Here is a 57,671-nt window from a genome sequence, read left to right as displayed (position 1 = left end):
TTGATTGTATCTAATAATAATATGTTGATTAGTAACACCTATGCTTGGTGGAAGAAAAAAAGTGTCGTCTTCAAACCAAAACCCGGTTGCATTTATAGAACCCGTTTGTGGTATTTCAAATTGAGTTCTAAATTTTTGTTCTGCAAAGTCGGTAAAAGCATCTATGTTTTTTACTAAATCTGCTATGCTCAATTGTTCTCCAGTTTCTAGGTCAAAATTCTTAAAAATGACACTACCATATCCGTGAGCACCTCCAGTAAAAAGATAATTTCTCATTTCTAACGATACCAATTGTGTAGATTGGTAGAGTTTTGAAACATTTATTTCGGCAAAATAAGCTGTAGCCATATCCGGAAACTCTGCGCTATGCGTGTTATACATCTTAATAAAATCCTTGGCAGATTCTGTAATAGTGCTAGCTTGAGGTTCTTGCTCAGGATCTCCAATGTAAAGTGAGCTTATTATAAACTCATTAATGGTTGTGTTTATAGGAGTTGAAATAGCTTCATCACCTAAAATTTGCAGGTAATTAATAGTAATTTCGGGGCAATTTTCAGAAGCACATTGCGCTAATTCTTTTTCTGAAAAACTTTCAGAAGAAATACGAAGTGGAGCTTTGTTTTTACAACTAAAAACTAGAATTAAAAAAACAATAGAAAGAAGGGTTTTGTTATTCATTCGTTAAAAGTACAACAGAATTTTCTATCGTAGTAGAAACCTTTATTTTTGTTAACGAAATTTTTACACAAAGCAAAAAAGTAAATAATATGAAATTTAACACCAAAGCAATTCACGGAGGACAACATGATATAGACCCAGCGTATGGCTCTGTAATGCCTCCTATTTATCAAACGAGTACTTACTCACAAAGTACACCTGGAGGACATAAGGGTTTTGAATATTCTAGAAGTGGAAACCCAACAAGGACTGCTTTGGAACGTGCCTTTGCAAGTATTGAAAATGGAAAGTTTGGGCTTGCTTTTGGGAGTGGTCTTGCTGCAATTGATGCCGTAATTAAATTATTAAAACCTGGTGATGAAGTAATTTCAACCAACGATTTATATGGAGGGACATATAGATTATTTACTTCAATTTTTGAAGATTTTGGCATTAAATTTCACTTTATAGGAATGGAGAATGCTTCAAACATTGAAGATTACGTTACAGAAAACACAAAGTTAATTTGGGTAGAAACACCAACCAACCCAATGATGAATATTATAGACATTAAAGCTGCTGCGGCTGTTGCCAAAAAGCATAATGTTTTATTAGCTGTAGATAATACATTTGCTACTCCTTACTTACAACAACCACTAGACTTAGGTGCAGATATCGTAATGCATAGTGCTACAAAATATCTAGGAGGACATAGTGATGTTGTTATGGGAGCATTAGCAGTAAAAGATAAAGAACTAGCAGACCGCCTATATTTTATTCAAAACGCTAGTGGAGCAGTATGTGGTCCTCAAGATAGCTTTTTAGTACTTAGAGGATTAAAAACGTTGCACATACGCATGCAACGTCATTGTGAAAATGGAAAGAAAGTTGCTAATTACTTAGCTTCACACCCTAAAATTGAAAAAGTATATTGGCCAGGTTTTGAGAACCATCCTAATCACAATATTGCAAAAGATCAAATGAATGATTTTGGAGGGATGATATCTTTTGTAACCAAGGGAAATAATTATGACGAAGCTATTAAAATAGTAGAAAACCTAAAAATATTTACACTTGCTGAAAGTCTTGGAGGTGTAGAAAGCTTAGCAGGACACCCAGCAAGTATGACACATGCGAGTATTCCAAAAGAAGAACGTGAAAAAACTGGAGTTGTAGATTCATTAATTAGGCTTAGTGTTGGTATTGAAGATGCAGATGATTTAATTGAGGATCTTGAACAAGCTATAGGATAAGCTTTAAGAGATTTATAAAGCTAAAAAAGCCTCGCTATAAGTAGCGAGGCTTTTTTTAATGCTTTATTATAGTACGCTTTAATCTATGTAATAAATAAACCCAATATTTAACCAGTAAATCCAATCGTTAGCTTTGTTTTCTGGAACGGGAACACCATTACCTTCTCCCAATACTTCCTCATTAAATTGTTCTTGCGGGTTTAAGCCATCTACCCAATTAGAAAAATAATATTGCCAACGGCTATCTATCATTAAATCGGTTAATGGCGTTAATTTATAACGTAACCCAAAGCTGGTTACTAAAGAAAAAGTAGAATCTCCTTCTTGCTGAAAACCATTATAATATTTGGGCGGAGTAGTAATAGGAGTATTTAAAGCACCTAAATCACTAAAAACCTCAGGGTCAAAACTTACCCAATGTATTCCTAGGCTCACAAATGGGGCTACACTTCCGGGTCTAGAAGCAAAGTCACGAATACTTAGTGGGAAGTATTCTAGTTGCGCTCCAATGTCAAATACTGTTGTAGAACCTTTCATGGCTCTCAATTGGTCTGCAGTTAAACTTGTTTTATCTGGATCTACCCACTTACCAAAATGGTCAAAATTTGTTTTATGATAGTCTAATTCTGTTCGTACTTTAAAGTGATCGTTAAAGTACTTATCTCTTGTATAACAATTACAGTCTGCTCTGTAAGAAAAGTTAAGATAATGTATAAGCCCCACTCCAAAACCTACGTTTCCTATATTAGTTTCAAAGTCGTTTCTTACTCCGTAATCTGAATAAAAAGTAACGGGTCCAGTTATGACTCCAACCTCGTGGGAAAAGCCAAATTGAGCATTAATTTCTTGCTTTGAAAACAGAAGTAAGAAAAATACCAATAGGAGATATCTGGTATTCATTAGTAATTTAGGTTTAGATTGAGACATAACAAATATATAAAAACATATCAAACAGGGAAATTTTATACTATTTTTTAGCTTTTATGTTACTATTTTTTTAATTTATAATTAGTATTAAAGTTATATTTGCATAGTAATAACGAAAACGTTTTCAATAGAGTATTCGTAAATCAAATTTGTTTTATAATCAAGTATTTAGAGTATTCTTATTTTTGAACAAAAATTTATATAAATGAAACAAAGCATTAAAGATTTCATTGCTTCGGTTGAAAAATCCAACCCTAATGAACCAGAATTTCTTCAAGCTGTAACAGAAGTTGCAGAAACTGTTATCCCATTTATTGAAGAGAACGAAAAATATCAAAATAAAATGTTATTAGAGCGTATGGTTGAGCCAGAACGCACAATCCTGTTTAGAGTTACTTGGACAGACGACGAAGGTAACATTCAAGTTAATAAGGGGTACAGAGTAGAGTATAATTCTGCAATTGGTCCATACAAAGGAGGTTTGCGATTTCATCCTTCAGTAAACCTTAGTATTTTAAAGTTTTTAGGGTTTGAACAAACATTTAAAAATAGTTTAACTACACTGCCAATGGGTGGTGGTAAAGGAGGAAGTGACTTTAACCCAAAAGGAAAAAGCGATGCAGAGGTAATGCGATTTTGCCAGAGCTTTATGACAGAGTTATCAAAACACATAGGCCCTAATACAGACGTGCCAGCTGGAGATATTGGAGTTGGAGGAAGAGAAATAGGTTACATGTTTGGGCAATATAAAAGGTTAAGAAATGAATTTACAGGAGTTCTTACTGGTAAGGGTATGTCTTACGGAGGCTCATTAATACGACCAGAGGCAACAGGATACGGTAATGTATATTTCGCACAAAACATGCTTGAGACTAAAGGAGAAAGCTTTAAGGGCAAGACAGTAGTCATTTCTGGTTCGGGTAACGTAGCACAATATGCTGCCGAGAAAGTTATCGAACTAGGTGGTAAAGTTGTTACCATGTCAGACTCTTCTGGATATATTCATGATGACGAAGGTATTTCTAGAGAGAAGTTGTCATTTATAATGAACCTTAAAAATGTTAAAAGGGGAAGAATAAAAGAGTACGTTTCAAAATACCCATCAGCAAACTTTTACGAAGGAAAGCGACCTTGGGGTGAAAAGTGTGACATTGCACTTCCATGCGCAACGCAAAATGAACTAAATGAAAACGAAGCACAAAGCCTCATCGACAATGGCTGTATTTGTGTAAGTGAAGGAGCTAATATGCCTTCTACTCCAGAAGCTATTGAAGTATTTACCAAGGCAAAAATTTTATTTGCACCAGGGAAAGCTTCAAACGCAGGAGGTGTTGCAACTTCTGGACTTGAAATGTCTCAAAATTCATTAAGATTAAACTGGTCAAGAGAAGAAGTAGATGAAAAACTGCACGGGATTATGAATGATATCCACGCAGCTTGTGTTACCTATGGAAAGGACGGAGATGGTCATGTAGACTATGTAAAGGGAGCAAACGTAGCCGGTTTTGTCAAAGTTGCAGATGCAATGATAGCTCAAGGAGTAGTTTAATTTTACCGCATACTATTAAAAAGCCTTCATTATTACTTAATAATTGGTAATAATGAAGGTTTTTACTTTTAAAACAACAATAAATGTACTCTCAAGATGTTATATTTGAAGTAAATACTTGCCTATGAAACGAGCTTTTTGTTTTGCTTTTATTTTGCTTTCTAGTTTATCTTTTAGTCAAAATTTTGAAGATACCTGGGAGGATCATTTTTCATATAATTCTGTGAAAGCTATTTCAGAAGGAAATAATAAGATTTATGCAGCAGCAGAGAACTCAGTTTTTGTATATGATATTTCTACACAAGAAATAGAAACTATTTCTACAGTACAAGGGCTTTCAGGAGAGCTAATTTCTACAATATACTATAGTGAAAATTTCGGAACACTAGTAATAGGATATGAAAATGGATTAATAGATATAGTTATGGATGATGAGGAAGAAGTTCTTACTGTTGTTGACATTTTAGAAAAACAAACAATACCTCCAGATAATAAACGTATAAACCAATTTAACGAGTACAATGGAAATTTATATATAGCCGCAGAGTTTGGTATTTCATTGTACGATTTATCTGCATTAGAGTTTGATGACACTTATTTTATTGGAGAACAAGGAGCTCAAATTGATATAAGACAGACCGCTATTAAAGAGCCTTATATTTATGCCGCATCTTTTGGAGGTGGATTAAGACGTGCGTTAGTAGATAATGATAATCTTATTGATTTTGAAGAGTGGTCCACTATTGCAACTGCAAATTTTAGGGGTGCTCAAACAGTTGGAGATGAGATATACTTTGTTAGGTTTACTAATAACATAGTACGATTTGTTGAAGGCTCAGGGTTAATAAACGTGGCTAACTTAAATGGAACTATTGTTGATTTTACTGAAGTAGATAATACGTTAACAATAAGTACAGAAGAAGAAGTTTTAGCCTATGATGAAGATTTTAACCTTCTAAGTCTAGTTCCTTTTCCGGTTCCAGACTTTGAAAGTGTTCCACAATCTGGGATTTCTTTAAACAATAATTTTTTTATAGGAACCTCAGAGAAGGGAGTTCTACAAATTCCTTTTTCTAGTAGTAATCCTACTCAAATTTTACCAGATGGGCCATTATTTAATCAAGCATTTGCAATAGATGCATCACCTGGACAATTATGGTTAAGCTATGGTGATGTTGATGTTAATTTTAATCCTGCTCCAAAGACTTTTAGGGGTATTAGCAATTTAGTTGTTGAAGAGGGATGGACAAATATTGACTATGAAGCCCTCTTTCAAGCATTTGGAAAAGATGCAAATGATATTGTAGATATATTAATTAACCCTAATGATCCACAAGAGGTATATGCCACGTCATTTAGTGAAGGATTACTAAGATTACGAGATCAAACACCAGAAATACTATTTGACGAAACTAACTCTAATAATGTTTTAGAAGATGTTTTTGTTGGTTCTAATAATGCCGGAATAAGATTATATGGAATGGACTTTGACAACGAAGGTAATCTCTGGACAGTACAATCAAGAACAGATGAAGGACTAATTAGGCTATCTCCCTCTGGTCAATTTCAGTCCATAGATGTTACTCCAATACTAGAAAACGTGTCAGGAATTTTAGCATTAAGCGAAGTAAAAGTAAGTAGAGAAGGGTTTATATATTTTGGAACATCAGACTCTGGACTTGTAGCATATAACCCAGGTACTGGAAGCTTTAACATTATACAGGCTAATGAAGGTAATGGTAATCTACCTTCGCCAAATGTAAGAGCTTTAGCTTTTGATGCCAATAACAGATTGTGGATAGGAACCTTAAAAGGAGTTAGGATATTTTTTAATGTTGGAGGAATTTTTGAAGAAAATGCAGATGTAAACTCTCAAGAAATAATTATACTTGAAAACGGAATACCTCAAGAGTTTTTATTTAATATATCTATTACAGACATTGAGGTTGATGGCTCAAATAATAAATGGATTTCTACGGCAACTTCGGGTGTTTTTTACGTTTCTCCAAATGCCCAAGAAACGCTCTTGCGATTTACTGAAGATAATTCTCCATTACCCACAAATAACGTCCAGGATATAAGTATAGATGAAGAAACCGGGACTGTCTACTTTGCTACTCAAAATGGACTTGTAGCCTTCAAGGGGACATCAACGGCTCCAGAAGAAGATTTATCACTATTAAGAGCATTTCCTAACCCTGTTAGGCCCGGTTTTGAAGGAAACGTAACTATAGATGGTCTTACTGCAAATGCAAATATTAAAATTACAGACATCACAGGAAACCTTGTTTTTGAAACAACAAGTGAAGGGGGTAGTGTTTTGTGGGATACTCGAGCTTTTGGTTCTTATAAAGTACGTTCTGGAGTGTATCTAGTCCTAGTAACTACAGAAGATGCTTTTGAAACCAAAGTAGCAAAAATTATGATTGTTCGCTAATGCTAATCACAACAAAGGCGATTGTAATTTCATCCATTAAATATGCCGAAGCAGACCTTATTGTAAGTTGTTATACACAACAAGTAGGATTAAAAAGCTATATGCTTAGAGGGGTGTTAAAGTCTAAAAAAGGTAAGCTAAAAGCCTCTTATTTTCTTCCACTCACTCAGTTTGAAATGGTTGCTTACCACAAAGGTAAAGGGACCTTGGAACGCATTAAGGAAGTTAAAATCACAAAGCCATACAAGGAACTCCACACTAATGTAATAAAAGGAACCATCGTCTTATTTCTTTCTGAAATAATTAAAAATGCAATACAAGAGGAAGAAGCCAATAAAGCCTTATTTCAATTTTTAGAACAATCACTATTTTGGTTAGACACTTCTATAAATTACGCTAACTTTCATTTGCTGTTTTTGTTAGAGTTAACTACTTACTTAGGGTTTTATCCAGATACTTCAAATATCAATGCAGATTATTTTAATATTCAAGAAGGAAACTTTCAAACTAGTGATGCAGGATTTTACTGTGAAAAAGGGGATGTGATTAACAATCTTAAAAGGCTTTTCGGCATAAATTTTGATACGTTATCACAATTAAAACTAACAAAAAAACAACGCTCTGAGGTCTTACATTTGCTATTAGTCTATTATCAGCTACATTTGCAAGGGTTTAAAAAACCGAAGTCATTAGACGTGCTAAACCAAATATTTTCTAATTAATGAGATTTCTTTTTTCACTTTCCTTTTTATTAATAAGCATTTCAATTTCAGCACAAAAAATTCAAGTTGTGGAACTAAGCTCACAAGATCCAATTTCTGGTGTAGCGATTTTTAACAATGACAAGTCTAAAAGTGGTGTAACAGATTTTGATGGCATTGTAGACATTTCAAATTTTTCAGAAAACGAAAACATCACTTTTCAGCATATATCTCATTACAGAATTACACTTTCAAAGCAGCAAATTATTTCTTCCGGAAATAAAGTAGAGTTGCAGCTAGATGCTTCAAGTCTTGATGAAATTGTACTTTCTGTTTCAAAATTTGGTCAAAAAAAGAGAGATATCCCACAACAAATAGTTAGTGTTACAAGTAAAGATATATCATTCACAAACCCGCAGACAGCAGCAGATTTATTAGAAACTAGTGGGCAGGTTTATGTACAAAAAAGCCAGTTAGGTGGAGGTAGTCCTTTAATCCGTGGTTTTTCTACTAATAGGTTATTAATTGCAGTAGACGGAGTGCGTTTTAATACAGCAATTTTTAGAGGAGGAAACGTACAAAATGTGATATCTATAGACCCTTTTGCTATAGAAAGAACCGAAGTTATTCTAGGGCCAGGCTCTGTTGTATATGGTAGTGACGCTATAGGAGGTGTTATGAATTTTTATACAAAGAAGCCAAGTTTTTCTTTTGAAGAAGGTGTGTCCTTTTCCGGTAGTACTACAGGGCGTTATGCAACTGCAAACAATGAAAAAACAGGACATATAGAGCTTAATATTGGCGCTAAGGAATGGGCTTTTTTAACAAGTGTAGCTTATAGCGATTTTGATGATTTAAGAATGGGAAGCAATGGACCAGATGATTATTTACGTCCAGAGTTTGTAATTACCCAAGAGGGAGAAGATGTTATAGTCCAAAATAACGACCCAAGGGTTCAAGTTTTTACAGGTTATAGCCAAATTAATACAATGCAAAAGGTTAGGTATTCACCTTCTGAGAAATGGGATTTTAACTTAGGTCTATTTTACACTACCACAAGTGATTACCCAAGATATGATAGGTTAATTAGAGAAAGAGATGGACAATTGCGCTCTGCAGAATGGTTCTATGGTCCCCAAGAGTGGCTAAGTGGTAATTTACAGGCTACTAATACAGCAGAACAAGGAATGTATGATGAGAGCAATATCACATTATCATATCAACGATTTAAGGAAAGTAGGAACGATCGTGATTTTGGTGATACAATACTTTTTGAAACAGATGAAACAGTTAATGCCTATACTGCTGGTTGGGATTTGATTAAAAGAATAAATAACCTATCGCTTAATTATGGTGTAGAGTATGTTTTTAATAAGGTAAATAGCGAAGGAAAACAAACAGATATTATAACAGGAAATTCGCAAGAAGATGCTTCGAGATACCCAGACGGTTCTACTTGGCAATCTATTGCTGCTTACAGTAGTCTACAATGGAAAATTGCTGACGATATTTCTTTTCAAGGAGGATTGCGTTACAACCATATTCTAGTTGATGCTACTTTTGACAATGTGTTTTTTGACTTTCCTTTTTCTGAAGCAAATATTAGTACAGGAGCATTAACAGGAAGTGCTGGAATTGCATGGAATCCTAATAAAGTTTTGGGTTGGAGAGCTAATTTCTCTACAGCCTTTAGAGCTCCTAATATAGACGATGTCGGTAAAATTTTTGACAGCGAACCAGGAAGTGTTGTGGTTCCAAATCCAGATTTAAAACCAGAGTATGCTTACACAGGAGAAGTGGGTGTAACACTTAACTTCAATGATATTGTAAAATTAGATCTAGCAACCTATAAAACTCAATTAGATGATGCACTTGTACGAAGAGATTTTGCGATTAATGGACAAACCGAAATTGAATATCAAGGTGAATTGAGTAACGTACAAGCAATACAAAATGCTGCTAAATCTGAAGTCTACGGATTTGAAGCAGGATTAGAAGTTAATTTTACTAAACAACTTAGGCTTACCTCACAGTATAATATTACCGATGGTTTTGATGAAGACGAAGACGGAAACAGAACTCCTACTCGTCATGCCGCTCCTCAGTTTGGGAACACACACCTTACATTCACAAAGAAAAAATGGAAAATTGATGCCTTTACAGAATATAATGGCCAGTTTGATTTTGAAGATTTAGCACCAAGCCAACAGAGTAATGATTTTTTATATGCTAAGGATATTAATGGAAACCCATTTTCTCCAAATTGGTACACCATAAATTTTGGAGCACAATATCAAATTTCATCAGACATAGAACTTACAGCTACTCTAGAAAATATTACAGATCAAAGGTACCGTCCGTACTCTTCAGGGATATCTGCTCCTGGAAGAAATTTAATACTAGCTGCAAATTATATTTTCTAAATACTCTAGAAGTTATATAGCTTTAGAAAGTAGTGATTTAACTCTAGATTGCCATTCGGGTTTTAAAATACTAAGTACAATACTATCTCTTCTTCCTGTTGGACTAGTGCAATTGTTTCTTAATATACCTTCAACATTACACCCTATAGACTTCATAGCTGTAATGCTTCTTTGGTTTGTAGCATCTGCTCTAAATTCTACACGCTCTAAACCTAGAACATCAAATGCATAGGAGAGAAGCAAATATTTGCAGTTTTTATTGAGCCCTGTCCTTTGAAATTTTTTACCATACCAAGTATAACCTAACTGTACTGTTTTGTGATTTGGTCTATAATCATAAAAGCGAGTGCTACCAGCATACTCTTGTGTAATTTTATCAAAAACTATGAAGGGATAAGAGTCTTCTTCTTTACGCTTTTGTAAAGCGAATGCAATGTATTTTTCAAGATTTTCTTTTCCGTCGGCAGGTAGAAGCGAGTAGGTCCAAAGCTCTGGTTCATTAATAGAAAATGGTAATAAATGTTTTAAATCTTCTTCTAAAAGAGGTCTTAATAAGACTCGATTGTTTTCAAGCGTAGTATCTTTCTTAAAATTTAAAACTCCCATAAACCTAAAGTACAACTTTTGAGAATTAAACCTTATAAAGCGATAAAGTTTTTATAATAATATACTTTTGTCAGTATTTTAGGCTGTAGCTTTTTTGGTATATGTGCTTTTAGAAGAGATGTTTTTTACAATAGTTTCCCTAAATTTTTTAGCATCATATGGCTTTACAATGATATCATTCATTCCGCTTTCAAAAATTTGATCTCTCATTTCTTCGATTTCTACAGCAGTTAAAGCAACGATTGGAACAGTTTTGTTAAAACTTCTAATTTTTTTAGTAGCACTTAACCCATCTAAAACGGGCATATTTATATCCATTAAAATAAGATCGTAGTTCTTGTTTGAAACGCTATCGACAGCTTCTTTACCATTGTTAGCCAAATCACATATAATTTTATCTTTCTCTAAAATTTTTCTTGTAACTATTTGATTAATTCTGTTGTCTTCAACAATTAATATGCGCTTGCCTTCAATGTCTTTTAAATTTGAAATAGAATCTGTTTTCTTTTCTTTTTTAACCTGAACAACATCAAACTCTAAACTAAAATGAAAAGTAGTACCTTCTCCAATTTCACTTTCAACATAAATTTGAGAACCTTCGGCATCTAAAAGCCTTTTTACAATTGGAAGCCCAAGCCCAGTTCCCTGATAGTTATAATTTATAGACTCTGCTTGTTGAAATTCTTCAAAAATTGCCTCTAGCTTTCTTTTTGGAATCCCAATCCCTGTATCTTTTACCGAAAAGTCTATCATTGCTTTTTTACTACTTTTTTTACTAAGCGATGCGGTAATGGTTATGTCCCCATCTTCAGTAAATTTACATGCATTTCCTATTAAGTTCATTAACACTTGGGAAAGGTGAATTACATTTCCTTTAAGTAGTTCCGGAATTTCGTCAGATACATTGATATGAATTTTGTTCTTGTTTTGAAGTTTCATAAACTCTAAAGAAGTAACAATTTTCTTTATCAAATCTTTTACTGAAAAGCTTGTTATTTCTACATTGGTTGAATTTGCATCTATTTTGTTAATTAGTAAAACATCGTTAATTAAAGCAAGAAGATATTCTGCAGAAAATTTTAGTGAGTTTAAATCCTCCTCATGATTTTTTAAACTTTTGTCCTCTAATAGAATTGTAGAAAGCCCAATAACTCCATAAAGTGGTGTTCTAAGCTCATGACTAACCGTTGAGAAAAACTTGCTTTTTGCCTTGGAAAGGTTTTCGGACTCTTCTTTTGCTTGTAAATATTCTTTGTTTTTTTCTTGCAATAGCCTTACTAGTTCTTTTCTTCTTGTATAGGCTCTATAAAAGAATGCAAAGAGGATAATACCAGCAATGGTAATGCCAATTAAAATATAATTAATAATAGCTCTTGTTTTAAAGCGCTCTGCTTGTAATTGGTTTTTTATTTCGGCTGCCTCAATTTCTTTGCGAAATTGATTTACTTGAAAACTTGCAGCTGCAGCATTTTTTTTAGCAGCTTCCTCGTCTGCAGAGTTAATAGCGTAGTATTTATCGTAATTATTTCTAGCAAAAGAGGCTTCACTTACTTTATTAGTCTTCTCGTATAAATCTACTAGTAATCCATAAGAAATTTCAAGATCATATGTAAGTGAATCTTTTATTGCAAGCTCTAAGGCATTATTTATCTGTGTTTGGGCAAGGTCATACGATTTGTTTTCTATGTAATACTCAGCCTTTAAATTATGTAAAGCAATCTTTGTGATTTTATCGTTTATGCCGTTTTCGATCTTGGAAGCAGCATTTAGGTAAGCCATCCCTTCCTCATAATTTTCATTTTCAAAATGAGTAAGTATAGTGTTAAAGTATGCCTTTAAAAGATTAACAGAGTCTTTAGTTCTAGTAAAAATCTCTATGGATTTTTCGTGAAACCTTTTAGCTTTTTTCGTGTCATTATCAATTAGAAAACTATAGTTTGCAGCATCCATGTAGTACAAACCTATAACCGTATCATTGCTAGATTCTAAGGCATAGTTTTTGGCTTTATCAAAACTTTCTTTAGCAGATATTGTGTCCATAAGACTCAAATAATCATATGCTATTTTTCTATACCCCTGGTGTAAGTATTTAGGCTCATTAATTTCTAATGCAATTTTTAAAGTTTTAATACTATAATCTATAGACTTAACAAGGTTTGCTTGATTGTAAAATATGTCCGAACTGTCTTCGTATTTTTTAAATAATTGCTTCTTTTGCTCAATATCAATCCCAGATGTGTATTCTTGGCCAATTGCAAAAGGAGAAATACATACTAACAACAAGTTTAAAAGATATCTCATCTTGTTAGATAAATTATATTAATGACTAATATTTTAAATGGGGATAATACGTAAAGTATATTTCTATTTAATCTTAGAATTATAACTTTGGGCAAGTGTAAATATACCTTTTCCTACAAAAACTTACAATATGTTTAAGAGTAAATTACCTAGAGTAGAACAAAGCATTTTTTCAGTAATGAGTAGTATGGCAAATAAACATGGTGCTGTAAACCTCTCTCAGGGCTTTCCTAATTTTCCAGTTGATAAACAATTAATATCACTTGTTTCTAATGCTATGAAGCAAGGTAATAACCAATACGCTCCTATGGCAGGAGATGCAAGATTGAGGGAGGTCATCTCTCATAAAATTGAAAAACTTTATTCAAGAAAGTTTAATCCAGAGTCCGAAATAACCATTACCGCTGGTGCTACTCAAGCCATTTTTACTGCAATAAGTGCCGTTATCAGGGAGGGTGATGAAGTCATTTTATTTACTCCAGCCTATGATTGCTATGAGCCAGCTGTACAATTAATGGGTGGTGTGGCAAAAAAAATCCAACTTAAAGCGCCTGAATATAAACCTAATTGGGATGAGGTAAAAGCAACAATTACTTCTAAAACAAAAATGACTATTATAAATACACCTCATAATCCTAGTGGTGTTATTTTTTCTGAAAGTGATATGTTACAATTGCAAACCATTGCAGAAGATTACAATCTTATAGTTTTAAGTGATGAAGTATATGAACATATTATTTTTGATGATTTAAAACATCAAAGCGCAGCAAGATTTTCATTGTTGAGTCAACGTACTTTTATTACTGCATCCTTTGGAAAAACATTTCATACTACAGGTTGGAAAATGGGGTATTGTGTAGCGCCAGAAAAGTTGATGAAAGAGTTTCAGAAGGTACATCAATACAATGTTTTTTGTGTAAATCATCCTTTTCAAAAAGCGCTAGCTATTTATCTTGAAAATGAAAACAACTACCTTAGACTCCCTAGTTTTTACCAGAATAAAAGAGATTTTTTTCTCAAAAAGATAGAAGGTTCAAAATTTAAAGTAATTCCATCTCAAGGCACGTATTTTCAGTTATTGGATTTTTCTGAAATTTCCAAAGAATCTGATATTCAATTTGCTGAAAGACTAACAAAAGAAAACAAAATTGCAACGATACCTACGTCAGTTTTTAATAAAAACAAAGAAGACTTTAAACAAATAAGAGTATGTTTTGCTAAAACAGAAGAAACTTTACTTAAAGCTACTGCTATCTTAAATTCTATATAAAACTAGTTGTCTTATCTTGTGATTGTTGGTTTGGAGTCTTAACTTTACTCGATATACAATATTTATATATTACGAGCTTAGCCTCGAAATTTATTTTTTCAAATAAACACTTTTGGTGTCTATATCTAAGAGGTTTAATATTTTAAAGGAAGACTATGAGCCAGCAATTATTTAATGCTATTAGAAATGAAGATGTAACAACGTTAGAGAATTTACTCGCTAATGATCCAAGCTTGGTTACCACAAAAGATAGTAGAGGCTCAACACCTTTATTATTGGCAACCTATTATGGGTATATGCCTATTACTGAAGCTCTTTTAAGACACCCCCAAGATGTTAATGCCAAAGACGCCTCAGGTAATACTGCTTTAATGGGGGTTTGTTTTAAAGGATTTACAGAAATTGCTAGCTTATTAATAGAAAAGGGGGCAGATGTAAACGAAACAAACTTTAATGGCGGGACAGCGTTAATTTTTGCAGCTACATTTGGCAAAACCGAAATAGTAAAACTATTATTAGAACACGGAGCAGATACCTCTCATAAAGACGATAGAGGTAATACAGCATTAGACCATGCAAAAATGCAGGAAGCGACTCCAGTTGTACAACTATTATCCTAACTACTTTTGAGCAATACGTTAAACATAACCATAATACAATCTCACTTGCTTTGGGAAAATCCAGTTGAGAATAGAAATCTTTTTTCTGAAAAAATTAAATCGATTTCTCAGCCCACAGACCTTATTGTACTTCCAGAAATGTTTACTACTGGCTTTACCATGAATGCAAGCCCACTTGCCGAAGAAGAGCAGGGAGAAACTTTACAATGGATGCAACAAATTGCCCGAAATAAAAAAACTGCAATTACAGGAAGTCTTATCATAAAAGAAGATGATAATTATTACAATAGATTACTCTTTGTTTTTCCAGAGGGTACCTATAAAAAATATGATAAACGACACACTTTTACATTAGCAAAAGAACATGAGACCTTTTCTGCTGGTACTAAAAAGCTGCTAATTAATTACAAGGGGTGGAAGCTTTGTCCACTTATTTGTTACGATCTCCGTTTTCCAGTTTGGGCAAGAAATACAGAGGACTATGACGTTTTATTGTACGTGGCTAATTGGCCAAATAAGCGAGTAAGTGCATGGGATTCACTTTTAAAAGCAAGAGCTATAGAAAACATGGCATATTGTATAGGCGTAAATAGAATAGGTCTAGATGGTAATGGCTTTGAATACTCTGGACATTCTGCTATTAACAATGTTCTTGGAGAGCAACTTACAACACAAGACTATGAAAAAGAGTTTATAGAAACTATAACTCTAGAAAAAGAGCATATAACTACTCTTCGGGATCATCTACAGTTTCTACAGGATCGAGATTTGTTTCAGATAAAATAAAGGTCTCATTAACACTCCAGTTTGCTTTTACAGCAATTTGTGAAGGATAATAAATTACTTTTTCTGGTGCGCTATTTTTTAAAAAGTTACCTGTATCCCACTTACCATTTTTGTTAGTATCCAAAATAACTCTTAAGTAATAACTTGCTGGAGATATCTCATCAAAGAGGAGTGGAGCATTTTCAGTAAGAATTTTTTCGTCCTTTACAACAAATTGTGAATCCACAAGTTGAACTACTAGGGGGAAATCGCTTACATTATCAAGAGTTAGTGTTATGGTTCCATAGTCTGAAACCAATTTAGTTCTTACTCCATATTGTAGTGTGTCGTTTTGCGTTTCAAAATAATCGGTTATCGCACCAGGTAATAAAGTCACGATATATTTTTGGTCTTCAGTTTTCGGAAAGTTAATAGAAGCTGTATTTGTACTAGTGTCTAGTATGGTGTTTACAGCAACATCAAGTGTGTCTTTGTCTGTAACTTTTATTTTTTCTTGATTAATAGTTATCAATGGAATATTTGCCGAAATTTTAAAAGTATCTCTTAATTTTTGAGTCCCAGCATTAAGTTGATTAATTTTTAATGAATCTTTAAAAAGATCTCGTATTCTTAAATTTAAGGTGTCTATGGTTTCTTTGTAAGTGCTTTTAAATAATAAAGAGTCAACACCTAATTCGGGTTTAAACCAGTAGTAAAGTGTGTCTTTTTTTAGGTCTTTAAAAAGAAGGTTTTCATGACCTTGAGGTTTTTCTGAAATTAAAGAAATATCTGGCGGTGTTTTAGCACCTTCATACCCAAAAATAATTGAGTGTTTTGAAACATGCTTGGGTTGGCTTATTCTGTAGGCTTTATCTTCTTTAAAAAGAGAAATAGTGTAACTAGAGTCTGTTGGGAGTGTTACAAAAGCTTCTTCATATCCTATTTTGTCTAGACTTGGTTGAAATATATAGTCGCTATTTTGATCTTCTAGAGCAATAAGTCTATAGGTTCCTTCTTTTAGATTTGTAAACTCAAACGTACTCCCTTCTTTAGTATTGGATATATAAAATGGCTTTTCTTTAAATACTAATGAGTCTGTGTATTCTTCATTAACTTCATATAGCATTACAGTAGCAGGCTCTTTTAATGAAGGTAATAACGCGTCTTTTATAGTGCCATTTAGTGTTAAACTGTCTATAAAGGTTCCTGTAGAAAATACGTACTTATAATAATCGTAAGGATTACCTTCATTGTTATCTACAATACTTTTTCCAAAATTAATAGAGTAAGTTGTATTTTCACGAAGGGTGTCCATTAACTTAATCTTTAAAACTTTTGAGGTACTTAAAGGAGTAATTATGGGTTGGTTTTTTAATGGAGGAGAGATAATTAGATTTTTCTGAAGATCTTCTAGTTTAATATATTCATCAAAATAAATTTTAATCTCATCTTCTGTAAAGCTAGTAGTAAAGTTTTCTGGGTCACTTTTTACAATTACTGGAGGAATACTATCTTTTTTACCACCAGAAGGATTCCCTTTTTTGGCGCAATCTATAAACGAAAGCATAAATAAAAACAAAATAGGTATGTAAAGTAGCCTGTGTTTCATCAAAATTAATTAGACTTCAAAAATACTTCTTTTTTGGTGTATAGATTAATAAGTGCTTAATATTACGCTATAGCTATGGTAGCAATACTAATAGTAACGCCTTCTACCTTTAGTAATTGTAATGCGCAATTCTCTAAAGTAGCTCCTGTAGTAACAATATCGTCAACTAGTAATATATGTTTGTCTTTAATGGCAGAACTATTTTTTAGAGCAAATACTGCTTCAGATTCAAAACGTTTTAGGCGTTGTTTAAAAACTTGAGAACTGGTTTTAGATTCTTTAACAAGAATGGTATCCATGTAAGGTACTTGTAAAGCGCTTGCGAGTTCTTTACCAAAACCTTCTACTTGGTTATATCCTCTTTCTTTTAATCTTTTTTTATGTAGAGGGACAGGAATAACCATATCAACAGTCGTATATGGATATATATTTTTAAGTTCTTCCCCTAACCAAATTCCAAAAAAGGCACTTATTTTTTGTTGATTTCGGTACTTTAAATTGTGTAAAATCTCTTGTGTAATTCCTTTTTTCTGAAAAAATAAAAGAGCAGTTGCTGCCTTTAACGGAAATCTTCCGTAAAAAATATTTGATAAAGTAGGGTCATTATTTTTATGAAAACAAGCTAAGGGAAGTTCATGCCTACAAGAGATACAGAGTATTTGTTCATTTTCTAACAGCCTGTTTTTGCATCCGTTACACAGCTTTGGAAAAAACAGATTTAACATATTTTAATTTTTTTTACCATTTCCTAAACGTTTGAGCCATTACTTTAGCACCATAATAACAAACAAAACGAATTATTATGAGTACTGAAAACAATAGTAACAAATTTAAAGTAGTAATTGGATTACTGTCTGTAATATTGATTGCTTTAGCTGTATATACATTTACATTGTATAACGATAGCAAAACAACTGTAGCTAGCTTAGAAAACCAAAAAGACGAAATTGAAGTAGAATTAGAAGGACTTATCGCAAACTATGATGAGGTAATTCAAGATAACGAATTAAAAGATAAAGATTTATTAGCTGCTCGTGAACGTATTGAAGTATTGTTAGACTCTGTCAAAGATGCAGAAGCTAATATAGATTTAATTAAGAGGTACAAAATTGAAGTTGGTAAACTTAAAAATGAGCGTATAGTTTTATTTAAAAGGGCAGATAGCCTAGTTGCTGCTAACCAAAGACTAGCTATGCAAAGAGATAGTACAAATACTGTTTTAACAGAGACAATTAAAGTTGTAGACTCTGTAAGTACAGAAAATGTTGCTATGAGTGAAACTATTAAAAGAGGGTCTGTTGTAAATGCTGTAGATTTAAGAGGAGAAGCTGTAATTGTTAGAAATAGTGGAAAAATTGTAGATACTAAGAGATCAAGTAGAGCAGATAAAGTAAGAGCTTGTTTTACATTAGCTCCAAACCCAATAGCTGAAAAAGGAGATAGAACATTATACGTTCAAGTAATTAATCCTAAAAATAACCTTCTAGGTAAAAAAGCTGTATATGAGACTGAGAATGGGACTATTAATTATAGTGAAGCAACAAAAGTTTTCTATGAAAATGAGGAGCTTGATGTGTGTGTAATGGTAAATGCACTTGAGGCAGATTTAGTAGAAGGAAAATACATAATTAATGTATTTGATGGAGAGAAGCAAGTAGCCACAACTACAATGGTTCTTAAATAAGACTTTTTCGTTCCAAAAAAAAGAAAAATTATTTTCAAACCGCTACGAGCTTATCGTAGCGGTTTTTTTATTTTTGCGTTATGGCAAATAATCAAGATCAATTTAAAAAAGTAGTATCCCATGCAAAAGAGTATGGGTACATTTTTGGTTCAAGTGAAATTTACGATGGATTAAGTGCAGTATATGATTACGCACAAAACGGAGTAGAGCTCAAGAAAAATATTAGAGACTATTGGTGGAATAGTATGGTACGGATGCATCAAAATATAGTAGGTATTGATGCTGCTATATTAATGCACCCTACTACTTGGAAGGCTTCTGGTCACGTAGATGCTTTTAATGACCCTTTAATTGATAATAAAGATTCAAAAAAACGCTACAGAGCAGATGTTTTAATTGAAGATTATGCCGAAAAGCTGAATCAAAAAGTACAAAAAGAAGTTGCAAAAGCAAGAAAGCGATTTGGAGACAGTTTTGATGAAGCGCAATATGTAACTACAAACCCTCGTGTTGTTGGTTATATAGAAAAACAGAAATCTGTTTTAGAGCGTATGGCAAGGAGTCTTGAAAAAGAGGATTTAGCAGATGTAAAAGCACTTATTGAAGAATTAGGTATAGCAGATCCAGATACTGGTAGTAAAAACTGGACAGATGTTAAGCAGTTTAATTTAATGTTTGGAACCAAGTTGGGAGCCTCAGCCGAGAGTGCTACAGATCTGTACTTGCGTCCAGAAACAGCACAAGGTATTTTTGTTAATTTCTTAAATGTTCAAAAAACAGGAAGGATGAAAATTCCTTTTGGAATAGCCCAAACAGGAAAAGCTTTTAGAAATGAAATAGTTGCAAGACAATTTATTTTTAGAATGCGTGAGTTTGAACAAATGGAAATGCAGTTTTTTGTTCGTCCTGGAGAAGAAATAAAATGGTACGAATACTGGAAAGAAACAAGGTTAAACTGGCACCTGTCTCTTGGAATGGGAAAAGAAAATTATCGCTTTCATGATCATGAGAAATTAGCACATTACGCAAATGCTGCAACGGACATAGAATTTAATTTCCCTTTTGGATTTAAAGAGCTTGAAGGGATCCATTCTCGTACAGATTTTGATTTAAAAGCACACGAAAAACATTCAGGGAAGAAGCTGCAATATTTTGACCATGAAATTAATGAAAATTATACACCTTATGTTGTAGAAACATCTATTGGACTAGATAGAATGTTCTTAGCGGTGTTAAGTAATTCATTGCAGGAAGAAACATTAGAAGATGGTAGCTCAAGAACTGTTCTAAAACTACCATTTATTCTAGCGCCAACAAAAGTGGCAGTATTGCCATTACTCAAAAAAGACGGTCTTCCAGAAATTGCACAAGAAATTATTGATGACCTTAAATGGGAATACAATGTACAGTATGATGAAAAAGATGCTGTAGGTAGAAGGTATAGGCGTCAAGACGCTGCTGGAACTCCATTTTGTATTACTGTAGATCATCAAACAAAAGAAGATAGAACCGTTACTTTAAGAAATAGGGACACTATGGAACAACAAAGATTACCCATAGAAATGTTACTAGAAACCCTAAAAAAACACTTTTCTATGAGATTTTAATTAGAAATTTTTAAAGTCTTTAATTTTATTAAGTGATTAGTATTTAGTAGTTTTAACATCTTTTTAAGATTAATAACTAAAAAACAAATACTATGAAACTTAAAAATTACTTTTTTGTTGCATTATTTGGGCTTTTTGCTACAATAGCTCATGCCCAGCAACAAACAGTCGTAGGTCCCACAAATACTGGGATGTTATCCAATCCTGTTACTGTTCCAAGTATTGCAAAGCAATTACAAGACGGTACTTTCAAAAATGCAGATAACACAGCTGTAGAAGGAAGACCTAAAAGACAGAGAGCAAACAATGTAATTCCTGGTAAAGGCTCTCAAGGAGTAGATAAAGCATTACAGACTATGGCTCCTATTCACCCAAGTAAAGCACCTCTTTTAACTTTTACAGCAGATATTTCGCAAGCAACTCCTTCAGACCCAACTGGTGCTGTAGGTCCAGATCATTATGTAGGTGCTTGGAATTCCGCTTTTAGAATATTTGACAAAACAGGAACACCTTTAACTCCAGAAGCTTCTTTAGCTACTATTTTCCCTGGAAACGCAATTGGTGATCCTATTGTATTTTTTGATCCATTTATAGAAAATGATCCAGGTGAGCCAAGAGGACGTTTTGTAATTACAGAGTTTGACTCTTCACCTAATGGTTTCAATGTAGCAGTATGTCAAGGACCAGACCCAGTAAATGATGGATGGTATGTTTACACTACTGGATTTACTACTGGAGCTTTTCCAGATTACACGAAATTCGCTGTTTGGAGTGACGGATATTATGTAACTGCAAACATTGGAAGTTCTAATAGACTTTTTGCTGTTGAACGCGAGCAAATGGCTAAAGGAGAACCAGCTCAAATTATTCGTTTTCCATTACCTGGAATAAGTACTAGTGGTTTTTATAGTCCTCATGGATTTACAGCTACTGGAGGATCTGAGCCAGAACTTGGAGATTTTTGTGTTGTATATCTACAGGATGACGCCTGGGGTGGAGTTAGCGATGACCATTTAAAAGTATGGACTGTTAATGTAGATTGGGAAACTACAGCGAATTCTACAATTTCAACACCTCAAGAAATTATCACAGCAGACTTTATAAGTGTTTTTGATGGAGGTAGTTTTGCAAACTTAGACCAACCTGGTGGACCAGACATTGATGCTTTACAAGCAACAGTTATGAACCAAGCTCAATTCAGAAAATTTGATGGCTATAATTCTGCGTTATTAAACTTTGTTGTAGACACAGATCCTACTGGAGGAGAATTAGCAGGAATCCGTTGGTATGAACTCCGTCAAACAGCTCAAGGTGAGCCATGGACAATTTTCCAAGAAGGAACGTATATTGCTCCAGATGGTCGTGATGCTTTTTCTGGAAGCATGGCGATGGACATCTACGGTAATATTGGTATGGGCTATAGTTCAGTTAGCTCAACCGAAAGTATATCTATTAGATATACAGGTAGATTAGCAGACGATCCTGTTAACACAATGTCTATTGCTGAAGACTTAATTATTCAAGGAGGAAATAGCCCAACAACTCGTTTTGCTGATTATGTTCATTTAACAGTAGACCCAACAAATGATGCTACTTTCTGGCATATTGCTGAAGCATTTGACCCAACTAGAAGAGATGTAGTAGGTGTTTTTGAACATGCAGTAATACCAAATAACGATGTTGCAATTATTAACTTAACACCTAATACGGGCGAGTTAACAAATTCTGAAATAATTACTGTTGAAATTAAAAACTATGGTACAGACACTCAAACAACAATTCCTGTTACCTATAGTGTTGATGGAGGTACTCCAATAGCAGAAGTTTATACTGGCTCAATCGCTGCTGGCGAAACAGATACTTATGAGTTTACAGTGCCTGCAGATTTATCTGCTTCACAAACTTTTAGAATTGAAACATCAACAGCACTTGTTGGAGATGAAAACGATTTTAATGATGTGTATGGAGAGAATGTAAGAAATGAAGGTGAAATATTAGGTGTTGAAGATTTACAGATTGAAAACGCTGAGTTAATAGTTACATCTTCAGACAATAAGAATTTTGTAATCACATTAACTACAACGTATGATGATGTATTACCTTTATCGGTTTACGATGTTACTGGTAAACAAGTTGTTTTTAACAATTTGGTTAGAACGGGTAATAAGTATCGTTATGAATTAAACATGTCTTATGCTAGTTCAGGAGTATATCTTGTAAACTTAGGGAGAGGTGCAGTTCAAAAAACGGCAAAAATCATTGTGAAATAATTTTCACCATTTTTATATAATTTTAAAAGAGAGGAGTTCTACTCCTCTCTTTTTTGTATTGAAGTAATTTCTACTGGACTTGCTTTAGTACACCTATTTTGTCTCCTTAACGGGCGATACTTTACCCAAACCTTTTCACCATTAGATTTGTATTCTTCTTCAAGGTTTATAGGGTCGTAAAGCATGTCTTTATTATTATTAACCATAAGTGTGTACGGACAATCGTTTTCGACTTCTGAAGCAATTACAATTGCTTCTTGAAAACCTTCTGCAATTAGTTTTTCGCTCATTTTTATTTCTTCGGTATTTTTAGAGGATACTTCTTCAGTAGTGTTTTTTGTGGTATTACATGATGCAGCAATTAAAAACAAGAAACCAAATGTAATTTTTAAGAATGTCATAATTTATTTTTTGCGATTCAATATATGAAAATACAATTTATATGCCATTTTTTTAAGGGAAAGTAATTTAGTTCACATTTAACTAATGGGTTTTTAGATATTTAGATTCTATTTGAAGTTGTTAAAAAATAGAAATATCACTCTTAAAACATTGTTAATTCGATTTTAGATGTTATTTTTATTGTTCTCATAATTTTTTAACCAAAAACCTAAAAATGAAATTAAAGTTTACATTATTAACATTTTTGTTTAGTGCATTTACTATGATATATGCACAGCAAGATCAAGGTGCAACATATGTAGGTACTGCAGATGGGCATACCTATGTACCGTCCCTAGCATCAAGAATGAGTGAATTGACACCATCTACCGTTAAACCTCCAAAGGAAGCGCAAGATGGAAGATCTTACAGAATTAAAAGAGAAGTTATTCCTGGAAAGGGAAGACAAACAGATATTTTATCTCAAGACCCACATAGACTAAACCAAAAAATACCTGGAAGAGTGCCAGATCTTGTATGGACAGGAGCTACCTCAAACTCTCAACCTACAGATCCATCACTTGCAGTAGGTCCAGATCATGTATTTGTAGTATTTAACACAGGGTTTGCTATATACGATAAAGATGGTAATACTTTGGTAGGACAAACATCACCTAATCCAGCAATTTTCCCATCAAGTGGATGTTGTGATTTAACAGTTTCGTATGATCCTGTAGCGACTTCTGCATCAAATCCAACTCCTGGAAGGTGGGTTTTATCATTTCTTGGAGGTGGCGCACAGGTAGCTGTTTCAGATGGTCCAGACCCAGTAACTTCTGGATGGAATGTATATAACATTAACACAATTAACGATTACCAAAAACTTTCAGTTTGGAGTGATGGTTATTATGTTTCTGATCAATCATCAGGTAACAGAATTTATGCGATGGAACGTCAAGCAATGCTTGATGGTGAACCAGCTGGTAATGTGTCAATCCAAGGATTTACATTGCCTAATTTCAACAACCAAGGATTTGCTAGTGTGCAAGCCTTAAACATCTCTGATGATCAATACCCTGCTCCTGGAAACGCAACAATAATATTTTTCCAAGATGATGCTTACGCAGGACAGACTGACGACAGTATTAAGTTTTGGGATCTTGATGTAGATTTTGATACACCTGGAAACTCAACAATCTCTGCGCCACAAGAAGTATTAGTTACACCTTTTACTTCTATTTTTGATGGGACTTCATTTGCTAACTTAGCTCAACCTAACGGAGGAGCAGATATTGATGCTTTACAAGGTATTATTATGAACCAAGCACAATACAAGAAGTTTCCAACATATGAGAGTGCTATTTTCAACTTTGTAATTGATATAGACCCAAGTGGAGGAGAGCAAGCAGCTATACGTTGGTATGAGTTTAGAAGAGATACCCCTACAGATCCATGGGTAATGGAACAAGAAGGAACATTTTCAGACCCAGATGGACGTCACTTTTGGCATGGAAGTATGATTATGGATACGCAAGGTAATATTGGTATGGGATTCTCTGTACTTGGTAATACTGCTACTGGAAATGGTACTGCAAATGAGTTTGTATCTAGTTATTATACTGGAAGACTAGCAAGTGATCCTAATGGAACTATGACTATAGCTCCACAATTAATAGCTGCGGGATCTGCAAACATTCCTGGATTACGTTATGGAGATTACAGTAAGATAGACCTTGACCCGGTTGATTACAAAAGAATGTATTTCATTAATGAACTTATGTTCCCTGGAAGAAGTGATGTTGTTGGACGTTTTCAAGTAGCTCCAGACTTTGATACAGATGCTGGTGTTGTAGATATTGTTGCTCCTGTAGATGGAGACCTATCTGCTCCTCAAGATGTAACAATTTCGGTAAGAAACTTTGGATTAAATGATATTTCAAATGTACCAGTAAGTTATACAATAGATGGTGGAGCTCCTATTGCGGGAGTTGTACCTGGAACTATTACATCTGGTGCAACCGTAGATTATACTTTTACGGTACAAGCAGATTTATCTATTGAAGGCCAAACATATTTAATTGAATCTTCTACTGCTTTACCAGGTGATGAAGACCCAGGCAATGATAGCTTCTCAAAAGAAGTAAAACATATTGCGCCTAATGATATTGGTGTCTCAGAAATTACATCACCAACTTCAGGAGAGGGGTTAGGAGACGAAACAGTTACCGTTACAATTGAAAACTTTGGTACTGCAGATCAATCTGGTTTTGACGTATCATTTTCAGTAGATGGCGGAACTCCTGTTGTTGAAACTGTTGCAGCAACAGTTGCTGCTGGGTCAACTATTTCGTACTCATTTACACAAACTGCTAACTTATCTGCGATTGGATTGTATGCTATTGAAGCTAGAACATTGCTTGCTGGAGATGCAGACCCAAGTAATAATGCTACTACAATTGGTGTTCAAAACTTACCATGTAGTACTTCTACCAATGACACAAACCAACCTATTGGACCTAATGCTGGAACAGTAACAGAATCTATTATTACAGTAACAGATGATTTTGGTATTGAGGATGTAAATGTAACGTTGAATTTGACACATACTTTTACTGGAGACTTAGATATCTTTTTGATTGGACCTGATGGTACTTCTGTAGAATTATCAACAGATAATGGTGCGGGAGGAGACAATATGATAGGAACTATTTTTGATGATGAAGCTTCAAGTCCGATAACTGGAGGAAGTGCTCCATTTACAGGCTCTTTCCAACCAGAAGGAAGCTTGTCAGATTTTGATGGTTTATCCTCAGCAGGAGATTGGACATTATCTATTACAGATGATGCTAATGCAGATGGCGGTCAATTACAAGATTGGTCACTACAGTTATGTTCAGACCCAATTCTTTTTGTTGAAGACCAAAGCTTCCCAGATGGTAGTGAGCTAATCATTGTTGATGAAGGTAATGATCAATATAGATTGTTATTAAATACAACAAGTGTAAATAACACCTTACTTATGAGTGTAACAAATATGTTAGGTCAAAAACTGTCTCAATATCCTTTGGATAATACAGGAAATGGTTATGAATACTTATTGGATATGTCTTATGTTGCTTCAGGAGTATATATTATCCGTTTAGGAGATGAAAATTACTCAAGCGTAAAACGTATTGTTGTTAGATAATATAAATTGAATTTTAGTTTTAAAGGGAAGTTGTTAATTCAGCTTCCCTTTTTTCTTTTTTAAAAAAATGCCCTCAGCTGTACTGTCCCTGTATGTATTGCTCTAGAAGTTTCACTCTTTCTTCCAAAATAAGTAAGATTAACATCTAAGAACTTTGTAACTCTTTTCTGAAATAATAAGCGCCACGTAAAGTTTGTTCCAGGTTGAAGCCCCTCTAATAATTGATAAGCAACTGGAGAAAAGGCACTCCCTTTAAAATCATTAGAGATATAGTTAAACTCTCCGTTTATAGATATTTTCTCGGTATTATTATACGCAAAAGAAGTGCCTAGCTTTTGCTGGTTTAATAGCTCTTGTTCTCCTAACAAGTTTTCCTTGTTCAAAAACTCGTAAAAAACATCAAACCTAGTTTGCTGGTTCAATAAATATGAAACCTTTGGCTTAACCTCATAACTATCAATTTCAAAATTTCTATTAGCAAAGTTCTCAGAGATACTTACATTAACGCCTAATGCACTTGTAAGGTTAAGTAACCAGCTTTCCCAAAACTTATGAGTAAATGATAGTTGATGGCTTTGTAACTTATTTTCTTGTAATCCTAAAGAAATTAAATTACTTGTAGAAGTACTTAAAAATGTATAGCTCGTAGTATATTTTTGTTTTCCTCTATTAAAAAAAAGAGCATTCCTAAAATTAAGAGCCAGCCCAAGCTCTCTTTCTTCACCACTATTAAAAGGGTTAATATTAAAAGCGCTATTATCCCTTTGTGTTCTTCTGTCTAAGGTGTAGGAAGTTTGATTATAAAACTTAGAAAGCAATTTTTTAAATCCTGTTGCAGAAGACCAACTTTGTGGATTTAGTGTTAGTGTCTGGCTAAACTTATTCTGACGTATTTTTAAGAATATTTGGTTGGGAAGTAAGACTCGTACAAAAGTTGCTTCATCTTGAAATTGTGCAACCTCAAATTCTTCTAGTTGTTGTATGCCATCATTATTATAATCATTCCATGTAAACACCCCCTGTCCTGGCTCCACTTGTACATAGGTAAATTCTTGTTGGGGAATAACTCCATTACTAGATTCGAGAGCTGTAGAAAGCCTTATGCCATTTTTGAGTAATGATTGACTGTACAAAATCCTGCTACTAAGTGATTTCTCTTTTTCAACAATATCGTTAGCTTCCATGAATTCATCTTTTAATACCCTATAATTGGCAAATATGGATAATTGCGAATTTGAGTTACTAAGAATTCTCGATTTTAAATAATAGTTATTAGAAGTATTTACTTTTTGCAATTTATTACTTCGAACACTATCTGTTGCACGTATTTGGTATCCTACTTCTACAAAAACCTTAGTACTATCTCCTATACCAGTAAAAACTTCATACTGGTTAAAACGTTGGCTTACGGGTGTAAGACTATCATTTATTATTGTAGTTACTTGGTTATCTTCTAGGGCAACTTTACCACCCACCCAACCTTTATTATGTGTATATAATGTTGCGTTATTTAATCTGAAAAAAGTAGAACTTAAAGAGTCTCCTTTACTATCAAGATAACTTCCATAGGTAATAAGCTTCATTTTATTAAGCTTTATTTCTGAAGCTGCGACATGTCTAATCCCTGAGAAATTTTCAGAAAAATCTAAGTTCTGAAATTCATAGCGACCAGAACCATGTTTAGGTGAAAAAAATTCAGCTCCACCAGTTATAAATCGTTGATTTCCTTGTGGATTTACCAAGTTCCAATCACGAGTAAATTCAATGTTGTACAACCGTTCAATGGTTCTAAAATCATCATTTATAAAGTCTAAAGTTCCTGTGGCGTTTATTTGCAAGCTATCTGTTGTAGTTATGACACGTTGCTTTGCAGCAAGACGTCCAGCAAAACCGTTATTGTTACTGTCGTCTATAGACGAGAATAGGTTTAGGTCATTTTTACTTCCTGCAACTTCAAAATCTATAGTTGTTTTTTCTGAGGGGTGATAACTTCCGTTGAGACCTCCTATCTGCAATTTTGTGGGTGCTTGTAATTGTATAATTGGTTCGTAATTACCTTGAGGAATTCCGTTAATAGGAGGGACATATTCAAAAATTCTATTAATCGCACTTTGTGAGCTTATTACATAATTACCCATATTGTTACCTACAAGTGTAAACCTCACATTAAAAAGTTCGTCTTCGGGATTAGTTGAAAAAACAAATACTTCTTCTCCATTTATAACTTCTCTTCTATATAGGGTTTTATTTTCTGAAAAAGTATCAGGCACAGCAGATGGTGCTGTCATTAACTCCATATTATCTCCAGCAGCTTGTAATATAGCTACTTGCTCTTCTGTAAGGCTTTGTTGTAAGGGTTGGTTTTTTGCATCACTTTCAGAATATACATATGTACCTAAATCTAATTTTTCGCTAGTGTAATTTCCTCCTCCATAACCTATAAAACGAGTATAACTTCTATCAGTAAATTGATATTCTACTGTAATACGCATATTGGCTGTAATGGGATAGGTAGTATTAAAAGTAATTTCTCCAGCATTATAGTCTATAACATAATCGTAATTTTCACCTCTTTGGAGTAGTAAACCATTTACATACACTCGTTCACTTCCAGAAATAATTAAAATAAATAATTCGCCGTTAGGCCCTACAAGCTTGTAGGGTCCTTGGTTTCTTTCTTGTCCAGTAAATTGACTTCGCTGAAAAACCCCTCTTACTAGAGCACCAGCGGCATAAGCACTTAAAGTAGAACCATCTTTATTATTTAATTTTCCTGCTAATGAAATTCCTTGTACCTTCTTAGTAAAACGTCCAAAATAGCTTCCATTATTTTGCAGGTCTACGTCTCCGGCTCTAATATTCCAGTTATCACTAAAAAGTTCAATAAATATTTGGTCAAATTCATCTAGGCTTTGGGAATACCCACCTTCTTGTGTTGGGATATTAGCATCTTGTATAGAGGCTCTAATAGATACTTTGTCATTAAGTCTTCCAGTAATTTGCAAATCTAACTCCGAGTTTACCACAGCATTTTGATTATTACCAACAGTTACACCTCTTGTAATACTTCCAGAAGTTGTAAGTCCATCAAAGGGAGTAAAATTATTAGTAACATTACTTTGTTGTAACTTCACTAATTTATCTGCAACTGCTGTGTTTTCAACAATAACTTTTGGGTCAAATAAAAAATAGTCTTTGGTTAAAAAATCTGGATATCTTAGATAATTAATAATAATGCTATCGGTTGCATTAGAAACTTCAGGCTGCAATAACAAAATTCCTTTACTAAAATCTACTTGATATTTTGTGCTATCTATTACGACTCCAGTTTTTGAAGTAATTGTAAACTGTGAAGGATTTATAGCAACACTATCTATGGTAATAGTGTCTTGAGCTATAACTTTTTTTATTCTATAATTAGAAATAGTGTCTTGAGAAAAACCCAAGAGACCAAAGCTTAGAAAAATAAAAAGTAATGTGTACTTCAACATTATTATAAAACTACTACTTATAGAATTTATTTTGTTGATTTCTTATGTAAAACCTTTCAGTAAGTAACATTGTCTGGCTAGACGGGCTTGTTTATTTTTGAGGTAGTATTAATTTAATGATTAGATGCCCGTTTTAACGGGGAATGAATATGAAAATACTATCCTACAATGTAAACGGTATTAGAGCTGCAATGCGAAAAGGTTTGTTAGAATGGTTACAACAAGCCAATCCAGATGTAGTTTGTATCCAAGAAACAAAAGCAAATAAAGACCAAGTAGATACAGCTTTAATAGCAGCAGCAGGGTATCCTTATCATTACTGGTTTAGTGCCCAAAAAAAAGGGTATAGCGGAGTTGCTATTTTTTGTAAGCAAGAGCCTACTCATGTGGAGTATGGAACTGGAATAGAATCGATGGATTTTGAAGGCAGGAACATACGTGTGGATTTTGATGAAGTTTCGGTAATGAGTTTATACTTGCCAAGCGGAACAAACATAGCCCGTCTGGAACATAAATTAGAATACATGGATTTGTTTCAAGAGTACATAGATACTTTAAAACAATCCCTACCCAACTTAGTTATTTGTGGAGATTATAATATATGTCACGAAGCTATTGATATCCATGACCCAGTTAGAAACAAAAATGTATCAGGTTTTTTACCTGTAGAAAGAGAGTGGATAGATAACTTTATAAAAAGTGGTTTTGTAGACAGTTTTAGATATTTAAACAAAGAGCCTCACAATTATACTTGGTGGAGTTATAGAGCAAATGCCAGAGCAAATAATAAAGGATGGCGGATAGATTATAATATGGTGGCCACTCCATTACAAGAAAACATTAAGAGAGCCGTTATACTTTCACAAGCCGTTCATAGTGACCATTGTCCGCATATGGTTGAATTACATTTTTAATTTCTGAAATAACTCAAATGAAAAAATACATTTCTATTGCAATAGTAAGTTTACTAGTAACCTCAAGTTGTGTCTCTTCAAAAATTTACGAAGATTTACAAGCAAAATACGATGCATTAAAGACTGAAAATAAATCTTTAATGGCGCAACTTGATACTGAAGGTGGAAACTCAAATCAATACACAGTTGCGCAACTACAAGAAAAACTAGATAAACTTCAAAATGAAAAAACAAAGCTAGAAATGGATCTAGCAGCTTTAGATACTAAGTACAACTCATTAAAAGCCTCTTATGATGCATTAGAAGCAAATAGTAGTGAAAATTTAACCGAAAACTTAGAACGAAACCGAAAGCTTTTAGAACAGTTAGAGGCAAAAGAGAAAGCATTAAATGCTGAAAGCGAACGTTTGTCAAAACTAGAAAAAGAACTTGCAAAACGTTCACAACGCGTAGATGAGTTAGAGGGAATTATTGCTGCAAAGGATGCAAAAATGAGACAATTAAAAGATGCCATTTCTGCTGCACTTACAAATTTTGAAGGCAATGGTCTTACCGTAGAACAAAGAGATGGTAAAGTCTATGTTTCTATGGAAAATAAATTGCTTTTTGAGAGTGGTAGTTGGGCTGTAAACAGTCGTGGAAGAGAAGCAGTAGTGTCATTAGGGAGTGTATTAGCACAAAACCCTGAAATCGCTGTTTTAATAGAAGGGCATACAGATAACGTACCATATGGTGGAAATGGAAACATTAAAAATAACTGGGATTTATCTACCAAAAGAGCGACAGCTATTGTTAATATTTTAACCGAAAATAACAATATTCCTAAGGATAATCTAACAGCCGCTGGTCGTGGGGAATATGCGCCTATTGCTCCTAATACAACTTCTGAAGGCAAAGCAAAAAACAGAAGGATTGAGGTAATCCTAACGCCAAAACTTGATGAGATAAATAAATTGCTGAATGAGATATAAATCATGAAATACACTACCCTTCCAAATACACCATTAAAAGTTAGTAAAATCTGTTTAGGTACTATGACTTTTGGTCGCCAAAACACAGAAAAAGAAGCACATGAGCAGTTAGATTTTGCCCTAGAGAAAGGAATTAATTTTATTGATACTGCAGAGATGTATGCTGTTCCTTTCACAATGGAAACACAAGGACTTACAGAGCAGTACATTGGAAATTGGTTAACAGCTTCTGGAAATAGAGATAAGGTTGTATTAGCGTCAAAAATAACAGGCCCAGGCAGAGGCATTTTTAAAGATATTAGACCTAACCTAGATTTTAGTGCTGCTTCTTTAGAAGATGCATTGCATAAAAGTTTAAAACGGCTTCAAACAGATCATTTAGACTTATATCAACTACATTGGCCAGAGCGTAGTGTAAATATTTTTGGAGTTAGAGAATATAATCACAAACCCAATCAAGAATGGGAAGATAATATTTCAGAAATTTTAGAGCGATTAGAAAACTTTGTAAAAGAAGGGAAAGTAAGACATATTGGACTAAGTAATGAAACCCCTTTTGGTGTGATGCGCTATATGGAAGAACATCGTAAAGGCAAACTTAAAATGGTTTCTGTGCAAAACGCATATAGTTTACTACAGCGCAGAGATGAAATTGCTTTAGCCGAAGTCCTACAAATGGAAAACATTGGATATTTACCCTATTCTCCATTAGCCTTTGGTGTGTTGTCAGGCAAATATCTAAACAATAATAAACCTGAAAATGCAAGGGTGACTTTATTCCCTAATTACTCAAGATATAGTAGCGCATCTTCTTTGAAGGCAACAGCAAAGTATAATACAATAGCTCAAAAGTACGGGCTATCTCTTACACAAATGGCATTAGCATTTGTAAATACGCGTCCATTTGTGACATCAAATATTATTGGGGCAACTTCTTTAATCCAGCTTTCAGAAAATATAGAAAGTATAAACATTTTACTTTCAGAAGAAATCCTATCAGAAATTGAAAAGGTACACCAAGAAATGCCTAATCCTGCGCCTTAACCAAACAAATGCCTAACCACATCATGCACCTTTGCTACTTTAATAATATTAATATGGTAGCTTTGCTTAGGAAGCTTACAATACTTTGAAATCACAATAGAAGAAAACCCTAATTTTTCGGCTTCAAGGATTCGTTGCTCAACTCGAGTGACAGGTCTAACCTCACCTGCTAATCCAACTTCGGCTGCAAAACACATTCGTTTGTCAATTGCAATATCAACATTGGAGGATAAAACAGCAGCAACAACTGCTAGATCAATTGCTGGATCATCAACACTAATGCCTCCAGTAATGTTTAGAAAAACATCTTTAGCACCCAATTTAAAGCCTGCTCGTTTTTCTAAAACGGCAAGAATCATATTTAAACGTTTGGCATTATAACCCGTTGCGCTACGTTGCGGAGTTCCATAGACTGCACTACTAACTAAGGCTTGTATTTCAATAAGTAGCGGGCGCATGCCTTCTAGCGTGGCGGCAATGGCAGTTCCACTAAGGTCTTCTTCGTTTTTAGAGATTAAAATTTCGCTAGGGTTACTTACTTCCCTAAGCCCATTTCCTTGCATTTCATAAATACCAAGTTCATTTGTGCTACCAAACCTATTTTTATTAGCACGTAAAATTCGGTAGATGTGATTTCGATCTCCCTCAAATTGTAAGACCGTATCTACCATATGTTCTAGAATTTTTGGTCCAGCAATGTTTCCATCTTTAGTAATATGGCCAATTAAAATAACAGGGGTGTTGGTTTCTTTTGCAAAACGTATAAGTTCTGTTGTGCACTCTCGTATTTGTGAAATACTACCTGGACTACTTTCTATATAGTTTGTTTGTAACGTTTGTATAGAGTCTATTACCACAATATCTGGAGTGATTTCTTCTATATTTTTAAATATGTTTTGTGTTTTTGTTTCAGTAAGAATAAAACAATTTTCGGCTTCTGATTGAATACGTTGTGCGCGCATCTTAATTTGTTGTGCGCTTTCTTCGCCAGAAACATAGAGCGTTTTGTAAGGAAGCAGGAGCGCTACTTGAAGCATTAGTGTACTCTTTCCAATACCTGGTTCTCCTCCTAAAAGGGTTAACGATCCAGGCACTAAACCTCCACCAAGAACTCTGTTAAGTTCATTGTTTTTGGTGTCTAATCGCTTGGTGATATCTTGAGATATTTCGGCAATACGCTGAGGTTTGGCGGCTCTTTTTTGAGAAGCTTCGCTAGATTTCCAACTATTTTTTTCTGGTTTTTGTATCACTTCTTCAGCAATTGTATTCCATTGTTTACATGAAGTACATTGTCCTTGCCATTTTGAAAATTGTGCACCACAATTTTGACAGAAAAAAGTAGTTTTTGTTTTTGCCATAGTAAAAAGCTAAAGTAATTATTATAGACTAACTATGCCAAAAAGAAGTAATGTTTTATAGACTTTTAAATAAGTGGATACACGTATATAATGTTTGTCTATTATATTATAATTTAGTGAGATAGAAAATTATTAACTAACTAACCGAACTCTTCCTCTTTTTAATAAATTCTATACATGTTTTTTTAATAAACTTAATTTTTTTTAACGTATGATACGTAGACTTACTTTATGCTTTTTACTTTCATTTTTTGCTATTGCTTTACAAGCACAGCATACTCAAAATGTTTTAGAATTTGTAAATCAGCAATTTCGAAATACAAACCAAGTAACATCTTACAACCTATTTAATTCTTCTTTTGAAGATGCTAGAACTAATTATGCTACAGCAGTAGAACAAGGAGTTGTTTTTGATATTAATCTAGAAGAAGTTTCTAGAATTTTTGAAGATAACCCACAAGTGATAGAGCTAACATTGCCATTGAGGTCAAGTGGAGAAACGGTTCATTTAAAGTTAGCTCAAAAGAATATTTTTTCACCAGACTTTATTGCAAGAACAAGTGATGGGCAAGACATTACATCTCAAGTGTTAGATAGTAAGCACTACCGCGGAATTATTGATGGAGTAGATAATTCTCTTGTGTCCATAAGTGTTTTCAGAAATGAAATAATAGGGTTTGTTTCTTCTTCTGAAGGTAACTTTACACTTGGTAGACTTCGAGATTCTCAAACAAAACACATTGTTTATGAAGATGCAACTTTACGCCAAGCCTTTGAAGGAGGCTGCACTATGGAAGATGATGGAGTTTCTTATACTACAGAAGAATTAAGTTATGAATATGACTCCAGAGACCCTGGAGATTGTGTAAATGTATATATAGAAGCGGGTCAATCTGTTTATAACTCATTTGGTGGAAACTTAACTAACACAACAAATTTTCTAAATGGTGTTTTTGGACAAAGCTATATTTTATATGCTAATGATGGTGTGAGTATGCAAACTTCAGAGCTGTTTATTTGGACAACTCCAGACCCATACACTAGCGGAAGTACAGGCGGTCAGTTGGGAGAATTTCAAAATCAGATTTCTTCAATGAATGGAGATATTGGACACCTTGTAGAAGTACAAAACATTGGAGGATTAGCTGCAGGTTTTTCTGGAATTTGTAATAGCAATATTGATAATAGTTTGTGTTTTAGTGGTTTTTCTGGTAACAATTATAACAATGTACCAACTACTTCATTTAATGTATATATCATTACCCATGAAATGGGACATTTATTAGGTTCAAGACACACACATGCGTGTGTTTGGAATGGAAACAACACAGCAATAGATAGTTGTTCTGGTTTTACAGAAGGCTCTTGTCCTTTGCCAGGTTCTCCGCCAGCTAATCAAGGAACCATTATGAGTTATTGTATAAACTCTGTAGGCCTTAATTTTTCGGAAGGATTTCATCCACAGCCATCTGCAGTTATTAGCAATACTGTTGATGCAGCAGGAAATTGTTTAACAAGTTGTGTTACATGTAGCTTGTCAATAGATTGTAGCGGTATAACAAATCAAACCTTAGCATGTATTGATGATCTTCCAGCTCCAAACACCTCTTTAGTAACAGTAAATAGCTCATGTGGAAGTGCAACTATTACGTCAGATACAGCTACATCTAGCGATACAGGTTGCCCAGGGGATCCAATGATAATTTTGAGAACGTATACGGTTGAAGATGATGATGGAAATATGCTAGAGTGCGAGCAAGTATTTACAATTATTAGTAATGCCTTACCTGTTATAACATGTTCACTATCTGATATGGATGAAAACCTAGATGCTAACTGTGAATTTGTTGTTCCAGATTATTTGAGTAATATTTCAGCAACTGCAGAATGTGGAGTTGCTACAATAACTCAGTCACCAGCTCCTGGTACAGTAATTAGTGGTACGGGAGCAAATACAATTACTTTTGAAGCTACAGATGAGTGTGGACGTGTAGTTGATTGTAGCATTGTACTTACTACCATGGATGTAACACTTCCAGAAGTATTTTGTCAAGATATTACAGTTTCTTTAGATAGTAGCGGTCAATATACACTTGACCCGCTAGAGATAGATAACGGAAGCTTTGATAATTGCGGAATTGACCAACGAGTTCTTTCGCAAAGTGTATTTACCTGTAATGATATAGGAGTACAATCTGTAGATTTAACTATTATAGATGATAATGGAAATATTAACATATGCACGGCTTTAGTTACAGTTATTGATAACTCACTACCAACTGTTATTTGTCAAGACATAACACTTCCCCTAGATGCTTCTGGAAATGCTAGTATTAGTGCTTTGGATATAGACAATGGAAGTAATGATGCTTGTGGAGTAGCCACTACAACTATTAATATTTCTAGTTTTGACTGCTCTTCTATTGGAACAAATATTGTTACTCTTACAGTAACAGATGTAAATGGTAATGTTGCAACTTGTGATGCAACAGTAACAGTAGTAGATACCATTGCTCCAGAATATGACCAAAGTACCTTGCCAGACGACCAATCTAGAGAAGCAGATAGTAGTGGTAATTATACTTTAGAAGATTTTACTGTTGGTGTTTCTGTAACCGATAATTGTAGTGACCCTTTATTGCCGCTTTCTATAATACAAGATCCAGCTATTGGAACACTACTTGGAATTGGGGTTCATGATATTACATTAAGTGCTATTGATGATGAAGGAAATACTACTGACCATGTTTTCGAATTAACTGTTACAGAAGAAGTATTGGGTGTTTCTGAAAATGAACTTTCATCATTAGTATTATACCCAAATCCAACAAGTGGTATACTTAAGATAGAAAACCCTAATAGTATTGATATAGAACAGATAGAATTGTTTGATATTACTGGAAGACTTGTACAATCGTTTAACCCAAGTATCTCAGAAAATAAAATCACTCTAAATATTCAATCGTTAGAAACGGCAACTTATTTATTAGTAATACGAACAGACAATAGTTTGATTACTAAGCAAATACTTAAAAAATAAGTAAAATAGAAATTTAAAAAAGCCTCTAAAACTTAATTTTAGGGGCTTTTTTAATAAGGTTAAAGGAAGCTTTAATACCCAAAATCTGCTTTAATCTTATCTGCTTTGTCAAGCATTATATCTATTGTAATAAAATCTACCTCTTCTTTATCATATGCCCCTTGAAAAGTACGCATGGCTTTTTTAGGTTCTCCAGTTTCTTCATAATAGCGCCCCATATAATAATCACCTAAAACAGTATCTGGATATTGTTTTTTTGCCATAGTAGCAATTTCTCTAAGAGACTCCCATTGTTTTTTCTTTTCGGCTGCAGCAGCAACAGCTAGAAAATCATTTTCTCGTATAGCATTAGTTAAACCGAAGAGGTCTTCAATGGTTTTGTATTTTTCTAATAAATACTCATGTATTGGAGTGTTAAGCTTTAATAAAACATCTTTATACTCTTGCTTGCTAATGGGTCTATATACTGAAAAGATCTTCTCCATAGCATTTGGCAGTCCTCTTCCTACAAGTGAATAATGGGTAGCACCTTCAAAATTATCATAGTAATAATTAAAGTTTTTATTAGTGACTCCTTTCAAGACAGTATTTAAATCTTCTGAAGCCTCCATAAGCCCTTTTATATCATCTGTTCCTGTTGCTAGGTAGTAAAATATTTTTTGCTCTGTACTAGCTAACCGCTGCGGAAGCCTTTCGGTCATCATAGGATCAAGGTCTGGACTAAGATTAATAAACCCATTAAAGAGTGAAGGCTCTTTAAAGAGGTAATAATTAATAAAGTTTGCTGTAAAGTCATGACCAACAGCAATAATAAACTTTGCTGTACGATAATTGTTATCTATGTAGGGCATGAGTTCTAAACCAATGAACTCAAAAAACTCAGCACCTTGATCTGCTGGTAAAAAGTTTTTGTCGTCATAATAACAATCATCATACCTTTTATCTCCTTGCATTACTCCAACTACAATAGACTCTGGCATGTCTTCCCAGTAGCTAAAGTAATCTACATTACCTGCAACAGGTTCAAAAAGATAATCTGCATCTAGTACTAAAACAATGGGGTAAACTTTTTCAACATTGCTGTCGTAATTTCTAGGTAATTGTATTTTAAGTCTTCGGGTTTCTCCAAGCTTTGAAGAATTAAATTCTTCATAAATTATTTGTGCTGAAGCAAAAACACTAATGAATAAACAGAAAAGGAGTACGAGCGATTTTTTCATTGAAAATTTTATTTTCATTTCCTTGTAAAGGGAAATATTGTTTTTCTTTTGGAAAGATAGTAATTTTTGGAGCGAGTTATAAAGTTTTTCTTTTATACCCTTCCCTTGTTGTAGATAGGCAAGAAAATAAAAGAGAGTACACCAAACAAAATAATAGAAGCAATATTTGATGTCCAAACAATCCAACCAAAGGCAGTACCTACATCTTTTGTTATTCCAAAAACGAGTAAAATACCCATTATGGCTGCTGGATACGTGCCTAAACCACTATTGGTAAAAGCAAATGTAAAACTCCCTACAACAAAGGTAATTAAGATAGTACCAAAAGTAATTAAAGAGGTTTCTTCAAGCGCAAGTGAAGCTGTATAAAAAGATAAAATATAAAGCCCCCATATTATAAAACTATGTAAAATGAAAGCACCTTTTTTCTTCATTGTAAGAATACTTAATACCCCATCTTTTAGACCAAAAATAAAATCTTTAATCTTTTTGTTAATGTTGGATTTTGAAAACTTAAGAAAAAGGAAAAACCCTACTGGCATTAAAACAATAGCTGCTAGAATAATATAAATGGTTTTTTGAGGAATAATATCTTTTAGGTAGTTGTATAATTCATCAAAGCGTAATAAAAGAGCTGTTATTGTAAATGCTAAAAGAAATAATAAATCAACTACTCTTTCAGAAATAATAGTTCCAAAGCCTTTTTCAAAAGGAATTTTCTCATATTTATCTATTACAATAGCTCTTGAAACTTCTCCACTTTTTGGGATTAATACATTCATTAAATACGCTACAGATACTGCCATAAAACTATTGGCTAGCTTAGCTTTATGCCCTAATGGTTCTAGCATAAAATTCCAACGATACGCTCTAAAAACATGGCTTATTACACTAAGGGCTACAGATAGTAGCACAAAAGCATAATTTGCGTTTTTAAAATGTGTCTTTACTTCGTTAAGTTGTTCTGGAGTTAATGAGGTATAGATATACCAAATTAAAAAAATCCCGATAGCTAGTGGGATAAATATTTTTAAAAAAGTTGCAAGACTTTTATTCAAACTAGTTTAATAAGTTATTGGCTTCATTAGGAAAAACCAAGGAAGGTTTAAACGTTTTGGCATCCTCAATATCCATAATGGCATACGTAATTAAAATAAGGATGTCTCCTGGAGCTACTTTTCTGGCAGCAGCACCATTTAACGTGATTTCACCGCTTTTTCTGGGACCAGGAATAGCATACGTTTCAAGGCGCTCGCCATTGTTATTGTTTACTATTTGTACTTTTTCACCCTCCACGATATTGGCAGCATCCATTAAATCTTGATCAATAGTAATGCTCCCTATGTAGTTAAGGTCTGCACCTGTAACTTTTACTCTGTGTATTTTAGATTTTACTACATGTATTTGCATACTGCAAAGATACAACTAGATTTTAGAATCTAAATTATCTCATTAAATTTTGACAAAAGTCAAGAAGTTTGCTTTAAAACTAGTTTAAAGCCATATTATCTATTAACCTAACTTCTCCTGCAAATGCAGCAATAAAGCCTCTGTACTCATTACCTTTTCTTTTTCTAGAAGCAGTTTTAAGCGTTTTTACATTTGCAATTTCAAAATACTCCAACTCAAGATGTGAGCTGGCATTAAACTTTGCTTTAATATGGTTTGTAATTTTATTAATAGAAGTAGTTTTAAATAATTTTTTTGCTTCTTTAAGGGATTGCGAAATAAGCGTTGCAGCTTCAAATTGCTCTTGTGTAAGTCTTTTATTTCTAGAACTCAATGCAATTCCATTTTGTTCCCTTACAATAGGACAGCCTTTTATTGTAGTATCAATTTGTTCAATTTCAACTAGCTTTCGTACAATTTGTAACTGCTGAAAATCTTTCTCTCCAAAATAGGCATGAGTTGGTTTTACAGCCTTTAAGAGTAAGCTTACAACAGTTCCTACACCATCAAAATGTCCTTTTCTGTGCTTTCCTTCCATTTCGTTGGCAATTGCACCAAAGTTAAATTTCCTTGAAACTACATCTCCACCGTACAAATCCTCTGCTTCTGGTGCAAAAATGAATACTTTGCTATTTAGAGATTTAATTAAGTTAACATCTTCTTCTAGAGTTCTTGGGTACTTTTTTAAATCGGACACATTATCAAACTGCGTAGGATTTACAAAAACACTAACAATTGTGTGGTCGTTATCTACTATAGATTGTTCAATTAAGCTAAGATGCCCTTTATGCAATGCTCCCATAGTAGGAACTAACCCAATTTTTTTTGAGGGTTTAATTGTTTTTAAGTTTTTACTTAAAGCTGCTTTTGTGTAAAAGATTTTCATGCAAGATTATAAGATGCTTCAAATTTAAGTTATTACCCTCAATATGCATAAAATTTCGTATTTTTGCATCCTTTTACAAAGAAAGCCAATAAAAATATTCCTATGAAAGATAAAAGAGTCTTATATGTATCTTCAGAAGTGATACCATATCTTCCAGAAACAGAGATTTCTTCAATGTCGTTTGAAGCACCTAGAATGGTAAATAACAATAACGGGCAAATTAGAATTTTTATGCCTCGTTATGGTAATATTAATGAACGTAGACATCAATTACATGAAGTAATACGCTTAAGTGGTATGAATCTAGTAATTAATGACTTAGATATGCCATTGATTATTAAAGTAGCTTCAATTCCAAAAGAGAGAATGCAGGTTTATTTTATTGATAATGAAGATTATTTTAAAAGAAAAGCTACGTATGCAGATGAAGATGGAAATCTTTTTAAAGACAATGACGAAAGAGCCATATTTTTTGCAAAAGGGGTTATTGAAACTGTTAAAAAATTAAACTGGGCACCAGACATTATTCATGTACACGGGTGGCTAGCTTCTTTTCTGCCATTATACCTCAGAAACTATTATGGTAATGAGCCCCTTTTTGAAAACAGTAAAATAGTTACTTCTATATACAATCATGGCTTTGAAGGAACGTTAGATAAGAAAATAAAAGACAAAATTCTGTTTGATGCAATTGATGATGACGCAATTAAGCTATTAGACACTCCTAATTACGAAAATGTAATGAAAGTTGCTATTGACAATTCTGATGCTGTAATAGTAGCGTCTAGCGAAGTTTCTAAAGGATTGTCTAGTTATATTGAAGAAATTTCAAAACCGGTTTTACAATACGTGCCAATGGATGAAACAGAAGAGGCTTATCTAGATTTCTATCAAAACAAGGTTCTAGAAGAATAGTTGTAATCTATTAGATTTCCTGTCGTCTTTGCAAATAAAGAACGCAAAACAAAAAAATTAATGAATACAAAATATATAATTCCAAGAGTAATTGCCATATTAGTAATTATTATAGGATTAGCATCATGCGAGGAAGAATTTTCTAGCATTGGTGCGGAGGTAATTGGAGGTGATGGTTCTAATATCCAAATGGATGACTCTAGAAGTGTTCTTGCATATAGTAGAAAGCTCTTACCAGTAGAAAGCAACAACCTTCCTTTATATCAATTAGGTGTTTATAACGATCCTACTTACGGGAAATCTACAGTAAACTTATTGAGTCAAGTAAGATTAAGTTCAACTAACCCAGAATTTGGGGATGAACCTATACTAGATAGTGTAGTCCTGTATGTGCCTTTTTTTAGTGAAGCAACCCAAACAGAAGATGGAATAACCTATACTTTAGATTCTTTGTTTGGCAATAGTCCAATAGACATTTCTTTGTTTGAGTCTAATTTCTTGTTAAGAGAATTGGACCCATCTACAAATTTTGAAGAGCGACAAAAATATTTTTCTAATCAAGGTCAAACATTTGAAAACTTCCTTGGAGAAGAAATTACAACAATTAACGATTTTGTTCCTAGTAATGAAGGTTTTGTGTTTAATGAGGGTGAAGATGATGAAGAAAATGTTGCGCCTGGCATACGAGTATTGTTGCCAGTTGATTTTTTTACTGAAAGAATTATTGAGAAAGAGGGAGACCCTGTACTTTTAAACAATAATAATTTTGTTGATTTTTTTAGAGGGATATATTTTCAAGTTACCTCTGATGTGGATGATGAAAACCTTTTCCTGTTTGATATTGGTGATGCTAATATTACTCTTTTTTACAGTTTTGATGATGAAGATGAAGAAAATGGGAGAGGCACAGATGATCTAGAGTTATCTTTTAACGGAGTTAATGTAAATGTTTTTGAAAATGAGTTTCCTGCTGAGGTTCAAGACGCTTTAGATAACCCTGATATATTTAATGGAGAAGAAAACTTATTTTTAAAAGGAGGTGATGGAATAGTTTCTGTAATAGAGCTTTTTGGAGAAGATGCAGACAATGATGGAGTCCCAGAAGAGTTGGAGGAGTTAAGAAACAGAGAATGGCTAGTTAATGAAGCTAATTTAATTTTTTATGTTGATGAAAATAGTATAGAGTCGGGACAGAGAGAGCCAGAACGAGTAATAATTTTTGATGCTACAAACCAAAGAGTGTTAACAGATTACGCAAACGATATTACAGCTTCTCAAACCCCCATAGTAGATGCCTTAACCATTCACTTAGGTAGATTAGAAAGAGGAACAGATAATGCTGGAGATTTTTACAAAATAAGAATAACAGACCATATAAGTAATTTAATAAATAATGATTCAACCAATGTCCCTCTTGGGTTAATGGTTTCTCAAAATGTTTTGCTTGGAGGATTTCAGGATTTACAAAACTCACAAGCTCCTGGTGTAAATGGAGTGCCTTCAAGTAGCGTTATTTCCCCAGAAGGAACCATTTTATTTGGGAATAATACCGCAAACGAAGAAAAAAGATTAAAACTCCAAATTTTTTATACAGAACCTAATTAACAAAGCAATTTTATATGTGTGGTATCGTAGGCTATATAGGTAAAAGGGATGCATATCCTATTATTCTTAATGGATTAAAAAGATTAGAATATAGAGGCTATGATAGTGCAGGTGTTGCCTTGTATGATGGGACTAATATTAAACTAAGTAAAACAAAAGGTAAGGTTGCAGATCTTGAAGAACGAGTTTCTAAAGAAATATCTACAAACGGAAGTTTAGGGATTGGTCATACCAGATGGGCGACACATGGAGTACCTAATGATATCAATTCTCACCCACACTATTCTAATAGTGGGAACCTTGTAATTATCCACAACGGAATTATTGAAAACTACGCTTCTATAAAAAAAGAACTTATAAATAGAGGGTATACGTTTACTTCAGATACTGATACAGAAGTGCTAGTAAACTTAATAGAAGAAGTTAAAAAACAAGAAGATGTAAAGCTTGGTAAAGCTGTTCAGATTGCATTAAACCAAGTTGTTGGAGCCTATGCTATTGCTCTTTTTGACAGAAATAAACCAGACGAAATTGTTGTTGCAAAACTAGGAAGCCCTCTAGCAATTGGTATTGGAGAAGATGAGTTTTTTGTTGCTAGTGATGCAACACCCTTCATAGAATTCACAAATAATGCTATTTATCTTGAAGATGAAGAAATGGCAATTATTAGAAGAGGGAGAGATGTGAAAGTTCGTAAAATTAAAGGTGACGAAATTGTCGCACCCTACATACAAGAACTTCAGCTTAATCTTGAACAAATTGAAAAAGGAGGGTACGATCACTTTATGCTCAAAGAGATTTATGAGCAACCTAGTGTAATTAAAGATACATATCGTGGTAGGTTGTTAGCAAATCAAGGCATTATTAAAATGAGTGGACTTGAAGATAACCTATCAAAATTCACTAATGCTGATAGGATTATTATAGTTGCTTGTGGTACATCTTGGCATGCAGGTCTTGTTGCAGAATACATTTTTGAAGATCTTGCCAGAATACCTGTTGAAGTAGAATACGCTTCAGAATTTAGATACAGAAACCCAGTTATTACTGAGAAAGATGTTGTTATTGCTATCTCGCAAAGTGGAGAAACAGCAGACACTCTCGCAGCTATTAAATTGGCGAAACAAAAAGGAGCTTTTGTTTTTGGAGTTTGTAATGTAGTAGGGTCTACTATTTCTAGAGAAACGCATGCAGGAAGCTATACTCATGCGGGGCCAGAAATTGGAGTTGCTTCTACAAAAGCTTTTACAACCCAGATTACAGTATTAACAATGATAGCACTTCGTCTTGCTAATGTAAAAGGAACAATCTCTCAAAGTGACTATATGTTACAATTAAGAGAATTAGAATCTATTACCTCTAAGGTTGAAGAAGCGCTGCAAAGTGAACCTAAAATTAAAGAAATTGCTCAAGTATTTAAAGATGCTGCAAACTTTTTATACCTAGGTAGAGGATACAATTTTCCAGTTGCTCTTGAAGGAGCGTTAAAATTAAAAGAGATTTCCTATATTCATGCAGAAGGCTATCCAGCTGCAGAAATGAAACATGGTCCTATTGCTTTAATCGATGAGCAAATGCCTGTTGTAGTTATTGCTGTAAATAGCAATCATTACGAAAAAGTAGTAAGTAATATTGAAGAAATTAAGGCTAGGAAAGGAAAAATTATTGCTGTAGTCACCGAAGGTGATACTCAAGTAAAGCAATTGGCAGATTACATCATGGAGGTTCCTGCAACTCCAGAATCCTTAACACCACTTGTAACAACAATTCCATTACAACTACTATCTTATCATATTGCAGTTATGCTTGGTAAAAATGTAGACCAACCAAGAAACTTAGCAAAATCTGTTACAGTAGAATAGTATTGTTTTCGCAGAATAATTTTACTTTTATTCTGTGAAAGTTATAAATCTTATTTCAGGACCGCGAAACCTATCTACTGCAATCATGTATTCCTTTGCTCAACGCAATGATACTAAAGTGGTGGATGAGCCGTATTATGGATACTATTTAAAGCATGCCTCAATTGTTGTTAAGCACCCTTCAGAAGAGGAAATAGCAGCAACAATGGATACAAGTAAAGAGGCTATAACCAATAATATCGAAAAACTTTCAGAAAAATCAAATATGTTCGTTAAAGGAATGGCGCACCATTACTTTTCAAATACACCTAAGCATATTCTAAATTGGAATAATGTAATTTTAATTAGGCATCCAAAGAAACTAATCACCTCTTTTTCAAAAGTAATTGATAACCCATCTATAAATGATATTGGTATAAAAAAAGCAGCAGAACTTTTTTTATATCTTCAGAAAAAAAATAAAACACCTATTGTTATAGATAGTGATGAGCTACTTAAAGATCCGGAAGGCTATTTAAAAAAGTTATGTGCATTGCTTCATATTCCTTTTCAATCAGAAATGCTATCATGGAAAAAAGGAGGTATTAAAGAAGATGGGGTTTGGGCAAAACATTGGTATAAAAACGTACATAATTCTACAGGTTTTTCAGCACAAAAATCAAGTAGTAATGCGATGCCAGAAAGGTTTAATGCATTACTAGATGAAGCACTATCCTATTACGAAATATTAAAAAAAGAAATATTAAAAAATTAAATATGCTACAAAAAGCCAATCCAAAAAATGATAATATAAAGGTGTTTATTAAGGACAGATTATACTCCAGAGAGGAAGCAAAAATATCTGTATTTGATAGTGCTGTTCAGGGAGGAGATGCTGTTTGGGAAGGATTGCGTGTATATCCTGAGGGAGTTGTTTGTTTAGATAAGCACTTAAACAGACTTTATGAGAGTGCAAAAACATTAGCTTTTGTAGATATCCCAAGTAAAGATTTTATAAAAAATGCCATAAAGCAGACCTTAGAGGCAAACGGGATGAACGATGATACTCATATTAGACTTACCCTTACGCGTGGTGAAAAAATTACAAGTGGTATGGACCCTAGGCTTAACCAAAGTGGCTCATGCTTAATTGTACTAGCAGAGTGGAAGCCGTTAGTTTACGATAATGCTACTGGAATAAAGGTAATAAGTACAAGCCAGCGCAGAAATAGCCCACAATTTTTAGATAGTAAGATTCACCACAACAATCTACTAAACAATATCATAGCAAAAATCCAAGCTAATATTGCAGGAAAAGATGCTGGACTTATGCTTGACGACAGAGGCTTTGTTGCAGAACTTAATGGGAGCAATGTCTTTATGGTTAAAGACAATATAATATATACCCCTTTTGCACATGCTTGTTTGCCAGGGATTACTAGGAATACAGTAATGGAACTTTGCAAGTCCAATGACATCAAGATTATTGAGGCTGACTTATCACTTGCGCAATGGTATAATTCAGACGGTGTATTTGCAACTGGAACTATGGGCGAATTAACCCCTATTGTTGAAATTGATGGAAGAGAAATTAATAGAGATAATACTTTAATGAAAAAAGTACTGGACCTATTTAAAGAAAATATTAGAAGCTATTGTGAGACTCTCTAAGCCTTTGTCTTTAATTACTTACATTTACCTAAAAAGAAAAAGACTATGAAAAAATTATTACTCTCTATTGGTGTATTATTTACAATTACACTAACAGCACAAACCCCATGTAGTTCTGGAAACTCTATTGGATTTCCATGCGATAACTATGGTTTACAATCTAACATTCCTTTATCAACTTTTGGAGCTAATTCTTCTAATGACTCTTGGGGTTGGACAGACCCTGATACAGGGAAAGAATACGCTATAATCGGTTTAAGAGATGGTAGTGCCTATGTAGATATCACAGACCCTGTTAACCCTATTTATGTTGGTAAGTTGATTTCGCCAGTTTTGGATGAATTTAGAGGGAACTGGCATGATGTTAAAGTTTATAATAATTATGCATTTATAGTCAGTGAAATTGACGGGCATGGAATGCAAATCTTTGATTTAACAAAGCTTAGAAATGTTACAAACCCTCCAGTAGCTTTTACAGACGACGGTGTCTATACGGGTTTTGGTAGTGCACATAATGTTGCCATTAATACAGATACAGGTTTTGCTTACGGAGTTGGAACAGATACATTTTCTGGCGGGGCACATTTTGTAAATATTCAAGACCCTACTAACCCAATTGCGGCAGGCGGGTATGCAAATGATGGCTACACACACGATGCGCAAGTAGTGATTTACAATGGTCCAGATACAGACTATCAAGGAATAGAATTATATATTGGTAGTAATGAAAATGAAGTTGTCTTTGTAAATGTGAGTGATAAAAACAATCCTCAAAACATCAATTCTCTTAGCTACAATAACTTTCAATATACGCACCAAGGTTGGTTAACAGAAGATCATAGATACTTCTTAGTTACAGATGAGCTTGATGAGGTTTTTAATGGTAATGATCTACGTATAATTGTGATGGATGTTACAGATTTGGACAATCCAGTAGTACACATGGAATATTTTGGCAACACGCCAGCAGTAGACCATAACATTTATGTAAAAGGAGATAAAGCATATTTATCTGCTTATACAGCTGGAATGAGAGTACTTGACTTAAGTGATATTGACAATATGAATATTACTGAAGTTGGCTTTTTTGACACATGGCCTGCAGATGACAACACGAGTGCTAGTATTGGTGATCCCGGCGCTTGGAATGTATATCCTTTTTTTGAAAGCGGAAATTTAGTAGTTAGTAATTTTTCAGACAACGGAGGATTGTTTGTTCTCGCTGAAAACAATATAATACTGGACACTCCTTCTCAAGCTACAACTAGCTTTAGTGTTTTTCCGAACCCTGCAAATAATAAAATTACTGTTAATAGTGGAGATTCTTCAGTAATTAATGAAATTAAATTGTTTGATGTAACTGGGAAACTACTGTTAGAAGAAAGTAACATAAATGCAGATAGTAAAGTTTTGGATATTTCATTATTATCTAGTGGGATGTATATGGTTTCAGTTAATAATCAATCTTCAATACGAGTGATAAAGCACTAGTATTTTAGTGCAACCTAGGTGTTATTTAACCAAAAAAAATAACTTCAGAAAAATAGTAAAATTCCATTGTTATTTTAGATAAGAAAAAACTATCTTTGCACCGTTCAAAAACAAGGTGGTGTAACCCCTTGTATATAACTTAAAATTAAACAAGTACAGCATGTCACAAGTTACAGGAAAAGTTGCACAAATTATTGGCCCAGTTGTAGATATTGAATTTGCAAACGGAGCAGAGCTTCCAAAGATTTACGATTCTTTAGAAGTAGATAATCATGGAAATAAATTAATCCTTGAGGTACAATCTCACATTGGAGAGAATACAGTTCGTACTATCTCAATGGACTCTACAGATGGTTTAAGCCGTGGTGTAGATGCTGTAGCAACAGGAGCTCCTATACAAATGCCAATTGGTGAAGATGTTTACGGAAGACTTTTTAATGTAATTGGAGATGCTATTGATGGTATTGGAGACTTACCTAAAGAAGGAGACAACGGATTGCCAATTCACCGTGAAGCTCCAAAATTTGAAGATTTATCAACTTCTACCGAAGTTTTATTTACAGGGATTAAAGTAATCGACCTTATTGAGCCGTATGCAAAGGGAGGTAAGATTGGATTATTTGGAGGTGCCGGAGTAGGTAAAACAGTATTAATCCAGGAGTTAATTAATAATATTGCAAAAGGACACGGTGGTCTTTCTGTATTTGCTGGAGTAGGAGAACGTACACGTGAAGGAAATGACCTTTTACGTGAAATGTTAGAATCTGGAATTATTAAGTACGGTGACGATTTCTTACACTCTATGGAAGAAGGAGGATGGGATCTTACTAAGGTTGATAAAGAAGCTATGAAAGAGTCTAAAGCAACCTTTGTATTTGGGCAGATGAATGAGCCACCTGGAGCACGTGCACGTGTAGCACTTTCAGGATTAACTATTGCTGAGTACTTCCGTGATGGAGCAGGAGATGGCCAAGGAAAAGATGTACTTTTCTTCGTAGATAACATTTTCCGTTTTACGCAAGCAGGTTCTGAGGTGTCAGCACTTCTTGGACGTATGCCATCTGCCGTAGGATACCAACCTACCTTAGCAACAGAGATGGGTGCGATGCAAGAACGTATTACATCAACTAAAAAAGGATCTATTACATCTGTACAAGCGGTATACGTACCTGCGGATGACCTTACCGATCCAGCACCAGCAACAACGTTTGCTCACTTAGATGCAACAACAGTATTATCTCGTAAAATTGCAGAGCTTGGTATTTACCCAGCGGTAGATCCACTAGATTCTACTTCTAGAATTTTGACAGCAGATATCTTAGGAGATGAGCATTACGATTGTGCACAGCGAGTAAAAGAGCTATTACAACGTTATAAAGAATTACAAGATATTATTGCCATCCTTGGTATGGAAGAATTATCTGAAGAAGATAAAATGGCGGTAGGACGTGCACGTCGTGTACAACGTTTCTTATCTCAGCCTTTCCATGTAGCAGAGCAATTTACAGGTATCCCAGGAGTATTGGTAGATATTAAAGAAACAATTAAAGGATTTAACATGATTATGGATGGTGAATTAGATCACCTTCCAGAAGCAGCCTTTAACCTAAAAGGGTCTATTGAAGAAGCAATAGAAGCTGGAGAAAAAATGCTTGCAGAAGCATAATTAATGAGATTTTCACCCTAAGCGTAGTCGAAGGGCCTATATAAAAACAAGACTCCCTTTTTCAAGGGAGTAGTTAAACAAGTTTAACTATGTATTTAGAAATAGTAACACCAGAAGCATCAATAGTTGCAGGAGAAGTAACATCAGTTTCTGTTCCTGGAGTAGATGGTTCATTTCAAATGTTAAATAATCACGCTGCTATTGTATCACTATTAGTAGAGGGAGAAGTAAAGTTTACTGGCAACCCAACTATTGCTGAAGGTTTTGAAGGTAAGTTTACTCAAAAAGATGGAGCTTGGATACTGCCTATTAATGGAGGTACTGTAGAGATGAATAACAATAAAGTGATTGTATTGGCAGATTAAACTTAGCAAATCAAAAAAATTAATATACTAGACCTCACAGGTTTTTAAAACTTGTGAGGTCTTTTTAAATTAAATATATCAACTCCCAATCCTGCCCTCCAGAAGAATAAGTAGATAGCTTCTTAAAACCAATAGCGTAATGTGCCTGTAAAGACCGATTATTTTTGATATCGACTTCTGTAATAATGGTTGAAAAAGTAGGTAATAAAAAAGCTTTCATTGCTGTATATAACTCCCTAAAGATGCCTTGCTTTCTATATGCTACATCAATGCAAATTTGTCCCATTACTATATAGTTTTTTAGAGTGGAATTCTTTTTAGTAACAGTATCTATCTCTGTAAACATTGGTTTAAGCATTTCTATAGAGTTCCCAAATTTGGGATGCATACTTAAAGCATACCCAATCACAGTATCACCGTCTTTAGCAATTGTATGTGGACAGCTTTCATTCATTTGTTGTAAAAGTTCTAACGTATGATGTACAGAAACAAACCCCTCCTTTTTTGCTTCTTCTTCAGAGATTCCTGAGAGAAGATTCCTTTTTTGTAAGGCTAGTATTTGCTTAAGTTCTTTAATTGTATTAGCCTGTTTATAACAAATCATATTCTAAATATATGCAATATTTTTACTTCCGTATCTTTGAGTAATGCTACCCAAAAAATTACACCATAAAATAGAAAAACGTAAAGCTGCAAATGCATTTAGGAGCTTAGGTAAACCTAAAGAGTTAATCGATTTTTCCTCTAATGATTATTTAGGACTTAGTACCAATAAGTCTATTTTTCAAGAAGCGTCAAAACTGCTTAAAGAACATAATCTTGAAGTAAACGGAGCCACAGGTTCGCGTTTACTTTCGGGAAATCATTCTTTATATAAAATCGCTGAAGATACTATCGCTACCTTTCACAAAGTTGAATCGGCACTTATTTATAATAGTGGATATGACGCTAATACAGGGTTTTTTAGTTGTGTGCCACAACGTGGAGATATTATTTTGTATGACGAGCTATGTCATGCCTCTATACGTGATGGTATTAAAATGAGTAACGCTAAAGCGTATAAGTTTAAGCATAACGATCTCATGGATATTGAAAAACTATTATCCCTGCGGTCACAAACAAAAACTACAAATACCTCACTATATTTAGTTACAGAGTCTATTTTCTCTATGGACGGTGACCAACCAAACATCAAAGAATTGGCAAAGCTTTGCAAAAAATATCAATGTCATTTAATCTTAGATGAAGCTCATGCTATAGGAGTAATAGGCAAAAATGGAGAAGGAATAACGCAAAGTTTAGGATTACAAGATGACATTTTTGCAAGGATTGTGACATTTGGCAAAGCACTAGGGTGCCATGGAGCAGCTATTTTAGGTAGCAAAAACCTTATAGATTACTTAATAAACTTCTCAAGAAGTTTTATTTATACGACTGCGTTACCTCCACATAGTGTTGCATCTGTAATAGCTTCTTACAATTATATAATGAGTGACATTGGAAAAGAAAATATAAAATCGTTACATTCAAATATTGGAATATTACATTTATATAATAAAAATCAAAACTTAATAGATTATTTTATTCCAAGCAATTCTGCGATACATTCCTTTTTGATTTCAGGAAACGATGCTGCAAAAAACCTTTCAAATAAATTGGACAAAAGTGGCTTTGATGTAAAACCTATTCTTTCTCCTACTGTCCCAGAGAAAAAAGAAAGACTACGTATTTGCCTGCATAGCTTTAATACGCAAGAAGAAATAGAAAAACTTGTTACTGTATTAGCTACTTTTGTAAGATGATTCAAACCTATTTCATTACTGGAATTTCTACTGAAGTTGGTAAAACAGTAGTTTCGGCTATTATTACTCAAGCATTACAAGCAGATTATTGGAAACCCATACAAGCTGGAGACTTGGATAATACAGACTCCCATAAAGTTGAAAAATGGGTGACTAACCCTAAAACAGTATTTCATAAAAGTGCTTTCAATTTAAAAACCCCAATGAGTCCTCATGCAGCAGCAGCAATTGATAGAGTGGATATTTCAGTAAAAAATATAAAACGCCCTAAATCTAAAAACAATCTTGTGATTGAAGGAGCAGGAGGACTTCTCGTTCCAATAAACGAAAAAGAAACCATCGCAGACCTCATAGAACCAAATGATAAAGTAATCGTTATTTCAAAACATTACTTAGGAAGTATAAATCATACTTTACTTACTATACAGGCGCTTAAACAAAGAAATTTAACTATTTCAGGTATTATTTTTAATGGTACAGAACACCCAACTACTGAAGCCATTATTGCTTCAAAAACTGGAGTTCCTATTTTAGGTCGCATTGATGAAGAACCTTATATTAACGAACACGTAATTTCGGAGTACGGAGAAATCTTTAAAGAAAAGTTATGACCCTTTCAGAAAGAGATCAAAAGCACATTTGGCACCCCTTAACACAGCATCAAACTGCTGCGCCACCTATTCCAATTATACAAGCAAAAGGAGCTGTACTGCGTGACGAAAATGGTAAAGAATATATAGATGGTATTGCTTCTTGGTATACCGCAATGTATGGTCATTGTAATCCAGTTATTGCCTCAAGAGTTGCGTTGCAGATGCTTACATTGGATCAAGTAGTGTTTACTGGGTTTACCCATGAACCTGCTGTAGAACTTTCAGAAAAGCTACTTAATATTCTACCTGAGAATCAAAAAAAAGTGTTTTTTAATGATAATGGCTCTACTGCTGTAGAGGCGGGAATTAAAATGGCACTACAATATCATTACAACAAAGGAGAAAAACGAAATACACTTATTGCTTTTGAAGAAGGGTTTCACGGAGACACTTTTGGTGCAATGAGTGTTTCTGGGCTTTCGGTTTATAACGGTCCCTTTGAAGATTTTTTTCTGAAAGTAGAACGTATTCCCACACCTAGAAAAGAAAACATAGATGAGGTTCTTAAAAAACTACAAGAAATACTAGCAACCAATCAATGTGCTGGTTTTATATATGAACCTTTAGTGCAAGGAGCTGCTGGGATGAAATTCCATGAAGCTGAAGGACTCGATAAAATAATAACACTTTGTAAAGAGAACGATATAGTTTGCATTGCAGACGAGGTAATGACAGGCTTTGGAAAAACAGGAAAACATTTTGCCTCTCAATATTTAGAATCACAACCAGATATTATGTGTTTAAGTAAGGCACTTACCGCAGGTATGGTTGCAATGAGCATTACGAGTTGTACGCAAAGTATATTCAATGCTTTTTTGGATAATGATATTGCAAAAGGTTTTTTTCATGCTCATACCTATAGTGCTAACCCTTTAGCTTGTGCAGCTGCAATTGCAGGGATTGATTTGCTTTGTTCTCAAGAAATGCAAGACAATATTGAGCGTATTAATAAAAGTCATAAAGCATTTAAAGCTAACATTGCTGGCAATCCTAAAATAAAAGCTACAAGAGTATTAGGGGTTATTTTGGCAATAGACCTAGAAGTAACTATGGAGCGTTATGGAGTAACTAGAAACAAACTCTTTGATTTCTTTATGGAAAAAGGGGTCTTTTTAAGACCTTTAGGGAATACCATTTATGTATTACCCCCTTATGTTATTTCAGATATAGAGTTACAAAAAGTGTATGATGTTATCAAGGAGAGTCTATTGCTAGTCTAACAACTTGTCAGGTTTTAAGTCAATAATTTCTTGAGTGCTTTCTAACTTAATTTCTAGTACTTCATATGTCCAATTGCCATTAGTTTTTGTTGCATCCACGGTAATAATTGCATTTCCATTAGGGCCTTTTGCTGGCACATCAAAAAAGGCTTCTCCATCATCATTACTTAGATTGATAGAACCTTTAATCATTCCGTCATTTTCAATAGGACTTCCTAGTACAGAGGTTACTTCTTCATTGTTATTTGCCAATTCAAAGGCTGTTTTATAAGGTTCAGATTCAGAAAACATAGAAGTAACTCCATAAAATATAGTTCCTGCAAATGCTATGATTAGTATAATAATTAGTAAGCAACCACCAGTTGGAACGGCCCATTTCCAGTTACGTTTAAACCAACTTTCTTTTCTTGTATTTTCTTCCATATACATTGCCCGAAAAATCGGGAGATTTATTAATTTAAATTGAAGTGAGCTTAAAAAGAACACTTATTTTTGCTCTAAATTACAAAAAGATTTGAAGCAAAAAATTTCAATAGTAGCTATTCAATCTATTTCGGCATTAGGTTCCTCTTCAAAAACCATCTGGGAAAGTTATTGCTCTGAGACCTCTTTTTTTTCTGAAAAAGAATTTAACGGAGAAACAGTACCAGTAAGCACAATTATTTCAGAAACTGAAAAAGAAATAATAAGTCTAAAAAATTCGTCATCTAAATATAAAAATTTAGATAGGTCTGTATTATTAGCAATGTTAGCTTCAAAAAAGGTAACAGATGGATATATACTCAAGAATAAACATATTGGAATTAATATAGGGTCTTCTCGAGGAGCTACTTCTCTTTTTGAAAAACATCATTATGACTTTATAAAAACTAAAAAAGTATCAGCCTACACTTCTCCAACTACTACCTTAGGTAATATATCTTCATGGGTAGGACAAGAATTAGAAGTGGAGGGTGTGCAAATAGACCACTCGGTAACTTGTTCAACCGCAATGCATGCATTATTAAATGGTATTGCTTGGTTACAGGCAGATATGTCAGATGCATTTTTAGTAGGAGGAAGCGAAGCAGCCTTAACCCCCTTTACCATTGCACAAATGCAAGCTTTAAAATTATATTCTAAAAGCAAGTCAGCATTTCCTTGTGAATCATTAAACTTTAATAAAGCAAATAACACAATGGTGTTAGGAGAAGCAGCAGTGGTTGCTTTATTAGAAAAAGGAGTTTCTGAAAAATCATTAGCTACTATAGTAGGTTATGGGTTTGCTTCAGAAAAAATTAAACATAATAGTGATATTTCAGAAAATGCTGAGTGTTTTCAAAAGTCAATGAAGATGGCTTTGCAACAAGCAAATCTTGAAACAATAGATGTTATTGTGATGCATGCTCCAGGAACAGTAAAAGGAGATCAAGCTGAAAAAAATGCAATCGATATAACTTTTGGCAGGAAAACTCCGAGATTGACAACTAATAAAACATTGGTGGGTCATACCTTTGCAGCTTCTGGAATGTTGAGCATAGAAATGGCTATTTTAATGTTGCGTAAACAAAAGTTTATTCAAAACCCATTTTTTTATTATACAGAAAAGGAACTTTCAAAACCTATTAAAAGCATTCTTGTTAACGCTGTTGGATTTGGTGGAAATGCTGTTAGTATAATTCTTGAAATTCCTGAAAACTAAATAAAATATTTACTTATTTTTGAACAGATATGAGCGAACTAAGAAACAACTGGACCAAAGAAGAAATACTAGAAATTTACAACAAACCTATGATGGAGTTACTGTATGACGCAGCAACGGTTCATCGTAAATTTCATAACCCAAACCAAGTTCAGGTTTCTACATTACTATCAATAAAAACGGGAGGTTGCCCAGAAGACTGTGGTTATTGTCCTCAAGCAGCGCGCTATCATACAGATATTGAAGGTAATGATTTAATGACTGTTTCTCATGTAAAAGCACAGGCCCTTCGTGCCAAAGCTTCAGGAAGTTCTAGAGTATGTATGGGTGCTGCATGGCGTAATGTAAAAGACGGAAAAGAGTTTGATCAAGTGTTAGAAATGGTGCGCACTATTAATAAGCTTGACATGGAGGTTTGCTGTACCTTGGGTATGATTACCGAAAACCAAGCAAAACGTCTAGCAGAAGCAGGATTGTACGCTTATAATCACAACTTAGATACTAGCGAAGATTATTATAAAGATGTTATTTCTACAAGAGCCTATCAAGATAGATTAGATACTATTGGTAATGTTAGAAAAACCAATGTAACGGTTTGTAGTGGAGGGATTATTGGCATGGGAGAAGCACTAGAAGATAGGGCAGGTATGTTAGTAGCGCTTGCTTCATTAAGCCCTCAACCAGAAAGTGTGCCTATTAATGCACTTGTTGCTGTAGAGGGAACTCCTATGGAAGAGATAGAGCCTATTTCTATTTGGGATATGATTCGTATGGTTGCTACTACGCGAATTGTAATGCCTAATACACAAGTTAGACTTTCGGCAGGGAGAACTCAAATGTCTCGCGAAGGACAAGCTATGTGCTTTTTTGCAGGTGCAAATTCAATCTTTGCAGGAGATAAATTGCTAACTACCCCTAATCCAGATGTAAACGAAGACATGGAAATGTTTAAGTTACTAGGGTTGCAGCCTATGAAACCTTTTGTTAAAAAAGCACAACCCGAAACAGTAGAAGCGCATGATTCTCAATACCAGCCACTTGGTGAAAAACCAAAATGGTCACGCCCAGGACATACCATTGAGCGTAATGTAGAGGCTAAAGCAAAAGCTACTAAATAAACTATTTTTCAGCTTTCTTTCAATAAAATGTAATTCAATACGTTTTTAAAACACATTGAAACTTACAATTTAATCTTATGAAAAAACTTTTTTTGAGTGCATTTATAGCACTCGCACTATTTGCTTGTGATAAAGATGACGATACTGGTAACCCTAATTGTAATGAACCGGGAGAAATTACTCTTGAAGAAATTAATAGTGGTTCTGTCTTATTCTCTTGGGAACCTAATGGAGAAACAGCTTGGCAAATTGAGTACGGATTAAGAGGGTTTGATGTGGGTAATGGAACCATTCGTGGAACTTCAGAAAGAGACTTTTTTATTGAAGGTTTAGAACCACTTACTGACTATACAATTTTATTAAGAGCTAATTGTGGCTCTGATGGGTTTAGTTCAGATAGAAGAGTTGACTTTTCAACAATAGAAAGCACAAACTCCTGTATGACACCAACAGATGTATTTGTTGCAGACGTTGGGACAGATTTCTTTTCTATAGGTTGGCAAGAAAATGGAGAAACAGCATGGCAGGTAGAATATGGTCCTTCAGGCTTTTCTTTGGGTACAGGTACAGTTATTGAAACTTCTCAAAGCAATATCACAATTTCGGGACTACCATCACAAACAACTTATGAAGTCTATGTTAGAGCCAATTGTGGTTCACAAGGATTTAGTGACTATGCAGATGCAATAGTGGTTACTACTAATTAATTTATTTTATAAATGAAGAATTTTAAAGCTGGCGTAAGCCAGCTTTTTCTTTGAAATTACTTTACATTACTATTAAAAAGCAATATTACCTAAACGTAAGATTAGTGTTAAGTTTTGTAAATTTGCCAACATATCAAATCCATGAGATTACAAGAAATAGATAGAGTACAAACTATTACTAAGAAAGAATTTCTTAGTAATTACTTTAAGCCACAAAAACCTGTGGTGATAGAACAGTTTATAGAAGACTGGCCTGCGTATTCTAAGTGGAACCTTGATTATATGGCAAAAGTCGCGGGGGATAAAGAAGTGCCTT

The 57,671-nt window shown here is 34.0% G+C and carries 46 protein-coding genes (2 of these 46 only partly in view); 31 read left to right on the top strand and 15 right to left on the bottom strand.

Annotated elements, in window-relative coordinates:
- Positions 1-678 carry the 5' portion of a DUF3298 and DUF4163 domain-containing protein gene (locus tag RM538_RS10795; RefSeq protein WP_311333446.1) on the bottom strand. It extends 81 nt beyond the left edge of the window, so the window shows 678 of its 759 coding nt (coding positions 1-678); its start codon is at positions 676-678; the stop codon falls past the left edge of the window.
- A 59-nt stretch (positions 679-737) separates the two neighbouring features.
- Here RM538_RS10795 and RM538_RS10790 point away from each other — a divergent pair, with 59 nt between their 5' ends.
- Positions 738-1,910: a cystathionine gamma-synthase gene (locus tag RM538_RS10790; RefSeq protein ID WP_311333460.1), complete on the top strand. Its 1,173-nt coding sequence runs from the start codon at positions 738-740 to the stop codon at positions 1,908-1,910.
- Positions 1,911-1,988: 78 nt separating this feature from the next.
- Here RM538_RS10790 and RM538_RS10785 read toward each other — a convergent pair whose 3' ends face one another.
- Positions 1,989-2,810: a THC0290_0291 family protein gene (locus tag RM538_RS10785; protein WP_311333445.1), complete on the bottom strand. Its 822-nt coding sequence runs from the start codon at positions 2,808-2,810 to the stop codon at positions 1,989-1,991.
- 232 nt (positions 2,811-3,042) lie between these two features.
- On the opposite strand from RM538_RS10785, the gene gdhA reads away from it, so the two are divergent.
- The 4 genes from gdhA (at position 3,043) to RM538_RS10765 (ending at position 9,947) form a co-directional block, all read left to right on the top strand.
- Entirely contained in the window at positions 3,043-4,386 is a 1,344-nt protein-coding gene (gdhA, locus tag RM538_RS10780) for an NADP-specific glutamate dehydrogenase (protein ID WP_311333444.1), read from the top strand.
- 124 nt (positions 4,387-4,510) lie between these two features.
- Positions 4,511-6,823 (top strand): type IX secretion system anionic LPS delivery protein PorZ, encoded by a 2,313-nt coding sequence (gene porZ / locus RM538_RS10775; protein ID WP_311333443.1) that lies wholly within the window; start codon positions 4,511-4,513, stop codon positions 6,821-6,823.
- Positions 6,823-7,545: a DNA repair protein RecO gene (gene recO / locus RM538_RS10770; RefSeq protein ID WP_311333442.1), complete on the top strand. Its 723-nt coding sequence runs from the start codon at positions 6,823-6,825 to the stop codon at positions 7,543-7,545. Before porZ ends, recO begins: the two co-directional genes overlap by 1 nt.
- On the top strand, positions 7,545-9,947 hold the full coding sequence (locus RM538_RS10765; protein WP_311333441.1) for a TonB-dependent receptor plug domain-containing protein: 2,403 nt from the start codon (positions 7,545-7,547) through the stop codon (positions 9,945-9,947). Before recO ends, RM538_RS10765 begins: the two co-directional genes overlap by 1 nt.
- Before the next feature lie 12 nt (positions 9,948-9,959).
- Here RM538_RS10765 and RM538_RS10760 read toward each other — a convergent pair whose 3' ends face one another.
- Together RM538_RS10760 and RM538_RS10755 are read right to left on the bottom strand one after the other, a co-directional pair.
- Positions 9,960-10,553, bottom strand: a complete 594-nt coding sequence (locus tag RM538_RS10760; protein WP_311333440.1) for a GNAT family N-acetyltransferase — start codon at positions 10,551-10,553, stop codon at positions 9,960-9,962.
- Positions 10,554-10,631: 78 nt separating this feature from the next.
- Entirely contained in the window at positions 10,632-12,854 is a 2,223-nt protein-coding gene (locus RM538_RS10755; RefSeq protein WP_311333439.1) for a response regulator, read from the bottom strand.
- Positions 12,855-12,984: 130 nt separating this feature from the next.
- On the opposite strand from RM538_RS10755, the gene RM538_RS10750 reads away from it, so the two are divergent.
- The 3 genes from RM538_RS10750 (at position 12,985) to RM538_RS10740 (ending at position 15,530) form a co-directional block, all read left to right on the top strand.
- Entirely contained in the window at positions 12,985-14,124 is a 1,140-nt protein-coding gene (locus RM538_RS10750) for a methionine aminotransferase (protein ID WP_311333438.1), read from the top strand.
- Positions 14,125-14,279: 155 nt separating this feature from the next.
- Positions 14,280-14,744, top strand: a complete 465-nt coding sequence (locus tag RM538_RS10745; protein ID WP_311333437.1) for an ankyrin repeat domain-containing protein — start codon at positions 14,280-14,282, stop codon at positions 14,742-14,744.
- A gap of 6 nt (positions 14,745-14,750) precedes the next feature.
- Complete coding sequence (locus RM538_RS10740; protein ID WP_311333436.1) at positions 14,751-15,530, top strand: amidohydrolase; 780 nt, start codon at positions 14,751-14,753, stop codon at positions 15,528-15,530.
- Here the strand turns inward: RM538_RS10740 and RM538_RS10735 are convergent.
- Together RM538_RS10735 and RM538_RS10730 are read right to left on the bottom strand one after the other, a co-directional pair.
- Positions 15,472-17,118: an Ig-like domain-containing domain gene (locus RM538_RS10735; protein ID WP_311333435.1), complete on the bottom strand. Its 1,647-nt coding sequence runs from the start codon at positions 17,116-17,118 to the stop codon at positions 15,472-15,474. The genes RM538_RS10740 and RM538_RS10735 overlap by 59 nt on opposite strands.
- Before the next feature lie 62 nt (positions 17,119-17,180).
- Entirely contained in the window at positions 17,181-17,843 is a 663-nt protein-coding gene (locus RM538_RS10730) for a ComF family protein (protein WP_311333434.1), read from the bottom strand.
- Between the two features lie 77 nt (positions 17,844-17,920).
- Between RM538_RS10730 and RM538_RS10725 the strand changes: the two genes are divergently transcribed.
- The 3 genes from RM538_RS10725 to RM538_RS10715 all read left to right on the top strand — a co-directional run bounded on the left by RM538_RS10725 (position 17,921) and on the right by RM538_RS10715 (position 22,679).
- Entirely contained in the window at positions 17,921-18,802 is an 882-nt protein-coding gene (locus RM538_RS10725; protein WP_311333433.1) for a DUF8428 domain-containing protein, read from the top strand.
- A gap of 80 nt (positions 18,803-18,882) precedes the next feature.
- Positions 18,883-20,409, top strand: coding sequence for a glycine--tRNA ligase (locus RM538_RS10720; protein WP_311333432.1), 1,527 nt, complete (start codon positions 18,883-18,885; stop codon positions 20,407-20,409).
- A 92-nt stretch (positions 20,410-20,501) separates the two neighbouring features.
- On the top strand, positions 20,502-22,679 hold the full coding sequence (locus RM538_RS10715) for a T9SS type A sorting domain-containing protein (RefSeq protein WP_311333431.1): 2,178 nt from the start codon (positions 20,502-20,504) through the stop codon (positions 22,677-22,679).
- 38 nt (positions 22,680-22,717) lie between these two features.
- On the opposite strand, the gene RM538_RS10710 is transcribed toward RM538_RS10715, so the two are convergent.
- The gene (locus tag RM538_RS10710) at positions 22,718-23,080 is read right to left on the bottom strand and encodes a hypothetical protein (RefSeq protein ID WP_311333430.1); all 363 of its coding nucleotides are present in this window, start codon (positions 23,078-23,080) and stop codon (positions 22,718-22,720) included.
- 215 nt (positions 23,081-23,295) lie between these two features.
- Between RM538_RS10710 and RM538_RS10705 the strand changes: the two genes are divergently transcribed.
- On the top strand, positions 23,296-26,247 hold the full coding sequence (locus RM538_RS10705; RefSeq protein ID WP_311333429.1) for a proprotein convertase P-domain-containing protein: 2,952 nt from the start codon (positions 23,296-23,298) through the stop codon (positions 26,245-26,247).
- Positions 26,248-26,306: 59 nt separating this feature from the next.
- On the opposite strand, the gene RM538_RS10700 is transcribed toward RM538_RS10705, so the two are convergent.
- Positions 26,307-29,738: a DUF8818 domain-containing protein gene (locus tag RM538_RS10700; RefSeq protein ID WP_311333428.1), complete on the bottom strand. Its 3,432-nt coding sequence runs from the start codon at positions 29,736-29,738 to the stop codon at positions 26,307-26,309.
- Positions 29,739-29,887: 149 nt separating this feature from the next.
- Between RM538_RS10700 and RM538_RS10695 the strand changes: the two genes are divergently transcribed.
- From RM538_RS10695 to RM538_RS10685, 3 genes are read left to right on the top strand one after another with little or no spacing between them, the layout of a single operon-like run.
- Entirely contained in the window at positions 29,888-30,652 is a 765-nt protein-coding gene (locus tag RM538_RS10695) for an exodeoxyribonuclease III (RefSeq protein ID WP_311333427.1), read from the top strand.
- Positions 30,653-30,669: 17 nt separating this feature from the next.
- Complete coding sequence (locus tag RM538_RS10690; protein ID WP_311333426.1) at positions 30,670-31,623, top strand: OmpA/MotB family protein; 954 nt, start codon at positions 30,670-30,672, stop codon at positions 31,621-31,623.
- 3 nt (positions 31,624-31,626) lie between these two features.
- Entirely contained in the window at positions 31,627-32,667 is a 1,041-nt protein-coding gene (locus RM538_RS10685) for an NADP(H)-dependent aldo-keto reductase (RefSeq protein WP_311333425.1), read from the top strand.
- On the opposite strand, the gene radA is transcribed toward RM538_RS10685, so the two are convergent.
- Positions 32,664-34,025, bottom strand: coding sequence for a DNA repair protein RadA (gene radA / locus RM538_RS10680; RefSeq protein WP_311333424.1), 1,362 nt, complete (start codon positions 34,023-34,025; stop codon positions 32,664-32,666). The genes RM538_RS10685 and radA overlap by 4 nt on opposite strands.
- Before the next feature lie 211 nt (positions 34,026-34,236).
- Here radA and RM538_RS10675 point away from each other — a divergent pair, with 211 nt between their 5' ends.
- On the top strand, positions 34,237-37,065 hold the full coding sequence (locus RM538_RS10675) for a zinc-dependent metalloprotease (RefSeq protein WP_311333423.1): 2,829 nt from the start codon (positions 34,237-34,239) through the stop codon (positions 37,063-37,065).
- A gap of 71 nt (positions 37,066-37,136) precedes the next feature.
- On the opposite strand, the gene RM538_RS10670 is transcribed toward RM538_RS10675, so the two are convergent.
- The 4 genes from RM538_RS10670 to panC form a co-directional block, all read right to left on the bottom strand.
- Positions 37,137-38,285 carry an alpha/beta hydrolase gene (locus tag RM538_RS10670; protein WP_311333422.1) on the bottom strand — a complete coding sequence of 383 codons (1,149 nt, stop codon included), beginning with the start codon at positions 38,283-38,285 and terminating at the stop codon, positions 37,137-37,139.
- A gap of 92 nt (positions 38,286-38,377) precedes the next feature.
- Positions 38,378-39,343, bottom strand: a complete 966-nt coding sequence (locus RM538_RS10665; RefSeq protein WP_311333421.1) for a lysylphosphatidylglycerol synthase transmembrane domain-containing protein — start codon at positions 39,341-39,343, stop codon at positions 38,378-38,380.
- A gap of 1 nt (position 39,344) precedes the next feature.
- Positions 39,345-39,695 carry an aspartate 1-decarboxylase gene (gene panD, locus RM538_RS10660; RefSeq protein ID WP_311333420.1) on the bottom strand — a complete coding sequence of 117 codons (351 nt, stop codon included), beginning with the start codon at positions 39,693-39,695 and terminating at the stop codon, positions 39,345-39,347.
- Between the two features lie 79 nt (positions 39,696-39,774).
- Complete coding sequence (gene panC, locus RM538_RS10655) at positions 39,775-40,620, bottom strand: pantoate--beta-alanine ligase (RefSeq protein ID WP_311333419.1); 846 nt, start codon at positions 40,618-40,620, stop codon at positions 39,775-39,777.
- 102 nt (positions 40,621-40,722) lie between these two features.
- Between panC and RM538_RS10650 the strand changes: the two genes are divergently transcribed.
- The 8 genes from RM538_RS10650 to RM538_RS10615 all read left to right on the top strand — a co-directional run bounded on the left by RM538_RS10650 (position 40,723) and on the right by RM538_RS10615 (position 50,174).
- Positions 40,723-41,535, top strand: coding sequence for a glycogen/starch synthase (locus tag RM538_RS10650; RefSeq protein ID WP_311333418.1), 813 nt, complete (start codon positions 40,723-40,725; stop codon positions 41,533-41,535).
- 60 nt (positions 41,536-41,595) lie between these two features.
- On the top strand, positions 41,596-43,140 hold the full coding sequence (gene bamH / locus RM538_RS10645) for a BamH family beta-barrel-assembly machinery protein (RefSeq protein ID WP_311333417.1): 1,545 nt from the start codon (positions 41,596-41,598) through the stop codon (positions 43,138-43,140).
- 14 nt (positions 43,141-43,154) lie between these two features.
- The gene (glmS, locus tag RM538_RS10640; protein WP_311333416.1) at positions 43,155-45,002 is read left to right on the top strand and encodes a glutamine--fructose-6-phosphate transaminase (isomerizing); all 1,848 of its coding nucleotides are present in this window, start codon (positions 43,155-43,157) and stop codon (positions 45,000-45,002) included.
- 34 nt (positions 45,003-45,036) lie between these two features.
- Positions 45,037-45,756, top strand: a complete 720-nt coding sequence (locus RM538_RS10635) for a sulfotransferase-like domain-containing protein (RefSeq protein WP_311333415.1) — start codon at positions 45,037-45,039, stop codon at positions 45,754-45,756.
- 2 nt (positions 45,757-45,758) lie between these two features.
- A complete protein-coding gene (locus tag RM538_RS10630; protein ID WP_311333414.1) occupies positions 45,759-46,652 on the top strand; it encodes an aminotransferase class IV in 894 nt (297 codons plus the stop codon).
- Between the two features lie 45 nt (positions 46,653-46,697).
- Positions 46,698-48,143 carry a choice-of-anchor B family protein gene (locus tag RM538_RS10625; protein WP_311333413.1) on the top strand — a complete coding sequence of 482 codons (1,446 nt, stop codon included), beginning with the start codon at positions 46,698-46,700 and terminating at the stop codon, positions 48,141-48,143.
- Between the two features lie 160 nt (positions 48,144-48,303).
- Positions 48,304-49,809, top strand: coding sequence for a F0F1 ATP synthase subunit beta (atpD, locus tag RM538_RS10620; protein ID WP_311333412.1), 1,506 nt, complete (start codon positions 48,304-48,306; stop codon positions 49,807-49,809).
- Positions 49,810-49,898: 89 nt separating this feature from the next.
- A complete protein-coding gene (locus tag RM538_RS10615) occupies positions 49,899-50,174 on the top strand; it encodes a F0F1 ATP synthase subunit delta/epsilon (RefSeq protein ID WP_311333411.1) in 276 nt (91 codons plus the stop codon).
- Positions 50,175-50,238: 64 nt separating this feature from the next.
- On the opposite strand, the gene RM538_RS10610 is transcribed toward RM538_RS10615, so the two are convergent.
- Entirely contained in the window at positions 50,239-50,778 is a 540-nt protein-coding gene (locus RM538_RS10610) for a GNAT family N-acetyltransferase (RefSeq protein ID WP_311333410.1), read from the bottom strand.
- A 43-nt stretch (positions 50,779-50,821) separates the two neighbouring features.
- Here RM538_RS10610 and RM538_RS10605 point away from each other — a divergent pair, with 43 nt between their 5' ends.
- The 3 genes from RM538_RS10605 to bioA are packed head-to-tail and all read left to right on the top strand — an operon-like array spanning position 50,822 to position 53,849.
- Positions 50,822-51,976: an aminotransferase class I/II-fold pyridoxal phosphate-dependent enzyme gene (locus RM538_RS10605; RefSeq protein WP_311333409.1), complete on the top strand. Its 1,155-nt coding sequence runs from the start codon at positions 50,822-50,824 to the stop codon at positions 51,974-51,976.
- Positions 51,973-52,587, top strand: coding sequence for a dethiobiotin synthase (gene bioD, locus RM538_RS10600; protein WP_311333408.1), 615 nt, complete (start codon positions 51,973-51,975; stop codon positions 52,585-52,587). The genes RM538_RS10605 and bioD overlap by 4 nt, the downstream gene beginning before the upstream one ends.
- Positions 52,584-53,849, top strand: coding sequence for an adenosylmethionine--8-amino-7-oxononanoate transaminase (bioA, locus tag RM538_RS10595; RefSeq protein ID WP_311333407.1), 1,266 nt, complete (start codon positions 52,584-52,586; stop codon positions 53,847-53,849). The genes bioD and bioA overlap by 4 nt, the downstream gene beginning before the upstream one ends.
- Here the strand turns inward: bioA and RM538_RS10590 are convergent.
- Positions 53,841-54,272: a cytochrome c oxidase assembly factor Coa1 family protein gene (locus RM538_RS10590; RefSeq protein ID WP_311333406.1), complete on the bottom strand. Its 432-nt coding sequence runs from the start codon at positions 54,270-54,272 to the stop codon at positions 53,841-53,843. The genes bioA and RM538_RS10590 overlap by 9 nt on opposite strands.
- 91 nt (positions 54,273-54,363) lie before the next feature.
- Between RM538_RS10590 and RM538_RS10585 the strand changes: the two genes are divergently transcribed.
- The 4 genes from RM538_RS10585 to RM538_RS10570 all read left to right on the top strand — a co-directional run.
- Complete coding sequence (locus RM538_RS10585) at positions 54,364-55,530, top strand: beta-ketoacyl synthase N-terminal-like domain-containing protein (RefSeq protein WP_311333405.1); 1,167 nt, start codon at positions 54,364-54,366, stop codon at positions 55,528-55,530.
- A 29-nt stretch (positions 55,531-55,559) separates the two neighbouring features.
- Positions 55,560-56,648: a biotin synthase BioB gene (gene bioB, locus RM538_RS10580; protein ID WP_311333404.1), complete on the top strand. Its 1,089-nt coding sequence runs from the start codon at positions 55,560-55,562 to the stop codon at positions 56,646-56,648.
- 77 nt (positions 56,649-56,725) lie between these two features.
- Entirely contained in the window at positions 56,726-57,355 is a 630-nt protein-coding gene (locus tag RM538_RS10575; RefSeq protein WP_311333403.1) for a fibronectin type III domain-containing protein, read from the top strand.
- Positions 57,356-57,496: 141 nt separating this feature from the next.
- Positions 57,497-57,671, top strand: the start of a protein-coding gene (locus RM538_RS10570) for a cupin-like domain-containing protein (RefSeq protein WP_311333402.1). 689 nt of this gene lie beyond the right edge of the window; 175 of the gene's 864 nt are visible here — the first part of the coding sequence; it begins with the start codon at positions 57,497-57,499; the stop codon falls past the right edge of the window.

Source organism: Patiriisocius hiemis, from assembly GCF_031846325.1.
Classification (GTDB): Bacteria; Bacteroidota; Bacteroidia; order Flavobacteriales; family Flavobacteriaceae; genus Patiriisocius_A; species Patiriisocius_A hiemis.
This window is presented reverse-complemented; position numbering and strand designations above follow the sequence as displayed.

Excerpts from the sequence above, each read along its gene's own strand:
- RM538_RS10675 (WP_311333423.1), top strand. The coding sequence starts at position 34,237 with ATGATACGTAGACTTACTTTATGCTTTTTACTTTCATTTTTTGCTATT.
- RM538_RS10615 (WP_311333411.1), top strand. The coding sequence starts at position 49,899 with ATGTATTTAGAAATAGTAACACCAGAAGCATCAATAGTTGCAGGAGAA.
- RM538_RS10735 (WP_311333435.1), bottom strand. The coding sequence starts at position 17,118 with ATGAAACACAGGCTACTTTACATACCTATTTTGTTTTTATTTATGCTT.
- glmS (WP_311333416.1), top strand. The coding sequence starts at position 43,155 with ATGTGTGGTATCGTAGGCTATATAGGTAAAAGGGATGCATATCCTATT.
- RM538_RS10695 (WP_311333427.1), top strand. The coding sequence starts at position 29,888 with ATGAAAATACTATCCTACAATGTAAACGGTATTAGAGCTGCAATGCGA.
- RM538_RS10730 (WP_311333434.1), bottom strand. The coding sequence starts at position 17,843 with ATGTTAAATCTGTTTTTTCCAAAGCTGTGTAACGGATGCAAAAACAGG.
- RM538_RS10750 (WP_311333438.1), top strand. The coding sequence starts at position 12,985 with ATGTTTAAGAGTAAATTACCTAGAGTAGAACAAAGCATTTTTTCAGTA.
- RM538_RS10575 (WP_311333403.1), top strand. The coding sequence starts at position 56,726 with ATGAAAAAACTTTTTTTGAGTGCATTTATAGCACTCGCACTATTTGCT.
- radA (WP_311333424.1), bottom strand. The coding sequence starts at position 34,025 with ATGGCAAAAACAAAAACTACTTTTTTCTGTCAAAATTGTGGTGCACAA.
- RM538_RS10700 (WP_311333428.1), bottom strand. The coding sequence starts at position 29,738 with ATGTTGAAGTACACATTACTTTTTATTTTTCTAAGCTTTGGTCTCTTG.
- RM538_RS10625 (WP_311333413.1), top strand. The coding sequence starts at position 46,698 with ATGAAAAAATTATTACTCTCTATTGGTGTATTATTTACAATTACACTA.
- RM538_RS10690 (WP_311333426.1), top strand. The coding sequence starts at position 30,670 with ATGAAAAAATACATTTCTATTGCAATAGTAAGTTTACTAGTAACCTCA.
- RM538_RS10720 (WP_311333432.1), top strand. The coding sequence starts at position 18,883 with ATGGCAAATAATCAAGATCAATTTAAAAAAGTAGTATCCCATGCAAAA.
- recO (WP_311333442.1), top strand. The coding sequence starts at position 6,823 with ATGCTAATCACAACAAAGGCGATTGTAATTTCATCCATTAAATATGCC.
- panC (WP_311333419.1), bottom strand. The coding sequence starts at position 40,620 with ATGAAAATCTTTTACACAAAAGCAGCTTTAAGTAAAAACTTAAAAACA.
- RM538_RS10670 (WP_311333422.1), bottom strand. The coding sequence starts at position 38,285 with ATGAAAAAATCGCTCGTACTCCTTTTCTGTTTATTCATTAGTGTTTTT.
- RM538_RS10650 (WP_311333418.1), top strand. The coding sequence starts at position 40,723 with ATGAAAGATAAAAGAGTCTTATATGTATCTTCAGAAGTGATACCATAT.
- panD (WP_311333420.1), bottom strand. The coding sequence starts at position 39,695 with ATGCAAATACATGTAGTAAAATCTAAAATACACAGAGTAAAAGTTACA.
- RM538_RS10705 (WP_311333429.1), top strand. The coding sequence starts at position 23,296 with ATGAAATTAAAGTTTACATTATTAACATTTTTGTTTAGTGCATTTACT.
- RM538_RS10755 (WP_311333439.1), bottom strand. The coding sequence starts at position 12,854 with ATGAGATATCTTTTAAACTTGTTGTTAGTATGTATTTCTCCTTTTGCA.
- bioA (WP_311333407.1), top strand. The coding sequence starts at position 52,584 with ATGACCCTTTCAGAAAGAGATCAAAAGCACATTTGGCACCCCTTAACA.
- RM538_RS10765 (WP_311333441.1), top strand. The coding sequence starts at position 7,545 with ATGAGATTTCTTTTTTCACTTTCCTTTTTATTAATAAGCATTTCAATT.
- bioD (WP_311333408.1), top strand. The coding sequence starts at position 51,973 with ATGATTCAAACCTATTTCATTACTGGAATTTCTACTGAAGTTGGTAAA.
- bioB (WP_311333404.1), top strand. The coding sequence starts at position 55,560 with ATGAGCGAACTAAGAAACAACTGGACCAAAGAAGAAATACTAGAAATT.
- RM538_RS10610 (WP_311333410.1), bottom strand. The coding sequence starts at position 50,778 with ATGATTTGTTATAAACAGGCTAATACAATTAAAGAACTTAAGCAAATA.
- atpD (WP_311333412.1), top strand. The coding sequence starts at position 48,304 with ATGTCACAAGTTACAGGAAAAGTTGCACAAATTATTGGCCCAGTTGTA.
- porZ (WP_311333443.1), top strand. The coding sequence starts at position 4,511 with ATGAAACGAGCTTTTTGTTTTGCTTTTATTTTGCTTTCTAGTTTATCT.
- RM538_RS10715 (WP_311333431.1), top strand. The coding sequence starts at position 20,502 with ATGAAACTTAAAAATTACTTTTTTGTTGCATTATTTGGGCTTTTTGCT.
- RM538_RS10760 (WP_311333440.1), bottom strand. The coding sequence starts at position 10,553 with ATGGGAGTTTTAAATTTTAAGAAAGATACTACGCTTGAAAACAATCGA.
- RM538_RS10605 (WP_311333409.1), top strand. The coding sequence starts at position 50,822 with ATGCTACCCAAAAAATTACACCATAAAATAGAAAAACGTAAAGCTGCA.
- RM538_RS10685 (WP_311333425.1), top strand. The coding sequence starts at position 31,627 with ATGAAATACACTACCCTTCCAAATACACCATTAAAAGTTAGTAAAATC.
- RM538_RS10745 (WP_311333437.1), top strand. The coding sequence starts at position 14,280 with ATGAGCCAGCAATTATTTAATGCTATTAGAAATGAAGATGTAACAACG.
- gdhA (WP_311333444.1), top strand. The coding sequence starts at position 3,043 with ATGAAACAAAGCATTAAAGATTTCATTGCTTCGGTTGAAAAATCCAAC.
- RM538_RS10710 (WP_311333430.1), bottom strand. The coding sequence starts at position 23,080 with ATGACATTCTTAAAAATTACATTTGGTTTCTTGTTTTTAATTGCTGCA.
- RM538_RS10785 (WP_311333445.1), bottom strand. The coding sequence starts at position 2,810 with ATGAATACCAGATATCTCCTATTGGTATTTTTCTTACTTCTGTTTTCA.
- RM538_RS10725 (WP_311333433.1), top strand. The coding sequence starts at position 17,921 with ATGAGTACTGAAAACAATAGTAACAAATTTAAAGTAGTAATTGGATTA.
- bamH (WP_311333417.1), top strand. The coding sequence starts at position 41,596 with ATGAATACAAAATATATAATTCCAAGAGTAATTGCCATATTAGTAATT.
- RM538_RS10590 (WP_311333406.1), bottom strand. The coding sequence starts at position 54,272 with ATGGAAGAAAATACAAGAAAAGAAAGTTGGTTTAAACGTAACTGGAAA.
- RM538_RS10630 (WP_311333414.1), top strand. The coding sequence starts at position 45,759 with ATGCTACAAAAAGCCAATCCAAAAAATGATAATATAAAGGTGTTTATT.